Origin of the sequence: Buttiauxella agrestis (assembly GCF_900446255.1) — a bacterium.
GTDB classification, from domain to species: Bacteria; Pseudomonadota; Gammaproteobacteria; order Enterobacterales; family Enterobacteriaceae; genus Buttiauxella; species Buttiauxella agrestis.
On sequence record NZ_UIGI01000001.1, the window covers coordinates 2,582,010 to 2,639,680 of the forward strand.

General features: G+C 52.8%; 40 protein-coding genes (1 of these 40 only partly in view). 11 read left to right on the forward strand and 29 right to left on the reverse strand.

Annotation, left to right across the window (positions count from 1 at the left end):
• Positions 1-38: 38 nt before the first annotated feature.
• The 3 genes from DY231_RS12415 to DY231_RS12430 all read right to left on the reverse strand — a co-directional run bounded on the left by DY231_RS12415 (position 39) and on the right by DY231_RS12430 (position 3,265).
• A complete protein-coding gene (locus DY231_RS12415; RefSeq protein ID WP_218568341.1) occupies positions 39-1,205 on the reverse strand; it encodes a GNAT family N-acetyltransferase in 1,167 nt (388 codons plus the stop codon).
• A gap of 524 nt (positions 1,206-1,729) precedes the next feature.
• Positions 1,730-2,554 (reverse strand): hypothetical protein, encoded by an 825-nt coding sequence (locus DY231_RS12425; protein ID WP_115628666.1) that lies wholly within the window; start codon positions 2,552-2,554, stop codon positions 1,730-1,732.
• 207 nt (positions 2,555-2,761) lie between these two features.
• Positions 2,762-3,265 carry a phenolic acid decarboxylase gene (locus DY231_RS12430; RefSeq protein WP_115628668.1) on the reverse strand — a complete coding sequence of 168 codons (504 nt, stop codon included), beginning with the start codon at positions 3,263-3,265 and terminating at the stop codon, positions 2,762-2,764.
• A gap of 108 nt (positions 3,266-3,373) precedes the next feature.
• On the opposite strand from DY231_RS12430, the gene DY231_RS12435 reads away from it, so the two are divergent.
• On the forward strand, positions 3,374-4,249 hold the full coding sequence (locus tag DY231_RS12435; RefSeq protein ID WP_256682664.1) for a LysR family transcriptional regulator: 876 nt from the start codon (positions 3,374-3,376) through the stop codon (positions 4,247-4,249).
• Here DY231_RS12435 and urtE read toward each other — a convergent pair.
• The 8 genes from urtE to atzF all read right to left on the reverse strand — a co-directional run bounded on the left by urtE (position 4,246) and on the right by atzF (position 15,898).
• Complete coding sequence (gene urtE / locus DY231_RS12440) at positions 4,246-4,944, reverse strand: urea ABC transporter ATP-binding subunit UrtE (RefSeq protein ID WP_115628672.1); 699 nt, start codon at positions 4,942-4,944, stop codon at positions 4,246-4,248. The genes DY231_RS12435 and urtE overlap by 4 nt on opposite strands.
• A gap of 95 nt (positions 4,945-5,039) precedes the next feature.
• The gene (gene urtD, locus DY231_RS12445) at positions 5,040-5,837 is read right to left on the reverse strand and encodes an urea ABC transporter ATP-binding protein UrtD (protein WP_115628674.1); all 798 of its coding nucleotides are present in this window, start codon (positions 5,835-5,837) and stop codon (positions 5,040-5,042) included.
• Positions 5,837-6,910 (reverse strand): urea ABC transporter permease subunit UrtC, encoded by a 1,074-nt coding sequence (gene urtC / locus DY231_RS12450; protein ID WP_115628676.1) that lies wholly within the window; start codon positions 6,908-6,910, stop codon positions 5,837-5,839. Before urtC ends, urtD begins: the two co-directional genes overlap by 1 nt.
• Positions 6,910-8,400, reverse strand: a complete 1,491-nt coding sequence (gene urtB / locus DY231_RS12455) for an urea ABC transporter permease subunit UrtB (RefSeq protein ID WP_115628678.1) — start codon at positions 8,398-8,400, stop codon at positions 6,910-6,912. Before urtB ends, urtC begins: the two co-directional genes overlap by 1 nt.
• Positions 8,401-8,501: 101 nt before the next feature.
• Positions 8,502-9,773 (reverse strand): urea ABC transporter substrate-binding protein, encoded by a 1,272-nt coding sequence (gene urtA / locus DY231_RS12460; protein ID WP_034495292.1) that lies wholly within the window; start codon positions 9,771-9,773, stop codon positions 8,502-8,504.
• 20 nt (positions 9,774-9,793) lie between these two features.
• Entirely contained in the window at positions 9,794-10,474 is a 681-nt protein-coding gene (locus DY231_RS12465) for a GntR family transcriptional regulator (protein ID WP_115628680.1), read from the reverse strand.
• Positions 10,471-14,091, reverse strand: coding sequence for an urea carboxylase (gene uca / locus DY231_RS12470; protein ID WP_115628682.1), 3,621 nt, complete (start codon positions 14,089-14,091; stop codon positions 10,471-10,473). Before uca ends, DY231_RS12465 begins: the two co-directional genes overlap by 4 nt.
• Before the next feature lie 10 nt (positions 14,092-14,101).
• The gene (atzF, locus tag DY231_RS12475) at positions 14,102-15,898 is read right to left on the reverse strand and encodes an allophanate hydrolase (protein ID WP_115628684.1); all 1,797 of its coding nucleotides are present in this window, start codon (positions 15,896-15,898) and stop codon (positions 14,102-14,104) included.
• Between the two features lie 477 nt (positions 15,899-16,375).
• On the opposite strand from atzF, the gene dtpB reads away from it, so the two are divergent.
• Entirely contained in the window at positions 16,376-17,854 is a 1,479-nt protein-coding gene (gene dtpB, locus DY231_RS12480; RefSeq protein WP_115628686.1) for a dipeptide/tripeptide permease DtpB, read from the forward strand.
• Positions 17,855-17,922: 68 nt separating this feature from the next.
• Here the strand turns inward: dtpB and DY231_RS12485 are convergent, their stop codons facing one another.
• The 5 genes from DY231_RS12485 to DY231_RS12505 form a co-directional block, all read right to left on the reverse strand.
• Positions 17,923-18,156: a DUF2526 family protein gene (locus tag DY231_RS12485; protein WP_115628687.1), complete on the reverse strand. Its 234-nt coding sequence runs from the start codon at positions 18,154-18,156 to the stop codon at positions 17,923-17,925.
• Positions 18,157-18,186: 30 nt separating this feature from the next.
• Positions 18,187-19,059 carry an aldo/keto reductase family oxidoreductase gene (locus DY231_RS12490; RefSeq protein ID WP_115628689.1) on the reverse strand — a complete coding sequence of 291 codons (873 nt, stop codon included), beginning with the start codon at positions 19,057-19,059 and terminating at the stop codon, positions 18,187-18,189.
• A 99-nt stretch (positions 19,060-19,158) separates the two neighbouring features.
• Positions 19,159-19,914 (reverse strand): alpha/beta fold hydrolase, encoded by a 756-nt coding sequence (locus tag DY231_RS12495; RefSeq protein WP_115628691.1) that lies wholly within the window; start codon positions 19,912-19,914, stop codon positions 19,159-19,161.
• A gap of 153 nt (positions 19,915-20,067) precedes the next feature.
• Positions 20,068-21,666 (reverse strand): ABC transporter substrate-binding protein, encoded by a 1,599-nt coding sequence (locus DY231_RS12500; protein WP_115628693.1) that lies wholly within the window; start codon positions 21,664-21,666, stop codon positions 20,068-20,070.
• A gap of 172 nt (positions 21,667-21,838) precedes the next feature.
• Positions 21,839-22,552 (reverse strand): glutamine amidotransferase, encoded by a 714-nt coding sequence (locus DY231_RS12505; protein ID WP_115628695.1) that lies wholly within the window; start codon positions 22,550-22,552, stop codon positions 21,839-21,841.
• A 195-nt stretch (positions 22,553-22,747) separates the two neighbouring features.
• Between DY231_RS12505 and DY231_RS12510 the strand changes: the two genes are divergently transcribed.
• Genes DY231_RS12510 through DY231_RS12520 form a run of 3 tightly spaced genes read left to right on the forward strand, consistent with a single transcriptional unit; the run spans position 22,748 to position 29,180 of the window.
• On the forward strand, positions 22,748-24,073 hold the full coding sequence (locus tag DY231_RS12510; RefSeq protein WP_115628697.1) for an SrfA family protein: 1,326 nt from the start codon (positions 22,748-22,750) through the stop codon (positions 24,071-24,073).
• 2 nt (positions 24,074-24,075) lie between these two features.
• Positions 24,076-27,048 (forward strand): virulence factor SrfB, encoded by a 2,973-nt coding sequence (locus DY231_RS12515; RefSeq protein WP_115628699.1) that lies wholly within the window; start codon positions 24,076-24,078, stop codon positions 27,046-27,048.
• Positions 27,045-29,180 carry a virulence factor SrfC family protein gene (locus DY231_RS12520; RefSeq protein WP_115628701.1) on the forward strand — a complete coding sequence of 712 codons (2,136 nt, stop codon included), beginning with the start codon at positions 27,045-27,047 and terminating at the stop codon, positions 29,178-29,180. Before DY231_RS12515 ends, DY231_RS12520 begins: the two co-directional genes overlap by 4 nt.
• Positions 29,181-29,357: 177 nt before the next feature.
• On the opposite strand, the gene DY231_RS12525 is transcribed toward DY231_RS12520, so the two are convergent.
• Positions 29,358-30,323, reverse strand: a complete 966-nt coding sequence (locus DY231_RS12525) for an NmrA/HSCARG family protein (RefSeq protein WP_115628703.1) — start codon at positions 30,321-30,323, stop codon at positions 29,358-29,360.
• A 94-nt stretch (positions 30,324-30,417) separates the two neighbouring features.
• On the opposite strand from DY231_RS12525, the gene DY231_RS12530 reads away from it, so the two are divergent.
• The gene (locus DY231_RS12530; protein WP_115628705.1) at positions 30,418-31,326 is read left to right on the forward strand and encodes a LysR family transcriptional regulator; all 909 of its coding nucleotides are present in this window, start codon (positions 30,418-30,420) and stop codon (positions 31,324-31,326) included.
• Between the two features lie 29 nt (positions 31,327-31,355).
• Here DY231_RS12530 and DY231_RS12535 read toward each other — a convergent pair whose 3' ends face one another.
• The 3 genes from DY231_RS12535 to DY231_RS12545 all read right to left on the reverse strand — a co-directional run bounded on the left by DY231_RS12535 (position 31,356) and on the right by DY231_RS12545 (position 34,085).
• Positions 31,356-32,144: a helix-turn-helix transcriptional regulator gene (locus DY231_RS12535; protein ID WP_115631835.1), complete on the reverse strand. Its 789-nt coding sequence runs from the start codon at positions 32,142-32,144 to the stop codon at positions 31,356-31,358.
• A gap of 15 nt (positions 32,145-32,159) precedes the next feature.
• A complete protein-coding gene (locus DY231_RS12540) occupies positions 32,160-32,717 on the reverse strand; it encodes a kinase inhibitor (protein WP_115628707.1) in 558 nt (185 codons plus the stop codon).
• 111 nt (positions 32,718-32,828) lie between these two features.
• Complete coding sequence (locus tag DY231_RS12545; RefSeq protein ID WP_115628709.1) at positions 32,829-34,085, reverse strand: putative acyl-CoA thioester hydrolase; 1,257 nt, start codon at positions 34,083-34,085, stop codon at positions 32,829-32,831.
• Positions 34,086-34,470: 385 nt separating this feature from the next.
• On the opposite strand from DY231_RS12545, the gene DY231_RS12550 reads away from it, so the two are divergent.
• On the forward strand, positions 34,471-36,192 hold the full coding sequence (locus DY231_RS12550) for an ABC-F family ATP-binding cassette domain-containing protein (protein WP_115628711.1): 1,722 nt from the start codon (positions 34,471-34,473) through the stop codon (positions 36,190-36,192).
• Between the two features lie 63 nt (positions 36,193-36,255).
• On the opposite strand, the gene DY231_RS12555 is transcribed toward DY231_RS12550, so the two are convergent.
• From DY231_RS12555 to DY231_RS12575, 5 genes are all read right to left on the reverse strand, one after another.
• The gene (locus DY231_RS12555; RefSeq protein ID WP_115628713.1) at positions 36,256-37,128 is read right to left on the reverse strand and encodes a DUF362 domain-containing protein; all 873 of its coding nucleotides are present in this window, start codon (positions 37,126-37,128) and stop codon (positions 36,256-36,258) included.
• Between the two features lie 3 nt (positions 37,129-37,131).
• Positions 37,132-37,980, reverse strand: a complete 849-nt coding sequence (locus tag DY231_RS12560; protein ID WP_115628715.1) for a dimethyl sulfoxide reductase anchor subunit family protein — start codon at positions 37,978-37,980, stop codon at positions 37,132-37,134.
• 2 nt (positions 37,981-37,982) lie between these two features.
• Positions 37,983-38,603, reverse strand: coding sequence for a DMSO/selenate family reductase complex B subunit (locus DY231_RS12565; protein WP_115628717.1), 621 nt, complete (start codon positions 38,601-38,603; stop codon positions 37,983-37,985).
• The gene (locus tag DY231_RS12570) at positions 38,600-40,978 is read right to left on the reverse strand and encodes a DMSO/selenate family reductase complex A subunit (protein WP_115628719.1); all 2,379 of its coding nucleotides are present in this window, start codon (positions 40,976-40,978) and stop codon (positions 38,600-38,602) included. The genes DY231_RS12565 and DY231_RS12570 overlap by 4 nt, the downstream gene beginning before the upstream one ends.
• Positions 40,979-41,211: 233 nt before the next feature.
• Positions 41,212-42,891 (reverse strand): methyl-accepting chemotaxis protein, encoded by a 1,680-nt coding sequence (locus DY231_RS12575; protein WP_115628721.1) that lies wholly within the window; start codon positions 42,889-42,891, stop codon positions 41,212-41,214.
• 246 nt (positions 42,892-43,137) lie between these two features.
• On the opposite strand from DY231_RS12575, the gene DY231_RS12580 reads away from it, so the two are divergent.
• On the forward strand, positions 43,138-45,435 hold the full coding sequence (locus DY231_RS12580) for an FdhF/YdeP family oxidoreductase (RefSeq protein WP_115628723.1): 2,298 nt from the start codon (positions 43,138-43,140) through the stop codon (positions 45,433-45,435).
• Between the two features lie 214 nt (positions 45,436-45,649).
• A complete protein-coding gene (locus tag DY231_RS12585; RefSeq protein ID WP_115628725.1) occupies positions 45,650-48,040 on the forward strand; it encodes a glucose/quinate/shikimate family membrane-bound PQQ-dependent dehydrogenase in 2,391 nt (796 codons plus the stop codon).
• A 45-nt stretch (positions 48,041-48,085) separates the two neighbouring features.
• Here DY231_RS12585 and DY231_RS12590 read toward each other — a convergent pair whose 3' ends face one another.
• Positions 48,086-49,684: an ABC transporter substrate-binding protein gene (locus DY231_RS12590; protein WP_115628727.1), complete on the reverse strand. Its 1,599-nt coding sequence runs from the start codon at positions 49,682-49,684 to the stop codon at positions 48,086-48,088.
• A gap of 121 nt (positions 49,685-49,805) precedes the next feature.
• On the opposite strand from DY231_RS12590, the gene pepT reads away from it, so the two are divergent.
• The gene (gene pepT / locus DY231_RS12595) at positions 49,806-51,035 is read left to right on the forward strand and encodes a peptidase T (RefSeq protein WP_115628729.1); all 1,230 of its coding nucleotides are present in this window, start codon (positions 49,806-49,808) and stop codon (positions 51,033-51,035) included.
• A 63-nt stretch (positions 51,036-51,098) separates the two neighbouring features.
• On the opposite strand, the gene DY231_RS12600 is transcribed toward pepT, so the two are convergent.
• Entirely contained in the window at positions 51,099-51,863 is a 765-nt protein-coding gene (locus DY231_RS12600) for an SDR family oxidoreductase (RefSeq protein ID WP_034495256.1), read from the reverse strand.
• A 63-nt stretch (positions 51,864-51,926) separates the two neighbouring features.
• A complete protein-coding gene (gene hrpA / locus DY231_RS12605; protein WP_115628731.1) occupies positions 51,927-55,826 on the reverse strand; it encodes an ATP-dependent RNA helicase HrpA in 3,900 nt (1,299 codons plus the stop codon).
• Between the two features lie 205 nt (positions 55,827-56,031).
• On the opposite strand from hrpA, the gene azoR reads away from it, so the two are divergent.
• A complete protein-coding gene (azoR, locus tag DY231_RS12610; protein WP_115628733.1) occupies positions 56,032-56,637 on the forward strand; it encodes an FMN-dependent NADH-azoreductase in 606 nt (201 codons plus the stop codon).
• A 75-nt stretch (positions 56,638-56,712) separates the two neighbouring features.
• Here the strand turns inward: azoR and DY231_RS12615 are convergent, their stop codons facing one another.
• On the reverse strand, positions 56,713-57,671 hold the 3' portion of the coding sequence (locus tag DY231_RS12615; RefSeq protein WP_147295644.1) for a hypothetical protein. It continues 553 nt past the right edge of the window; 959 of the gene's 1,512 nt are visible here — the last part of the coding sequence; its start codon lies off the right edge, out of view; it ends in the stop codon at positions 56,713-56,715.

Consider the following 57,671-nt stretch of genomic DNA (forward strand, 5'->3'; position numbering starts at 1 on the left):
CCGAATCGTAGGCCGTACAGCAGCGTCATCCGACAAAACTACTTAAGATATTTACGGTACTGAATAAACCCAGGCTTATCCGCCATTTTGTCGTATAACGCCTGGCCTGCCGCGTTGGTTTCATGAGTATGCCAGTACACGCGCCCACAGCCTTTGCTCTGCGCATGTTGATAAACGCCTTCAATCAACGCCCGTCCAACGCCTTTGCCGCGTGACTCCGGTGCGGTAAACAGATCCTCAAGATAACAATGATCCTCCGCCGACCACGTGCCCCGATGATAAATCATATGCGTAAACCCGAGCATTTTCCCCTGATCATCAAACGCACCCAGCGCAAACATGGGTTCAGATGCATCAAGCATGCGCTGCCATGTCAGATCGGTGATCTCTTCACTAAGTTGTGAATTGTAGAACGTCAGATAACCCTGCCACAGCGGCAACCATGCCGCCCGGTCATTGGCTTCAAGCGCCCTGACCTGCACCACGGTTCTGTTCTTAGCCGGGATACTGTCCTTCAGACTTTCACGAATCTGCGTCAGACCCTGCTTCTGTACTCCATCCGGCATATTCTCAGCCGACAGCCATGTTTCAAATGCCAGCTTAATCTGCGGCCATTCGCTGTCGAGAATCGAAAACCACGCGGTGTCGCGGGTGCGCTGTTTATACACCACCGCCTGGCGGAACAAGCCTTCATAACGGAACCCAAGACGGATTGCCGCATGGCGCGACGGGCCATTCAGGCTGTCACATTTCCATTCATAGCGACGATAACCCAGCTCGAAAGCATATTTCATCAACAGATAATGGGCTTCGGTCGCCTGAACCGTGCGTTGCAGCAGCGGGGTATACATCACGAACCCAACTTCCACCACGCCATTTGCCGGGTCGATACGCATTAACGACAGCGTACCCACCGCCTTGCCGCTGCTATCGACTACCGCATAATGCAGCGGATCGTTGCTCTGAGCCGCGGTTTCAATAAACTCAGAAAATTGCTGCTGCCCAATAAATGGCCCGATGCTCAGATACGTCCAGCCGCGACTATCTTTCGCGGTACTCCACGCAGCCCATAAATCTGCGGCATGCGTGTGGGACAAGGGTTCAAGGCGGCAATAGCGCCCTTCCAGTATCACCCGCTCAGGACGCGGGCAAGGTTTCCAGTTCGGAAGCGCGTTACCGATAGGTTGCTGATAGTCGTTTGTCATGCCAGTCAATTCAGGCCTCCACAGGCGCAATAACGATAAGTTACCTGAATATAAACAAGTTATGGCATAACTAACAGAACCATAATTTTTGTGATTTGGCAGGCCATGATTCAGGGCGACTTGTGCTATGAAACCTGGATAGGATGAGTCATTTCGTATCTATTTTATTACTGAATTTTATGTCGATTAGCCATCTTCCAACAAAGAGAATTCCCCATGTAACCAAGCTACAGATTATTATTAACAATGTTCTCATGGGATAATACCCTGCACTGTCGTAGACAAAAAAGCAGATAATTCCAACAACCAAAATCATACCGACTCTAAAGGGTACAATCATTAATATAAAAAATGATGGCATGACTATAAATGATATATGTATCTTAACAAACACAAGCCCAATACCTCGACTTCTGATAAAATACAAGGACTTATATAAGTCAACCGCGTTATCATGTATAACCGCGAGAAAATAACAGCAAAATAGCACCACGAATAATTTCAAAACAAATTTGATTACATCATTATTTTCTCCATGCAGCATAACATTGAGCCTCCATTTCTGTTATTGGTTTCTTTAACTCAGAGGCAGTCACTTCCCTTGTCGTTTCTTTATATTCGTATACAGGAATGGACTTCCCACTTTCGGGAGTTATCACTGGAACATAATCAATCCGCTCGTACAAGAAACGTTGACTGGCATAAAGAGCAGCCCTGAGTACAAAATAATTATCATATGAGTTACTAACATCGTCAGGATCATAGTATTTTCCTGATCCCCAGGTAATACCAGTAGATACCGTATCTGGAATATTATGATATAGCCTATAAGTATCTACCGCGAAAGGAATCTGCCCTATTGCATCAGTCCAATAGGGATAGTTATCAATTATAACCATCAAATAATTTGCACCACCTTGTTGACTCGCTTTCCAGTCCCCATCGGATTTAGGTCTGTACTGATATGCCGGTCTATCTACCTCTGCGAAAGCTACAATATCCTGCCAGCTAAAATGCTTATAAGCTGGATAAGTTTCAGGTGCATCGCTCAAATAAATCAACTCATGATAATTATCAGCCAAAGGTTCAAACCACTGCCAGGCATAGATATCATAGAGTTGCTGCGCGGTGAGGATTTCAAATCTCTCATCGGTCCCTTTCTTAAGGGCCAGTGCGAAAAGTACTTCACCCGTCGTTCTGGTGATGACTTTGCAATGTGGAATAGTACAATTTTCAATATGATTTTCGGAGGCTTGACGGGGCACGCCTTTAAACGTTAGATGGGTTTTATTATTCTCTGTAGTAAAAATATAGCTCTTACCATTTATGACATGAATTGATTCTTTCAAAATAGATCATCTCCCTGATGATATATGTCCCATTAAAAACACGGGGATGATATTACTCCAGGGAGAGATTTATACAATTTATAAACCCACGATAATTCGGGTCGGTGCTGCACTGAATAAACCGCCAGGTAAAAAGGAACGGGAGGGCTGTTACTTTTACACAATCATCCTTGTTTGAAAACCGTGCCGGGCGGCACGGCCTCAATGTTATAGATTTTTGGGGAAGTTGGCAGGCAAGTCGCTCGCAGGGCAATTGATTACGGTTTCGTTGTTTTCACCGCAATCTCGCACAAAGGTGATGGTTGCAAACTCGTCAATCACTTCGGTCGGGTAAGCAGGACCCGCATCACGATACGCTTCCATTTCGGCAATGTGCTCGTTCTGGAAACAGACGGTTTTTTCCGGGTTATTGATGACCCAGCGCGGGAAGAATATCGTCCCATGGAAAATTTTATCTTCCAGATTCACCATCAGGCTGACGTCAGTTCCTGTTGGCTCGGTCCAGGAAATTTTATACACCGCTTTGGCAACGCGTACGATATGGGCTGTCTGGTCTTTCACCCAACGATTACCCACAATCCCACTATGAATACGGTAATCCAGCGTAGTGGCATTCTTAACGTAGATTTCGTAATTCCAGCCGTTGTCATAGGTATAGACAAGGTGTTTACCCACAAAATCGCTCAAATCATGTTTATCGAAGTTGCTCATTCTCTGTCTCCATTTCATTTGATGAACTGAGTATAAACACGTGCTAATTCGATGAATAACGCTAATATCAGGATGATTACATTTAAAAATTAGATGGATTTTATCGTCATGAAAACCACACTAGAACAGTGGCAACTATTACAGGCGGTTGTGGATTGCGGGAGTTTTGCGCGGGCGGCAGAAGAGTTTAACCGGAGTCAGTCCTCGCTCAGTTATCAGCTAACCTTGATGCAAGAGCGCCTCGGCGTACCATTGCTGACGATTGTCGGGCGTAAGGCCGAACTCACGCCGCAAGGTCAACAGCTATTAGCCCAGGCTCAACCTTTACTTCAGGGTTTTATGACATTAGAAAATCGCGCCGCTGCACTCAAGCGTGGTGAACGTGCGCGGTTAGATTTAGTCGTGGATAGCATTTTCCCTAAATCATCCCTTTTTAACGCCCTGCGCCGCTTTCAGCAGGCATATCCCATGACGCAGGTGCATCTCACCGAAGTGCTGCGCAGTGAACGCCTGTCTGATTTAAAGAAACGCGAAGCAGATGTCTATTTAGTCACGCAGCCAGACGATATGGCAACGAGCGGGAACGCGCTGATGGGCATCACCTTTGTCGCGGTTGCTCATCGGGAACACCCCTTGCTGCAACTTCCCGCACCGCTCGGTCGCGATGATTTAGCACGCTATCCATTAATTGAAATTGTTGACCGCACTCAGCAGCAAATCCATAACCGCCCGTTTAGCTCCGCAGAAAGCTGGACTTTTACTACCATTGAAGCCGCCACTGAGGCCGTTGCTCACTGCGTGGGATATGGATGGCTGCCCGAGGCGCAAGTCCAGCCGTTAATCACATCCGGTGAGTTGGTGCCTTTGCCACTCGTGCAAGGCTCCCGACGCACCACGCAGCTATTCCTTCTGGTGAATGAGGACGTGGTGGACAAGGAGATTGAGTTACTCAAAACACTGTTAAGCGACGAAGCAAAGCGCTAAATCGCCACCAGGCCCCTGACCCCATTGGTCTCCATATCCGCACCCGCGCCACGCTGAATAATGGCCCCGCGCGACATCACTAAATAATTGTCGGCAAGTTCAGCGGCAAAATCATAAAACTGTTCGACCAGCAAAATGGCCATGTCGCCTTTTGCGGCGAGGCGACTAATAACCTGACCGATCTCCTTAATCACCGAAGGCTGAATACCTTCGGTCGGTTCATCCAGAATTAAGAGTTGCGGCTTGCAGGCCAGGGCGCGACCAATCGCCAGTTGCTGTTGTTGCCCGCCGGAAAGATCCCCTCCGCGACGCTGTTTCATCTCTTTTAGTACCGGGAAAAGCTGATAAATCTCTTCCGACACCTGTTTAGCCTCGCGCCCGCTAAACCGCGAAAGGCCCATCAGCAGATTTTCTTCCACCGTCAGGCGCGGGAAAATCTCCCGCCCTTGCGGCACGTAGGCAATCCCCGCTTGCACGCGCTGATGCGGTTTACGCGTGGTGATGTTGTTCTGCTGCCAGTTTACGCTGCCCGATTTCGCCGGGATCAGCCCCATCAGGCATTTGAGCAGCGTGCTTTTGCCCACGCCGTTGCGCCCCAGCAGGCAGGTGACTTCGCCGATTTTGGCTTCAAAGGAGACACCACGCAGAATATGGCTGCCGCCGTAGAATTGGTTTAGATCGTTGACTTGTAGCATCGTTCTCCTCCGCAATTGTCGGATGACGCTTCGCTTATCCGACCTACATACACGGTTTCGTAGGGTGGAAAAGCGAAGCGTCCTCCACCATGAATTTAGCGCCCCAAATAAACCTCAATCACCTGTTCATTTGCCTGCACTTCACGCAGCGAACCTTCCGCCAGCACTTGCCCCTGGTGCAACACCGTCACGTGGTCGGCAATGGTTTCGACAAATCCCATATCGTGTTCCACCACCATCAGCGAATGCTTCCCCGCCAGCCCGCGAAACAGCTCGGCGGTGTATTCCGTTTCCGCATCCGTCATACCTGCGGCGGGTTCATCGAGCAGCAGCAAATGAGGTTCCTGCACCAGCAACATGCCGATTTCAAGAAACTGCTTTTGCCCGTGTGAAAGCAACCCCGCTTGACGATTTCGTTCCGCGCCGAGGCGCAAAGTCGCCAGCATTTCGTCGATGCGGTCACGCTGTTCAGAATTGAGTTTTGCCCGCAAGCTCGCCCAGACTGATTTATCGGCTTTCTGGGCAATTTCCAGGTTCTCAAACACCGTCAGCGCTTCAAACACCGTCGGTTTCTGGAATTTGCGACCAATGCCGCATTTGGCAATATCCGCAGGTTCTAAACGCATTAAATCGGTGGATTGATCGTAAAACGCCCTGCCGCTTTGCGGTTTAGTTTTCCCGGTAATCACATCCATTAGCGTGGTTTTCCCGGCTCCATTTGGGCCAATCACGCAGCGCAACTCGCCCACGCCAATATTGAGCGACAAGTCAGCCAGCGCTTTGAAACCGTCAAAACTGACATTGATATTCTCCAGCATCAGCACCGGGTCGGTCTGGTCGCGGAAGCGATCAGCCTCATGCTGACGGGTAAAGAGCGGTTCGCCGGGTTGCATTATTTCTCTCCTTTACGCAGCAGGCCAATCACGCCACGCGGTAAAAACAGCGTCACAACGATGAAAATCAGGCCGAGGAACAGTTGCCAGTATTCCGGCACCGCCATGGTGAAATAGCTTTTTGCACCGTTCACCAGGCCAGCACCCAGGATCGGGCCGATCAATGTGCCGCGCCCACCGAGTGCCACCCAAATTGCCGCTTCAATGGAATTGGTCGGCGACATTTCTCCAGGGTTAATAATCCCCACCTGTGGGACATACAGCGCCCCCGCCAGCCCGCACAAAACGGCGGATAACGTCCAGACCAGCAGCTTAAATCCCTTCGGGTCATAGCCGCAGAACACCAGGCGGTTTTCTGCATCACGCACCGCCGTCAACACGCGGCCAAACTTGCTACGCGCCAGAGCAAAACCTATCCCCAGGCTTGCCATCAGGAGCAAAACGGTAGCACTAAACAGCCCGATGCGTGTGCCTGTTGCGGTGATCGGCATACCTAAAATCGTGGTGAAACCGGTAAAACCATTGTTGCCGCCAAAGCCGGTTTCATTGCGAAAGAACAGCAGCATGCCCGCGTAGGTCAGCGCCTGGGTCATAATCGAAAAATAGACCCCTTTGATTTTTGAGCGGAATGCAAAAAAGCCAAACACCAGCGCGAGCAGCCCCGGCACCAGCACAATCAGCGCCAATGCCCAGGCAAAATGTTCAGTGCCCCACCAGAACCATGGCAACTCATCCCAGGATAAAAACGACATAAAAGCAGGAAGCCCGTCACCAGCGGCCTGGCGCATCAGATACATGCCCATCGCGTAACCGCCGAGGGCGAAGAAAATGCCGTGCCCGAGTGACAGTAGCCCGGCATATCCCCACACCAAATCCAGCGCCACAGCGACAATCGCGTAGCAGAGAATTTTGCCGACCAATGTGAGCGTATAAGTGGACAGATTCAGCGGGTGGCTGGCTGGCAACAGCGTGAGAAACGGCAATGTCAGCATCAGCAACACAATCAGAGAACCCAGCGCCATAGAGAGGCGCGGCGCTTTGCGGGTGAGCGTTAATGTTAGCGGCTGGCTCATCAGTCAATCACCCTCCCTTTCAGAGCGAACAGGCCTTGCGGGCGTTTTTGAATAAACAGAATAATCAGCACAAGGATGAGAATTTTGCCCAGCACCGCACCAATTTGCGGCTCCAGTATTTTGTTAAAGATACCCAGCCCGAAGGCAGCAGCCACGGTTCCCGCCAGTTGCCCAACCCCGCCGAGCACCACCACCAGGAAGGAGTCGATGATGTAGCCTTGTCCCAATTCCGGGCCGACGTTGCCGAGCTGCGAAAGCGCCACACCGCCAAGCCCGGCAATGCCAGAACCAAGGCCAAACGCCAGCATATCCACGCGCCCGGTTGGCACTCCGCAGCAGGCGGCCATGGCGCGGTTTTGCGTCACGGCTCGCACATTCATGCCAAGACGCGTTTTGTTCAGTAGCAGCCAGGTAAACAGCAGCACCAGCATCACAAAACCGATTACCACGAGGCGGTTCCACGGCAGAATCAGGTTCGGCAACACCTGCACGCCACCCGACAGCCAGGCCGGGTTAGCGACTTCCATGTTTTGTGCGCCAAACACCATACGCACAATTTGAATCAGCATCAGGCTGATGCCCCAGGTCGCCAGCAGCGTTTCGAGCGGGCGACCATACAGATGACGAATAATCGTACGCTCCAGCGCCATGCCGATTCCGGCAGTAATGGCAAACGCCACGGGCAGCGCTACTATCGGGTAAAACGTCAGCAATGCCGGGGCGTAGTGCTGGAAAGCGCTCTGCACCAGCCAGGCGGAATACGCGCCGAGCATCAGCATTTCGCCATGTGCCATATTAATCACGCCGAGCAAACCGTAGGTAATCGCCAGCCCGAGTGCCGCTAACAGCAAAATGGACCCCAGCGACAACCCCATAAACGCCTGGCCGAGAATGTCGCCCAGCATTAAACGATGCTGAATTTTTTGCAGGCCTTCCGCTGCGGCTTTGCGCACTGGCTCGTTAGATTCGATTTGCGGATCGGTAAGCGGTTTGAGCAACGCCTGGGTATCAGGGTCCGAGGAATGGCTGAGTAACTCCACCGCGTTCAGACGCACTTTTGCGTCGGTGCTGGCGAGTTGCAGTTGTGCCAGTACGCCTTCAAGCGCATGGCGGACATTTTCATCAGGTTCAGCTTTTAGCCGTTGTTGCACAAGCGGCAGCAAATCAGGCTGTACGTCGCGTTGCAGCGCTTTTGCCGCTTGCAAACGCTCAGTGACGTTGTCACTTATCAGGCGATGACTGGCGAGCGCGCTGCCCGCAAGAATGCGTAAGCGGTTAGTCAGGCGCACTTTTTTATCGTTAATGACCAGATTTTCTTGCACCAGAGCGTTGAGTAACGGTAAACGTCTTGCGTCCGGTGCCGCCGCCCAGGTTTGCAGCATTTTCGCCTGTTGCGCGCGGTTCGCCGCGGCAAAATCCTCAGCATCTCCGGCATGAGCGAAACACGGCAGCAGCCAGGTTACGATTAACAGGCAGCGAAATAGTTTCATGATGGCTCCTGGATTTATGGTGGATGACGCTGCGCTTATCCACCCTACAAAGGCTTTTGTAGGTCGGGTAAGCGTTAGCGTCACCCGACACTGTTTTTGCTTTAGTTACTCGCCATTTTCACAGGCTCGTCAGATTTCTTATCGTTGCCGGTAATGAACGGACTCCACGGCTGGGCGCGTACCGGAGCATCGGTCTGCCACACCACGTTGAACTGGCCGTTCCCTTCGATTTCACCAATCATCACCGGCTTATGCAGATGGTGGTTGGTGGCGTCCATGGTGAGCGTAAAGCCAGACGGTGCCTTGTAGGTTTGCCCCGCCATTGCCGCGCGAACTTTGTCCACATCTGTAGTCCCCGCTTTCTCAACCGCCTGCGCCCACATATGGATACCGACGTACGTCGCTTCCATCGGGTCGTTGGTCACAACCGTGTCGGCATTCGGCAGTTTGTGGGCTTTGGCATACGCTTTCCATTCGGCGACAAACGCTTTGTTGGTCGGGTTATCCACGGACTCGAAGTAGTTCCACGCCGCCAGATTGCCCACTAACGGTTTGGTGTCGATACCGCGCAACTCTTCTTCGCCGACCGAGAACGCCACCACCGGAACATCGGTCGCTTTCAGGCCCTGGTTTGCCAGTTCTTTGTAGAACGGCACGTTGGAGTCACCATTAATGGTGGAGATAACGGCGGTTTTGCCGCCTGCGGAGAACTTCTTGATATTGGAAACAATGGTCTGGTAATCGCTGTAACCAAACGGCGTATACACCTCTTCGATGTCTTTATCCTGCACGCCTTTGGAATGCAGGAACGCGCGCAGGATTTTGTTGGTGGTGCGCGGATAAACGTAATCCGTGCCCAGCAGGAAGTAGCGTTTCGCCGCCCCGCCGTCCTCGCTCATCAGGTATTCCACCGCCGGAATCGCCTGCTGATTCGGTGCCGCACCGGTATAGAACACGTTTGGCGACATCTCTTCGCCTTCATACTGCACCGGGTAGAACAGCAATCCGTTCAGCTCTTCAAACACTGGCAACACCGACTTACGTGAGACCGATGTCCAACAGCCGAACACCACTGCCGCTTTGTCCTGGCTCAGTAACTGGCGGGCTTTTTCAGCGAACAACGGCCAGTTTGAGGCTGGATCAACCACCACCGGTTCGAGTTGTTTGCCCAGTACGCCGCCTTTGGCGTTGATGTCCGCGATGGTCATCAGCGCCACATCTTTGAGCGGCGTTTCAGAAATCGCCATCGTGCCGGAAAGCGAATGCATGATGCCCACTTTGATGGTGTCGGCGGCCTGAGCGCTAAAGGCCAAACCCATGCTGATAACGGACGCTGAGAGCGCAAAGGCTTTAATAAAGGTGCGACGCTGCATAATGTTTCACTCCAAAAGTATTAAGGTAAAACCCCATGCTTCGCCTGATGAAGCATATGGAGAGTAATTTGACGAACCTCTTTCTGACTTGCGGCTATATGGTCGTGTAAGCGGGTTTGCGCCTCCTGAAGTTGACGGTTCAAAATGGCGAGCAAAATCTGCCCATGCTCGAGATAAGTCGCACTAACGCGAGGCCGTTGGGTAAAATCCAGCCGCCGCACAATGCGAATTTTTTCAGTAATTTCCCGGTGAACTCGCGCCATTTCCGGGTTTCCCGCCGCTTCTACCAGCGTCATGTGGAAAACCTCGTCGTGGCTGGCGACTTCCCCGCCATCGGGTAGCTGTGCGGAATCCATCCAGAACTGCTTGAGCGCCTGTAACGGTAGCGGGCGCACTTCGGCGGGTAACGCACACAGCCGTTTCACCGCCTCAAGCTCCAGCACAATGCGCAGATCGTAGAGCGACTCGAGATAGTCGAAGTCCACCGCTTTTATCTGCCAACCGCTGCGCGGCTGCACCTCGACATATCCTTCTTGTTCAAGGGCATACAACGCCTGACGCACCGGAGTTCGGCTGGCAGCCATGCGTAGCGCGATATCGTTTTCGCTAAAGCGATCGCCCGGCAGAAGCTGGAAATCGAAGATTTCCTGTTTCAGTAAGCGGTAGATACGCTCGGCAACGCCCTCGGGTTTCTTATTCACACCGCCTCCAGCCACAACAACGCATCACCCGGTCCCACCGGGCGGCCCTGCTGGCAACTGATGCGGATAACCGTTCCATCGCATGGTGCACTCACCATCAGTTCCATCTTCATGGCTTCCACCACAATCAACGGATCGCCCTGCTTCACGCTCTGGCCTGGTTCGACGAGGATCTTCCAGATATTGCCATTCAGATCCGCGCTCACTAACTGACCTTCTTGAGAGTCTTCCACCGCTTGTTCCACGGACATCGCGCTGGCAACGGCGGCCGTTTCCTGCTCTTTCCAGTTCGCCACCTCCCGCTTAAAGGCCAACTGCTGGCGGCGGCGGAAATCCGTAATGTCATCGGCGTTATCGTTCAAAAACGCGTTATAAGCGGCGAAATCAAAATCAACGTCTTCGACGCGAACCTGGGCGCGTCCTTCGCGGAATGCGCTGCGCAATTCAGTCAACTCGTCTTCAGAAACCGGGTAGAAACGCACCTGGTCGAAGAACTTCAGCAGCCACGGCTCGTCGCCAAATTGTTCGTTTTTGAGGAATTTGTTCCAGATGGGCAGCGTGCGCCCGACCAGTTGGTATCCGCCCGGCGAATCCATGCCGTAGATGCACATATACATGCCGCCAATACCGACAGTGCCCTCGGCAGTCCAGGTACGGGCCGGGTTGTATTTCGAGCTAAGTAAGCGATGGCGCGGATCTAACGGCACAGCGCAAGGTGCGCCGAGATAGACATCCCCCAGGCCGAGAATCAGGTAGCTGGCATCAAACAGGATCTGTTTCACTTCGTCGCGGTGCGCCAACCCATTGGTGCGCTGAATAAAATCAACGTTGTTGGGCAGCCACGGCGCATCGGCGCGCACGGTTTCTTTGTAACGTTCCACCGCCGCAAGCGTGGCGCTGTCTTCAAAAGCCATCGGCAAATGGACAATGCGCGACGGGATTTTGAGTTTCGTGACATCGCCGAGCTGTTTCTCCAGCCCGAGCAGTAACGTCAGCAGTTGCGACTGGGAAATATGCTGGCTGTCATAACGCACCTGAAGTGAACGCACGCCGGGGGAAAGCTCTTCAACACCGGAAACGCCAGCCTGTTTAATGGCTTTCATCAGCAGGTAAATTCGCAGGCGCAATGCCAAATCCAGCACGTTGTCGCCGTATTCAATCAGCACATAGTTATCGCCCGCCTGGCGGTAAACCACCGCAGGCAACCCTTGTTGTGCGTCCAGTTCTGCGAGGATTGCCGCACTCGACGTGGTAGTCGGTGTAATCGACGGGTGCAAATCTGGCAGATTGAGCACATGCAGCAAATTAGTCACCGCCACGTCCTGGGCGATTTCCAGCGACTGAGCGTGTTCAAAGGTGATCGCATGGAAGCGAATACGATCGCCCGGCTTCACCTGCCCGACTTTCCACAGCTCCGCTTTCGCGATAGTCACCGGGCAAACAAACCCGCCGAGGCTTGGGCCGTCACGCGTCAAAATCACCGGGAAATCTCCGGTAAAGTTCACCGCGCCAATCGCATATTCGCAGTCATGAACATTGGAAGGATGCAGGCCCGCTTCGCCACCGTCAGCCCGCGTCCACTCCGGTTTCGGGCCAACTAACCGCACGCCGAGGCGGTTGGAGTTGTAGTGAACCTGCCACTCGGACTCAAAAAACGTTTGCATCGATTCCGGCGTGAAGAAATCCGGCGCGCCGTGTGGCCCGTACAACACGCCGATTTCCCACACATCGCTGTACTGCGGAATAACCGCCGGTTCCGGCGTTTGCGGCAGTGAAATCGGTGCAGGCGTGGTGCAGGCTGGCAAGCACGGCTGGGAAATCGCCAGCACATCCGCCACGCGCAAAGTGCGCCCGGCGTGTCCGCCAAACTGCCCGAGGGCAAACGTCGAACGGCTCCCGAGATACACCGGCACATCAATACCGTTACGCACCGCCAGATAGGTGCGGCAGCCTGAAGTCGCACGCCCCAGTTTTAGCGTTTGCCCCGCTTTCACAATTACCGGCTGCCAGTAAGGAACCGCTTCATCATCAAGCGTGGCCGGGCAATCAGCGCCGGTTAAAGCAATGGTCGCAGCGCTGTGGAAACGCAGGGTTGGCCCTTGCAGAGTAAATTCCAGCCCGGCGGCTGACGGATGGTTGCCGACAATGCGATTTGCGAGGCGAAACGCAAAATCGTCCATCGGGCCGGACGGCGGCACGCCGATATCCCAATAACCGAGGCGACCAGGGCTATCCTGCACGCTACTCCAGGTGCCGGGTTCCAGCACTTCAATGGCGTGAGCCTGATAAACCACGCAATCCAGCAGGCGCGTCCACATCATTCCGGCTTTAAATTCAGCCAGTTGGACGATTTGGCGCAGGTAATCGAGATTAGTCGCAATACCGTGTAAACGCGTGGCGGCCAACGCGGTGTTCAGTTTACTTAACGCCTGCTGGCGATCGTCGCCATACACGATCACTTTGGCGATCATCGGATCGTAGAACGCGCTCACCTCGCTGCCGGTGCTGACCCAACCATCGACGCGAACATCTTCCGGGAAGAAAACGTCGGTCAACACGCCAGGGCTTGGCTGGAAGTTTTTCAGCACGTCTTCGGCATAAATTCGCACTTCAATGGCGGCACCTTTGGGTGGCTGTGCTAAACGCTGCCAGTCGAGCGTGACGCCCGCGGCCACATTAATCATGCATTCGATAAGATCCAGACCCGTGACCATTTCAGTCACCGGGTGCTCGACCTGCAAACGGGTGTTCACTTCGAGGAAATAGAACGCATCGCGGGCGGCGTCGTAGATAAATTCCACGGTGCCTGCGCTGCGGTAATTAACCGATTCGCCGAGTGCAACGGCTGCGGCGTGAATCGCTTCACGCGTGGCTTGCGGCAGATTCGGCGCGGGGGTTTCTTCCACCACTTTCTGATTGCGGCGTTGCAATGAACAGTCACGCTCGCCCAGCGCCACCACTTTGCCTTTGCCATCGCCAAAAATTTGCACTTCAAGATGACGCGCACGGTCGACAAAACGCTCGATAAACACGCCATCGTCGCTGAAAAACTGCTGACCCATGCGTTTCACGCTTGACCAGGCTTCTATCAGATTCGCTTCATCATCACAGCGAGTCAGCCCAATCCCGCCGCCGCCCGCCGTGGTTTTTAGCATCACCGGATAGCCAATTTCAGCCGCTGCCAGTTGCGCTTCCTGGAGGGTTAACAGCAAACCGGTTCCTGGCGTCATCGGCACATCGGCTTTAAACGCCAGGTCACGAGCGCAATGTTTCAGCCCAAAGTCACGGATTTGTTCCGCGGTGGGACCGATAAAAACAAGGCCGTTTTCGGCGCACGCCTGGGCAAATTCAGCCCGTTCGGACAAAAAACCGTAGCCAGGGAATATCGCCTGTGCGCCGCTTTGTTTGGCTGCCGCGATGATTTTCCCGATATCGAGGTAACTGTCCGCTGCTTTTTCGCCACCCAGTGCAATCGCCACATCGGCGTCCATCACATGCTGTGCATTGGCATCGGGTTCGGAGTACACCGCCACGCTGGCGATACCCATTTTCTTAAGTGTTTTAATGGCGCGAACAGCAATTTCACCGCGGTTTGCTATCAATACTGAGCTAAACATTTTCATCTCCTCAGGCGCTGTGGTGACGGGCAAGCCAGGCTTTCCAGCCGCCCCACGCGGTAATATCCGTGGCGTCGTGTAGTGCTGAGGGTTCGCAAATAAACCCTTTCACGCTCCTGCCGTCTTCCAGAGTCAAAGTGCCGATCCCCAGCGGCGCGGGGATTTCCGCCACAAATTCGCCAAAACGGGCCAGCGGGATATCCCATAGCTCGACGGCAATCGGCTGCCCGGAGGAGTTTTTGGCAAGACCGGGTTTTGGCGGCTGAGTATTGGCCAGCGCATAAAGGCGATAATTGGCCGCAGTGCGGGATTCTTCGATAAACACCGCATGACGGGTGGTGAGCTGGTGGTTGAGCGGCATTCCGCGCAGATGAGCGCCGACCACGGCAACGCGAACGTGGTTTGCAGAGATTTTTGCGGCAAGGGTCGCAGGAAGCGTTTTTTCAGTGGCACCCAGCGGCAGGTTCAGCGCCTGTTGCCAGCTTTTCCCGAAGTGGCTTAAAGCCTGGTCGTGCCATGCGGGGGCGATAATCGTGATACCCGCAGGCAAACCGTCTTCACGGAAATCTCCCGGCAGCGCCAGCGCGCAGAGGTCGGCCAGATTGGTGAAGTTGGTGTAGGTGCCAAATTGCGAGTTGTATCGCACCGGTTCCTGCGCCATTTCAGCGAGGGTATGGATGGTCGGCGACGTTGGCACCACCAGCGCATCAAACTCGCTCAGTTGCGCGTTGATTTTTTGCGCCAGTTCCGCGCGGGTGTATTCCGCCTGCCAGGCATCGCAAGCCGTGTAGTTCAGGCCGTTGGCCACAATGCTGCGCACGGTGGGGTCCATCGCTTCAGGCTGATTTTTGAAAATTTCGCCTATCGCAACGGTCCGCTCCGCCACCCATGCGCCGTAATACAGCTGTTCGGCTAACTGGTTAAAGGCGGTGAAATCGATCGGAATAAGTTCTGCACCCTGCTGCTCCAGGCGTTGCAACGTTTTGGCAAACGCCGCCTCGCTATATTTGTCGCCAAAAAACTCAAGCTGGTCGGGAATGGCAAAACGAGGTTTTTCATTAAAACGCGCCGGAGCCGTTTGCGGATTAGCGCGTGTGTACGGATCTTGCGGATCGACGCCACCCGCAATGGAAGCCACGGTTTCGGCATCTTCAACCGTTAACGCGAACACCGAAACACAGTCATTCAGGCGGCAAGCGGGCACCACGCCTGCGGTGGAAATCCAGCCTTTTGTCGGTTTCAGGCCCACGATATTATTGAAGCCCGCCGGTACGCGCCCGGAACCCGCGGTATCGGTACCCAATGAGAAGCAGACCAGGCCGCGCGCGACCACCGATGCAGAACCGGAACTTGAGCCGCCGCTTACATATTCAGGGTTGAAGGTATTTTTGACTGCACCAAACGGTGAGCGGGTGCCGACAAGCCCGGTCGCGAATTGGTCGAGATTTGTTTTGCCTACCACAATGGCCCCCGCCGCTTTCAGGCGGGCTATCACAGTCGCATCTTTTTCAGGGGTGTAAGTAAATGCCGGGCACGCCGCGCTGGTGGGCATTCCGGCGACATTAATATTATCTTTCGCCGCAAAAGGAACGCCTAATAATGGAAAGTCTGCTGCCTGCTTTTCACCAGAATTAATTTCCTGAAAAATTGTGGTTAATTGCGCATAGATTTCATCCTGCGTGGCGAGATATATCCACGCATTATCATCACGGGATAAATTCGCATTTAATTGCTGATATGCCGCCACTAGTTGTTGCGGGTGCTGGCGGTAACTCGCGACCCATTCAGACAAAGTTGCTACAGACATAAACTGGAATCCCATCTGGTATACAAGATGGAATCAATAAAGCATTAAACGTGCCAGGTATTTATAACGCTGATAATCAACAGATTTGAATATAATAAGGCGCGCTTTATTCTTTTTTCGCACTCTTATAGAGCGAGGATTTAAATTATTTATCCAGAAAGGTGCAAATAAACACTGTCATATTATTTTCTTATATTCTTTTATAAATCGGCAAGCGTGTGTCGGATGACGCTTGCGCTTATCCGACCTACGAAAATTCCCGTACAGACATAAAAAATGTCACGCCCATGATTTGATAGTGTGATCAACCACCAGGAAAGCAAGTTAACCATACAATAACCTAATCAACGTCATAAATGCGGCATTAACACCACATGTAGACGCAGAAAAATAGAATACGATTCCATCACAGATCGAACTTAGGTATAGCGCCAATAGCCGCCTATACTTCCTTAAAATGTCTAAAGGCAAACGAACATGACTAAGCCCGCCCCTACCGGTTTATTGCAGCAACCTAAACCGTTTTTTATGATTTTTTTTGTTGAGTTATGGGAGCGTTTTGGATACTACGGCGTGCAAGGTATTCTGGCCGTATTTTTCGTTAAAGAGCTCGGTTTTTCACAGGAACAGGCCTTTGTGACCTTTGGTGCCTTTGCCGCTCTGGTTTACGGGCTGATCTCCATCGGCGGCTATGTCGGCGATCATTTATTAGGCACAAAACGCACGATGGTTCTGGGTGCCGTGGTCCTGGCGCTGGGCTACTTTATGACCGGTTTGTCGCTGCATAATCCTGATATGATCTTTATTGCCCTGGGCACCATCGCGGTGGGCAACGGGCTATTCAAAGCCAATCCAGCCAGTCTGCTTTCAAAATGCTACCCGCCAAAAGATCCTCGGCTGGACGGCGCATTCACCCTGTTTTACATGTCTATTAACATCGGTTCTTTGCTGTCTTTGTCACTCGCGCCCGTCATTGCCAACAAATATGGCTACGCCGTCACCTACAACCTGTGCGGCATTGGCTTAGTCTTCGCATTGCTGGTTTATTTCTGCTGTCGTGGCATGGTGCGTGACATCGGCTCGGAACCCGATAGCAAGCCGATGAGCTACAAAAATTTACTGCTGGTTTTAGCGGGAACCGTGGTGATGATTTACGTTTGTGCGTGGCTGATGCATAACGTGAAAGTAGCGAATATCGTGTTAATTGTGCTGTCCATCATCGTGATTTTCCTCTTCTTCCGCGAGGCCGCGAAACAAAACAAAAGCGATCGCAACCGCATGTATGTCGCCTTTGTGCTGATGATTGAAGCGGTGCTGTTTTACATTCTGTATGCCCAGATGCCAACGTCGCTGAACTTCTTTGCAATCAATAACGTGCGCCATGAAATTCTCGGTTTTACTATCAACCCCGTCAGTTTCCAGGCTTTGAACCCATTCTGGGTGGTGGTTGCCAGCCCCATTCTGGCCACGCTGTATACCCGTTTTGGTGCTAAAGGCAAAGATCTGACGATGCCTGCCAAATTCACTCTCGGCATGTTCCTGTGCTCGTTAGGCTTTTTAACCGCCGCCGCTGCTGGCATGTGGTTTGCTGACGCACAAGGGCTGACTTCCCCGTGGTTTATCGTGCTGGTGTATTTGTTCCAGAGCCTGGGCGAGCTAATGATCAGCGCGTTAGGTTTAGCGATGGTCGCCGCACTGGTGCCGCAATATATGATGGGCTTTATTCTCGGGATGTGGTTCCTGACTCAGGCCGCGGCCTTCCTGCTCGGTGGTTACGTTGCCACCTTCACGGCAGTGCCGGAATCCCTTAACGATCCGCTGCAAACATTGCCGATTTATACCGGCGTGTTCAGCAAAATTGGCATCACGACCTTTGTTATCGCGCTGATTATGGCCGCAATGGTGCCGTGGCTAAACCGTATGATGAATATGCAACCGGAAGTGAAAACCGCTTAACTTCTTCACCTTCGTTTCTTTTCACGCCGCCTTCAACGAAGGCGGTTCGTGATAACACCTTCTGAAACTTAAATAATGGTGCCGCCTTTGGTTAAATCTTCACGGCGCTGTTCCACTTCTGCTTTGTGATGATGTCCCTTCTGCGCGATGGCGTTACGTAAACGCTGCTGCTGCGCGTAACGATCTTCGCGGGTTAACTCAGCATCGTCGCTCAGTTCAATCAGCAACTCATTCATATGCTCAATGACATTCTCCGCCACCGCCGCGTCTACGCGGGCAATAACATCTTCCAGGTGAGCCATAACTATCTCCTTAAATTTTGAGGGTATACCTTATGACTCCCCGGTGATTTTCTCAAGCTCATCCATAACCTCGCCTGATAATGTTATCTGCGCCACGGCAAGGTTTTCATGCAGATGACTCACCGACGAAGTCCCAGGGATCAACAAAATGTTCGGTGAGCGTCGCAATAACCAGGCCAGCGCAAGCTGCATTGGCGTCACATCGAGGCGCTGTGCGACGTCGCTCAAAATGGAGGATTGCAATGGGGTGAAGCCGCCCAGCGGGAAAAATGGCACGTAGGCGATTCCGTCACGGGCAAGGTCGTCAATCATCTGGTCGTCACGACGATTCGCCAGGTTGTAGAGATTTTGCACGCAAACAATCGGGCAAATGCTGCGGCCTTGCGCAACCTGGGTTGGCGTGACGTTGCTTAACCCAATATGGCGCACTAAGCCTTGTTGCTGTAATTCGGCCAGCACGGAAAGCGGCTCTTCGAGTGAACCTTCCGCGGGATTGCTCATATCAAACATCAGGCGCAAATTCACCACGTCGAGCTGTTCGCGCCCGAGATTGCGTAAGTTATCGTGCACCGCCTGAGTCAGTTCGGCGGCAGAAAAAGCGGGCAGCCATGACCCGTCTTCCCCCCGCCGCGCACCGATTTTAGTCACAATAACCAGGTCATCCGGATACGGCGCAAGCGCTTCGTGAATCAATTTATTGGTGACATGCGGGCCATAAAAATCGCTGGTGTCGATATGATTCACACCGGCTTCAACCGATGCACGTAGCACCGCCAGCGCGGCTTCATGATTGCGCGGCGGACCAAACACGCCAGGGCCTGCCAGCTGCATAGCACCATAACCCATTCTGAATACGGTGCGATCACCGAGCATGTACGTGCCTGATTTTTCTATAGAAGACATATTTTCTCGCTTTTCAGAAGGTTGCCAGGAGATGCGTGAAGGTCGCACTGGAGAAAGAAGTATAGTCGCGCACATCAGACCGAAAGATGTCCAACTTAATCATTCGTGCTGTTTACAGAATGAATCTAACGCTCCGGCTAATGCCGCTGGATTTTCCCATGACATGCAATGCCCGCATTCGGCTAATACCGATGTGTTGATGCCCCAGTTTTGAACTTGGGTGAAATTACTGTCGGGCAGCGATTGCTCACCAAAGATCAGCGAACGCGGTTTTTCCAGTTGCGCGAAAATCGTTAACCAATGATTACCCTTGATCAAACTTTCTGCTCCGCGCCATACAGCCCAAGGGGCCGCTGCCGCTAGACTTCCCGACCATGGACCATTTTCATCATTAATCAATGAACTATGTCGCTCTGAGACATAATTCGATTCCGTTACGCTGCAAATCTGTTGGCTAAAAAAGCCGCCGCCCGCATGGAAATTAGGCTCTGAAACGATCAGCCCGGATAAATTTGCCGTCAATAATTCTGCTGCTTCAATACAGATACTGCCGCCCATGCTATGACCATAGAGAAAATATTTATCCAGTTTCAGATGACCAATAAGTTCAGCCACCACTTGCGCCTGTTCTTTAATTGAATAACTGAAATCGCGGGGTTTTTCGCTGTATCCGTAACCGGGAAGATCGATAAGAATCGCCCTTCTGCCGGAAAAGTTCTTATCTGCAACCACTCGCGGATATTCATAAGATGACGCACATCCCAGGCCGTGAACAAACACCAGCGGCGTGCCGCTACCGGGCAAGTCCAGCCAGCGGACGCGGCAATTTGCGGTCGTTGAAAAAAATGTCTCCATGTCGTTATTCCTGTCTTTTTAACGGTGGATGTCGCTAACGCTAATCCACCCACCTGAAGTGTTTTGTAGGGGGGATAAGCCGAAGGCGTCATCCACCATTAATGCCAATATTGTCGGAGATCGCTACGCTAGTCCGACCTACAAAAAAGCTTATCAGTTCAATTTCGCTTTTGAGAAATCACTGCCGTTCAGGCTGACGGTGTAACCCGTCACATTGCTGCGAGTGGCGTAGAAAGTTTTGCCGTTCGCCAGCGGGACCCACGGTGCTTGCTCGTAGAACACTTCCTGTGCCTGCTCGTAGAGTTTGGCGCGAGCTGCCGGATCGCTGGTCAGTTTCGCTTTCTGTGTCAGAGCATCGTATTGCTTGTCGCACCAGCGGGCGGCGTTAGAGCCACTTTCAATACTGCCGCAGCCGAGCAATGTATCAGCAAAGTTATCCGGGTCGCCGTTGTCACTCATCCAGCCAAACAGCGCTGAGGAATGTTCGCCTTTACGCATGCCAGCAAGATATTCGCCCCACTCGAACGTGACAATCTTCGCGTTTACTCCAACCTTCGCCCAGTCCGCCTGAATCATCTCGGCAACACGACGTGAATTTGGGTTATAAGGTCGCTGCACCGGCATTGACCATAGGTCGGTGTCAAAGCCCTTTTCCAGCCCCGCTTGTTTGAGCAGCGCTTTGGCTTTTTCAGGATCGTAGCTGCGGTCTTTCAGGTCTTTATCAAAACCCAACATCGTTGGCGGAATCGGTGATTTTGCTACCGTTCCTGACCCCATAAATACCGCATTAATTATGGCTTGTTTATCCACCGCGTAATTTAGCGCCTGGCGCACCAGCACGTTATCGAACGGTTTTTTAGTGGTGTTAAAGGCCAGATAACCAACATTCAGGCCATCGATGGCATGCAACTGGAGATCTTTATTGGCTTTGATCGCCTCGAACTGCACCGGGGCGGGAGCCGGGATAATCTGGCATTCATTCTTCTGCAATTTCGCCATACGCGTCTGCACATTTGGCGTGATAGAGAAGATCAGGTGTTTGGTTGGCACTTCGCCATTCCAGTAATTCGGGTTCGCCACATAGCGAATCAACGAATCCACTTTGTACTCCTGGAGTGCGTAAGGCCCGGTGCCAATTGGCGCGGTATCTACTTTTTCTGGCGTACCGGCTTTGAGCATTGCGTCAGCATATTCAGCCGACAGTATCGACGTAAAATCCATGCCCCAGTCTGCGAGGAACGCCGCATTTGGCTCACTTAACGTGAACTGAACGTGGTTATCATCGAGTTTTTTAACTTCGGTGATCAGCTTATCCAGCCCGACATCATGGAAGTATTCGTAATTACCCTGCGACACATTGTGGTACGGGTGTTTCGGGTCTTTCTGGCGCATGACCGAGAAAACGACATCGTCGGCATTGAAATCGCGCGTCGGTTTAAACTCTTTATTGCTATTGAACTTCACGCCTTTACGCAGTGTGAACGTGTAGGTTTTACCATCCGGGCTGATTTTCCACTCGGTCGCCAGTGACGGCACCGGCAGGTTATCGCTTGGGCGAAATTCCACCAGGCGGTTATAGAGGGTTTGCGAGCTGGCGACAAAGGTCGGGCCGGAGCTGGCGATTTGTGGGTTGAATGATTCTGGAGAGGCTTCGGAGCAGTACACCAGTGTGTTATTCGCGGCAGCGAATGCAGCGGTTGCGGGTAATAAACTGGTGAGCAGCAGCGCGAGAAGTGTTTTCCCTGTCGACATATTTTTGCCTTTTGTATACTTGCCAAAATGGAGCGTGGTGTGATTTTTTGCGTTTCAATAACACCATAGCCCATCCATTCCGACAAATAACAAAAGGCTCTCACGTTATTCAATAACAGGAAGATTTGTGTAGTTTTCCGTCAGAGACAGCACGATCTACCGCCATTTATTATTACAATAACGCAACAAACCGCTGCAATATCGCTCTGGATTCAGGCGTGTCGCTGACTTTTGCCAAAAGTGCGTCGCGGTCTTTACCTTTCATCGCCACTCTTTCGCTGCGGCTGGTGATGATTTTATTCATCACCGGGGCGCTAAATTCCGGGTGGAATTGCACCGAGAATGCGGTTGGCGAGTAACGAACTATCTGATGCGGGTCATGGCTGGATGCGCCCAATACCACCGCACCTTTTGGCAGCGCGAGCACGCTTTGTTCGTGGCTTAAAAAGGTATCGAACGAATTTGGCAGGCCGCTAAGTAGCGGGTCGTGCTGGGCGGCGTCATTCAGCGTGACGGCAATTTGCCCCACTTCGCTACCCTGTGGATGGTAATCCACCGAGCCTCCGAGTGCGTAAGCCATTAACTGGTGCCCATAACACACACCCAAAACCGGCACGCCCGCCTCAATAACTGCGCGCGCCCAATCGGCGGTGCGTTCGCTCCACTCTTCATGGTCCGTCACCATCGCCCATGAACCGGTAATCACCGCGCCGCTAAACGAGCCAACAGCGGGAAGTGCTTCACCTTCAAACGGACACACCACAGTCACCGGGCCAACATCACCTAATGCGGCGTGAAACCACTGCGGCTGCTCGCCGACGGCTTGACGAATATCCAGCGGTGGATGGCCCATCTGAACCAGTAATAACGGCAATTTTTCTGACATTGATTAAACGCTCCGGCGATGTAGAGAAGAATAATCAGTAGCACAAAACCGTCGAGTCACCCAATGACTTAAGTGCAATCGCCCGAGAATTAGAAAAAAGTGCCGCCTATTGCGCCGTTTGCCTGGGCCGGGAATCCGTAAAATGGAAACTGTGAAAATGGCTCAAGCGGAGCTGAAAACAGCAGGATTGATGACGTGGCAAAAACATTATTGCGCAGCGGATGCTTAGATGACTTCCTTTCGCTAGGCGAAAACGGGCAGACAGTATTCGACTCGGCACTACAAATTCGCGAAACATTGCGCTTACGCAAACAGCAAGCGGTGGTCGATAGCCTGGCGATTCCTCAGCCAAACGATGAAGGCGACCGGGTTGACTGGTACGCGCCCTGCGAGGGTTCAGTCATCAGTTGGGCTGCGGCCAGTGATGAACAACGCAAAAAAGCGCTGCGCTATCTCGATAATTGCCAGGCCAACGTCGCCTCGCTGATTCAGCGCTGCGGGCAGTCAGAAAAAACGGCGATTCAACTTTTTGGCTCGTTGCTCGCCAACGCGTTGCAGTTTCCTGGCAGCCAGCATGTTTACCTGGTTGATGGCAAACCGGTGCTGACGTTTTGGGGATTTGTCAGCCTTAACAATAGCGCCCGCCCTGACCCGCTCGATTGCTTACGTATTACCGAAGAACACGAACCGGCTATCGAGTTCCTTCCGGAGCCACCACCCGCCGCACCGCCCGTTATCGTATTGACTGAGCCGGATGAACCGCTGTATTCGATAGCCGCGCCCCCCCCCCCTGCACCGTTGCCAGAATTACCGCCGCAGCCTGCGCCAGTCGAAGAATCCGTCACACCTGCGGCAGTGAAAAAACAAAAACGCTGGATATGGCCCGTTGCGGCGGCCATCGTTGCGGCTATCGCGGCACCAGTTTCCTATTTTGTGGTATCGGCTCCCCACGCCGAGCCTTTAGCGCAGAAAGTTGAAGACGTTAAACCGCAAGCCATTGCCCCTGCGCCGATGCAGGCTCAACCCGTTGTCGAGCATGTTTCCACGCTGCCTGTTGCCCAGGCCGCTGTTGTCGAAGCGCCCGCACCCGAACCAGAGCCGGTTGTCATCGCCGCAACGGCGCCCGCCGACGTACCCAAAGGTGCGCTGATTTTACCCGCCGACGCGCTAAAAGTCGGCTCGACAAAATTCCTCAACGGCAGCTGGCGCGTCGCCATCAATATCAAAGATTCCATCACCGGCAAACCGCCGACGCTGCGTTACCAAATCGCCAATAACAAAGGCAATGTGCGCCTGGTGCATGGCGACAATATCGTCTGCAAAGCGGAAGTGTTTTCCGGCCTGATGCAGTCCGGCACGTTGATGATCAAAACCCGTGGCAATGCGCGTTGCAGCGATGGTTCACGTTATCCGCTGCCGGAAATCTCCTGCAAGCCCGACGAGAACGATGTGGCTCAGTGCAGTGGGCGCTACGACGGCGACACCGTGGTGCCTGTGACATTTAAAAAAGTGAGTGATTAACCATGTTTGCCACTTTGTATCCGTATAAGCCGAGCGTGACGCTCATTAAAGACAGCGGCATTCAGTTCCTGGATTTCGGACTGGCACCTCAGCCAAACGCTCCACATACCGGGCGTTTTGTGCGTAAAACCGCCAACGGCCCACTGCTGCGCCTGGATTATGATGTCATTCCGGGCAAATTTACCCTGCCAGGGGCTTCGGGCTCCGCTCCTGAAGTTGTGAAACCCGAAAGCACGATTACGCTGGGCCATTCGCTGAAACTGCTCGATAAAACCTGGCTACCGCTGCCGTTCCTGCGCTTTAACCCGCCGCGCACCTTTGTTGGCGGGCCGCACAACTGGGCGCGTGTGCAGATTCGTTGCCTCGAAACGCCGGACTCCGCAGGCAATACGGTGCGAATCACAATTGCGCTGGATACCAAAATCCTCGCGGACGACAACCCGGCAGCGCATCTGGCTCCGACGCTCAATGATGTACGCAACGGCGCGCGTTTTGCTCTTGCCTGGCAAAACGAAGAGATCAACGACTTTATCGACCAGACCTGGGTCGATGGCTGGCTGCGCGAAGTGTTCACCCAATTTGCCACGCGCAATGAATCCCGAACCGAACGTGAAATCAGCAACGCGCTGAAAACGTTCGAATATCAGGCGCATTATCTCAATATTATCGAGATGCTCGGTGCGCAACTGGCGGTGCCAGAGGTCAAAATCGTCACCGCCACGCTACAAGCCCCGGCGATCCCGGTCGATCTGGTGCTGGATGTCGGCAACACCCATACCTGCGGCGTGTTGATTGAAGATCACGGCGAAGCCAATGACGGCCTGCGCCAGACTGCCGAGCTGCAAATTCGCTCACTCAGCGAACCGCAAACCATCAACGAAGCGATGTTCACCAGTCGTCTTGAGTTCTCAGAAGCTAAGTTCGGCAAACAACACTTCTCGGTAGAAAGTGGCCGCGACGATGCGTTTGTCTGGCCGTCTATTGCCCGTGTGGGTGACGAAGCCCGCAGCATGGCCTCCGCCCGTTTAGGCACCGACGGCGCAAGCGGCATCTCCAGCCCGCGCCGTTATCTGTGGGACGAAACGCCTGCCAGCCAGGACTGGCGCTTTAGCCAGATGGGCGTGAAAACTCAGCGCGAACCGCTGGCGACCGCTTATCCCTTAATGAACCTGATGAATGACGACGGGCAACCGTTGTATTCGCTGCCGCTTGACGAACGTTTGCCGGTATTTTCACCGCAATACAGCCGCAGTTCGTTAATGACCCTGATGCTGTGCGAATTACTGGCGCAGGCGCTGATGCAAATCAACAGCGTCGGTTCGCGGCAGAGCATGGGGCACCTGAACGCGCCACGTCAGCTACGCCATTTAATCCTCACGTTACCTTCAGCGATGCCAAAACAAGAGCGTGAGATCTTCCGCCAACGCATGCAGGAAGCGGTCGGACTGGTGTGGAAAGCGATGGAATGGCACCCGACCGACGACGGTTTTGACAGCGAACGCGATTTCCAGAAAAGCGTCGTTCCGGTGCCTGACGTGCAGATGGAGTGGGACGAAGCGACCTGCGGCCAACTGGTGTGGCTGTATAACGAAGCGCTGGTGAACTATGCCGGGCAAACCGGCAATTTCTTCCAGAGCCTCGCCCGCCCGGATCGCCAACTGGCCGCAGACGAATTGCCCGGCAAAACGCTGCGCGTGGCGTCGATTGACATCGGCGGCGGCACGACCGACATGGCTATCACGCAATATCATCTTGATGATGGCGTGGGTAGCAATGTGAAAATCACCCCGCGCCTGCTGTTCCGCGAAGGTTTTAAAGTCGCAGGCGATGATATTTTGCTGGATGTGATTCAGCGCTGCGTGCTCCCGGCGCTACAGGCGCAAATTCACCAGGCGGGCGTCGTGGATACCCCAGGTTTAATGACTACGCTGTTCGGCGAGTCCGGGCGAATGGACACTCGCGGCACGCTGCGCCAGCAAACTGCGCTACAACTGTTTATTCCACTCGGCCACGCGGTGCTCTCGTTCTGGGAAAATAGCGACCCGGACGACAAACACGCCGCTCTCGAAGCGACATTTGGCGAACTGCTCACACAACGCCCGACCGATAACGTGATCAATTACGTTCAGCAAGCGGTGCAACACGCGCTGCCTGCCGATGCCCCGGCGTTCGATCTGTTCAGCGTGCCGCTGCAAGTTGAGTTATCGGCGTTGCAGGACGCGCTGCTCGCCGGGCAATTCACGCTGACCGCCCCGCTGCAAGCCCTGTGCGAAGTGATCAGCCATTATTGCTGCGATGTGCTGCTGGTGACGGGCCGTCCGGCCTGTTTGCCTGGTGTTCAGGCGCTGCTGCGCTATCAACAGCCCGTTCCGGTGAATCGCATCGTCTGGCTGGATAACTATCAGACTCATGAATGGTATCCGTTCAGCCAACAAGGCCGTATTGGCAACCCGAAATCGACCGCCGCCGTCGGCGCGATGTTATGCAGCCTGGCGATGGATCTGCGCCTGCCTGGTTTTAACTTCAAAGCGTCGGATATTCAGGCCTATTCCACCGTGCGTTTCCTCGGCATGCTTGACGGCAACAACCGACTTGTGGATGAGAACGTCTGGTATCGCGACATCTGCCTGGATGACCCAAAATCGACACTCGATACGCGTCTGCATTTCCCGCTGCGCGGCAATGCGTGCCTCGGATTCCGGCAGCTTGATGACGCCCGCTGGCCCGCAACGCCGTTGTACACGCTGGCGATCAACTCCCCACAGTTGGCAAAAGCCATTGCCGGTGAAGGAGTGTTAAACGTGCGCCTGCAACAAACCCGCGAAGCCGATGCTTTCGTGCTGGCAGAAGCCTGGTTGCAGGACGGCAGCAAAGTGCCGCTTAATCAGCTGAGTTTTAAATTGAATACCCTGGCAGGAAGCTATAGCGGTGCCAGCCATTACTGGATTGACAGCGGGAGCGTGTACCAAAAATGAAGCCAATAACCTCAACGCTGCACCCTCTGGTGGATTGGATCCAGCAAACTCGCCAGTCCGTACCGCGGATTGAAAATGAAGCCGATGGTCTGTTGCAAAAGTTGGCTGTGCTTCAGAATCGCCAGCAACATATAGATTTGCAGGCGGAGCAACCACTAACCATTGGCCTTTATGGCCACTCGGTTTCTGGTAAACATCATTTGTTGACCATGCTTTTGGGCGATCATCATGACCGCATTGAAATCTCGCTTGGCGGCAAAGTGCTGGATTACCTGACGCACATTAATCCCGGCCATGCACCGAACGTTGCCGTACGCTTTACGCGCCGTGAATTGCCCATTGCCGAACACTATCCGTTGCTGATTACCCTTTGTAGCAACTCCACGCTGGCGCAGCGTTTGATTCGCCAGTATCACGCTGAACCGGGCGCACGATTTGCCCGCCACGAAGCGATCGCCGCGAGACTCAAAGAGCTTCAGGTTCGCCGCCAGACGCAATCGACAGCAGCGATAACGCAACTACAAGTCTCTGATATCGCACAGACTTACCAACAGGTGGTGCGCCGCCAGCATCATCTTGAAAATGCCCTGTGGCAGCAAATCGCCGATCTGCTGCCGTGGTTGAATTGTGCGGATCAAGCCGCGTTGCTGGCCCCGCTTTGGGGCGATAACAGTGCAATCACCGCGCAGTGGCAACACCTGGCCGAAACGCTGCATCATCTGGGGAATGCCCAACAGGTTTTAGCCCCGGCAAGCCTTTTGGTAGACACGTTCTTATTGCCGGTTGAAGGTTTCCTGATTCCTGGAACACCGGATGAGCCCGAAATGGGTGCGGACGTCATGGTCTGCCCGCTTTTCAACCATGAAATCGGCTCGCAAGTCAGCCTGGCGCAGCGCGATTTACAGCAACTGTGCGCTGAAATCACGCTCTCGCTCAACCATCAGCCGAAACTGGCTCAGGTCGATGTGGTGGATATTCCCACGATGCAGCTCGACGATTACACGCCCTGGTTGCAACCCGATAAACTGGTGGTGTGCAATGCCGCCGCCGAACGCGCGGATGTGAACACAGCAGGTAAAATGCTGGCACGTTGGGTGGATAAAACCCAGGCCAGCAACGCCACGACACCGGGCCTGATTTGGGCCATTACTCCTGAAGATGCACGCTTTAGCGGTGCTAATCTGGACCACGGCGTGCAAAGAATTATCGGCCTGCCGGGTAAACGCTGGGGTACGTTGCAGGCGCTGGATAGCCGTAATATGTACCGCTTGCTGGAATGGCTGGCGGATGCCGTGGTTCCGGCTCAGCGCACACTGCGCATTGAGATGTTACAGGCCGCGCTGAACCAGGAAATCAGCACCCTGTTCTCGCCCGTTATCGACGCTGACAATATCACCCCGGAGCGTGCGCGTTCCCAGGCCGAAGAGCTGGTGCGCGCCCTGCAAGCCAACGCGGCCCAGCACGGTGAATTGCTCGCCAGCCTGATGCCTGAACGCCAGGCGCTGCAACAGCGCTGGTTAAGCCATCAACAATCCCGCATCCAACAACCTGCTGATTTCAGGCTTGATATCGACCTGTTTGCAGACGATGACGGCCACGACGAGCCGAATCACGCCCCGGACAGTTTTGCCAGCGTGGTGCATTTGCTGTGGGTGAACCATCTACGCCAACTGGCCGCACGCCACGAAGTCGCCCAACTATCCGGGCTGGATAACACCCAACTCCAGGCGCTTTGCCAGTTGCTGATTGTCGCCAGTTATCGCCTGAAATTACCGGAACAACTGGAAAACGCGCTGCGCCACAGCGACGGCAGCATGGCGCAGGAAATCACCTGCGTGAGCGCCGTACTGGGTGATTTTGTCAGTTGGTTGGGTTACGCGCATATCGAACCGACACTGCGCCCGGCAAGCCGCATCAACAAAGGCTCGCCGGTATTTGCACCGCTTAAACAGGCAACCGCTAATGTGCGCCTGGTACGTCTGGGCGAACAACCGGCGCGCGGTAACACCATTTATGTGTACGACTGGCTGGTGGCGTTATACGCCCGCGCCGTGGAAAACATCGGTTATCGCCATCCGCTGGATGTGAGTGATGTGCAGAAAAAAGCGCTGAAAGATCTGTTGGCTTTGTAGGATTAGGGAGAAAACAAGGCTGATATTATCCCACTCAAAAAGCCTATTTTTACAACACAAAAGTCTCTCCGGTTGCCGGAGCAATCACATCCGGCAACCATAATCGTCCCCAGGTTTATCTCACCCGACCACAAAAATCTCTCGCTGACCTCCACAGACAAACGGCTATAACATCCCTCACCCACCAAAAGAACGCCCTTCACCCTGCCAACCCGTGGTTTGCAGGAATTGCTCCCAGGTTAATGCCTGTGCGTTAATCTCCCGGCTCCACAACAAATCACGATCTTCGCGGAAATAGCCAAAATCAAACGCGTATTTTGCCATGCCGACAATTTCCGCCGTTAAGCCAGGCATGCCGGAATAGGACGGGAAATGGTGCAGCAATTCGTCGCGCGTAATTGCCGGACGGTACTGCGCTTTTATACCGGTTACACGGGTGAAGGTTTCCACCATTTCTCCTGGGGAAAGAATTTCTCCAATAATGGGCAGTGCGCATCCTGCGTATTTATCCTGGTTATCAAAAATCTCCAGCACTGCCGGGCCTGTTGCGGTTAGCGGGTCGACAAACGGTGCACGGAAATCTTCAGGCAAATAGATCGGGAAAACTAACGTGTCACCTTCTTGATACGGTGGGTAATACTCCAACAAATTGGTATAAAAGAACGCCATATAAATAAATGAATGGGTGATGGGCAGTGTACGAATGTATTCCTCAACAAGGGCTTTATCAGTGAAATGCGGCACCCATATTTTGCCACCCGTAATGCTATCAACATTCTCAAGGCTTGAGAAAACCACGTGCCGCACGCCCGCTTCAACTGCCGCATCGGCCATTTCCTTACCTAATTGCGTTTCATTTGTTGGGGCGTATGGCGCGTCTGGCGGGATACCCGGCGTCATCATGAATACCCCATCAGCCCCTTCAAATGCCCGAATAAATTCCGCTTTGTGTCCGATTTCTAGCGGCACCTGAACCAGTTCCGCTCCCAAACTTGCCAGTTCTTGTGCCTCAGGTGAGTCCACCCGACGGGTTAACCCACGAACGCGGTAACGCTGGCTTTGCAGTAAAGAACGCACCACGCTGCGCCCCTGTTTGCTCAGCGCGCCGACAACGGTAATCAGTGGTTTGGTATTCGATGACATTTTCTTTCTCCTGATGATTCACTGTGTGGCTTGAATTATCAGGACAACTAAGCGATAAGAGAAATCGATTGTTTTTTACTTAGGAATCCACCTGATGGATACCACACGCATAGATTTGAATTTATTGCTGACCCTTGAAGCGCTGCTCGCCGAACAGAACGTGACAAAAGCCGCTGCAAGGTTGCACCTTAGCCAGCCGGCGGTCAGCGCCCAGCTCAATCGCCTGCGGGATTTGTTTGATGACCCGTTGCTGCTGCCCGCAAGGCGCGGTATGACGCCAACCGCTAAAGCGCTTGAGTTGATTGTCCCGGTGCGCGAGTCACTGGAAAAACTGCGCCATACGTTGCATTCGCACCGAGATTTTTATCCTCAGCACGCGAGCCTGACGGTAACCATAGCCTGTACTGACTACATTCAGGCCGCTCTGGTGATGCCACTGGTGCTGGCTCTGCGCCAGAAAGCGCCTGGCGTGCGCATCGCGGTTCGTCATCTGGATATGGCGCAGTTAGACCACCAGCTTGCCAGCGGTGAAGTGGATCTGGTCTTTGCTTCTCATGACTCTTTCCGCACACATTTACGCACCACGCATCTGTTTAATGAAAGCTACGTGTTGATTGGGCGGCGCGACCATCCCGCGCTTAAAGCGGATTTGCCACTGGAAGCGTTTGTGAAACTCGAGCATGTCATCGTCTCGCCTTCCGGCGGCAGCTTTACCACGCCGATTGACGACGCGCTGGCGGCATTTGGGCACAAACGTAACGTCGTGATGTCGGCCGCGTCATTTTTGTTTATTCCTGAAATTGTCCAGAAAAGCGACCTGGTTGCGTTGATTCCGCGACGCTTGTTACAGGTGCTCTCGGCACAGCTTGCTGTCATAGAATTACCCTGGCTCGCCGAGCAATTTGATATATGCCTGATCTGGCATGAACGCAGCCACAGCCACGCCGGGCACCGCTGGGTGAGAGAGTTGATTGTTGAGATGAATAGCGAAACCGAATCTTAAACAGTACCCGCGACATGCGGGTACTCTGCTTAACGCACGTTTTTCGGCAAACAGCCGTAATGCTGACGAAACCGGGCAGTAAATCGCGAACTGGAAAGATACCCGCAGCGCGAAGCAATTTCGCCAATCGGCAACGTTGTGGTTTGCAATTGTGCCAGCGCAAAGGACATGCGCACCTCTTCGACAATTTGCCGATAACTCCGGGACTCCTGTTGCAGTCGTCTGCGTAATGTGGATGCGCCTAGCGACAAATGCTGGGCAATCTCTTGCGCCGTCCAGAGTTTTGCTGGCGACATCATGATGATTTGCCGGACTTGTTCGGTTAGATTGTAACGGCGCTCGATCAGCAGTGGCCCGGCTAAACCGTCCTGATGAAGGGCCAATAACAGCCCCATCGCCTGATGCTCCTGAAGTTTTGCGGGCAAATCATCACGCACGGCGTGCAATAAATTCCCCCACATAAACTTCAGCCCCTGGCTCATTGGCGCGCATAAAGACACGTGCCTGGCAGGAGGATAGTCCTGAATATAGTGTGTTTTAAAGGCGGCCAGTAATTCCGGGGATAACAGTAATAATTCCGAGCGAAATGTACCTTGCGCAGGTTGGTTAATAATCTCCAGCTCCGTATTTGCCGGGATAATAATCAGCACGTCAGGCGTTGCCAACAGGCGATTTTCGTCCTGAATAATGACTTTGCTTCCCTGCGTAATATGGCAAATCGCCGGTGAAAAAAGCTTCACGCGATGCAACCGGTGCAGTTGGCTTGAATAAACCTCTGCCGTCGTCAGATTCTTATGCTGAAAATGTACATCCTGCACCGTCACACCCGCCTTTTATCTTGCGTAATTTGTTGTTAATACGGATTTAGCAATCACGTTGCTGTTAAGCATAAAACCGACCAGCGCCCCGCTCGCATTACTGTCAATCGGCAGTTTATCGCTGCTTAAAGCCCAGACGGTAAACTGGTAACGATGCGGTTTTGCCCCAGCCGGAGGACATGCGCCACCAAACCCCGAGAAACCAAAATCGTTACGCCCTTGCACCGCGCCTTCGGGCAGTTTCGCCTGTGTTTTCGCACCAGCCCCGGCTGCAATGGCGTGCACATCGGCAGGAATATTAACCACCGTCCAGTGCCACCAGCCGCTGCCAGTCGGGGCATCCGGGTCATAAACGGTAATCGCAAAGCTTTTGGTGCCAGCCGGTGGATTGCGCCATGACAACTGCGGAGAGATGTTTGCACCGCTACAGCCGAAGCCCTGGAAAACTTGTTTATTCGTTAATGGCGCATCTTGCGAAATATCGCTGCTGCTCAGCGTAAACGTCTGAGCCGCTGAAACACTAAAACTGATTGCGGCTACGATTCCTGCGGCCAGGGTGGCGACTCTTTTCATTGGTTTTCCTCATTATTGAATTGAGTCACCAATGTAAAAGCTGTCGCTTCCCCGTGTTGTGCACAGATGATTTTATTTTGTGCCGAAACGCTCACCCGATGTTTTTATAACTCAACGGTTATTGAATTCCCACAGTCGATTGAAATTCACGTCATTGAGATTTCTGTCCGGCGCGATATTGCCGTTAAACGGGCGAGCGGTGGTTGCGGCACTGCCCCATGGCGATAGAGAATCATAGCCGCCATCAATAGTTGAATTCATGATAACGGCCTGGCTATTCGACGTTTTGCCCGCTACATACCCGGTCGCTTTTGCCCCTTGATCCCACGCGCGCCCCAGTTTTGCAAAGTAACCGTTTTTAAAACCTGCATCGGTCGTAAAGCGGCTATTTTTCACCAGGAACCCGTAAGGGTTATCAGGTAGCGTGTTTGGTGCCAGCACGAAAGCTTCGTTCTTCTGGCGTGAGGAAACGGTGTGGAAATGGACGTTATCAAACACCGCATTCGCACGGCCAAACACGTAATCCACATCACCTTCGATGTAGCTGTCTTTCACCAGCACACGGCTGATTCTGTCTGTCACGTAGCGGTTTTTCGGGTCGCTGGTGTTCACAAAGAACGTGTCCTGGCGGCCAATTAAGCGCACATTTTCGATTTGAACTTTGTCGCCATCAGTACGTAAAGCCACTCCCTGATGCGGCCCGTCATCTACGGTATCGAGCAGAGAGTTAACCACGCTCAGGTTCATTAGCTGGAAGCCATGGTTTTGCGACCAAAGCACCGCCGCACAGGTTGTTGCCACTGCCGCAGCGGTTTTGGTGGCGCAGGTTTGGTACATTTCCCAGGCCGGATCGCCAGGTTGATATTGCGCGTTTGGATTGACCGTTTTCCGCCAGACTTCCGGTGAAATCATCGAGTCCAGCGCCAGCTGTATCGTCACTTGCTCGGGCTTTTCGCCCCCGCCCAATAACGTCACTGGCGGTGCATCCATCGGAATGTAAACCGTGCCTTCGTACACCCCCGGAAGAATTTTTATCACAATTCGCTGATGAGATTTTGCCGCTTTTATGGCGGTGTTCACGGCCTGTTGCACGGTCTGATACGGCGCATTTTTTCCGACAATCCAGGGGGTATCAACACTATTAAAATCCAATGACTCAGGCGTCCATGGGTCGTTTTGCGCCCTCGCAATCATTCCTCCTCGAGCAAAGTAATGCTGCTGGGTGAAATTTTGCGCTTCAGACTGGCTTAAAACCGGCCGGGTTTGGCTGCCCGGAGCCTGCTGGTGTGAGGCGGATGATGAAGTACATCCTTGCAATACCAGAGGGAAACACAGCACAGCTAAAGCAGAGTAACGAGTTAATGACATAAGTTAAGCCCCTGTCTTTTATTAATGTTTTATTTACAAAACCAAAAGCCAATTTAAATAAAACATCATTTTAAAAACTTGAGCGAGCTGGCATTTTCGCATTCGTCACAAGGAAGAAATCGGTAGGTGGCATTTATTTATCTTTTCTGCCAGGATTCTCACACCCATCAACCCACTGAATATATAAGGAGGCCCCCATGCAGTTTTGTGAAGTTGTATTTCTTTCACATCCTCTTGGTGATCGCCTGAGCTCAAGCGTTATCGATATCGCACTGCGATAATCCGGCTTGAGCGAAGCAAACCACTGAAAACCCTTCCCTCGGGCTTACCGGGTTATCGTCGAATCTGACGAGGCGTTCTATCGCCTGACTCTTGAGTAAGCAAAATGAGCACATTATTAACCGCACAATCTCTTAGCCTTGATACCGCTTTTGGCCCTCTGCTGGCTGACATCACCTTTACGCTGAAAAAAGGCGACCGCCTGGGCTTAATCGGCCATAACGGCTGCGGCAAAAGCACCCTTCTGAAACTGCTCGATGGCACTATTTCTCCCAATAGTGGCAGCGTGACGCGTGCGCATCACTGCCTGCTGGCACGTGTTGAGCAGCATTTGCCTGAAGATTTGCAAACGCTGACGCTTCTGGATGCGGTGATGGCGCGTCTGAATGAAGCGCAACAACACACCGACGGCTGGCGAGCGCAAGCGCTGCTGGCAAGTATGGGATTTGACGAATCGGCGTGGCAACTGACTGCCGGAACCTTGAGCGGCGGGCAGCACACGCGTCTGTTATTGGCGCGGGCGCTGATCACCGACCCGGATCTTCTGCTGCTCGATGAACCGAGTAACCACCTCGATTTGCCGACGTTGCTGTGGCTGGAGCAATTCTTACGTGACTGGAATGGCAGTTTTGTACTGGTTTCCCATGACCGACATCTGCTGGATAACGTCACCAATGGCACGTGGATTTTGCGCGACCAGCGGCTGAGTTTCTTCCAGCTTCCCTGCACTGAAGCACGTGCGGCGTTAGTTGATCGGGACAAAACCGACGCCCATCGTCATCAGGCGGAACAGAAAGAAATCGACCGGATTGCGGCCAGTGCGAAGCGGCTCGCCATTTGGGGGCGGGTTTACGATAACGAAGACCTCGCCCGCAAAGCCAAGCAAATGGAAAAGCGCGTGGACAAATTAAAGGACAACCAGACGGAACTTGCAGCCCTGAATCAATGGCAGTTAATCCTCAAAGGCGAAGCGTTACCGGCGGACCGATTGCTGGAAATGGAAAACCTGGCGGTTAGCCCAGCGCCCGATTGTCCACCGCTGTTTAACCTCCCGATGCAGCGCCTGAAAAGTGGCGATCGGGTCGCCATTATTGGCCGTAACGGTTGTGGCAAATCGTCGCTATTGCGCCTGCTGTGGCAGCATTACCAGCAACCGCAAAATGACGACGCTATTCGCCTGCATCCGCGGGTGAATATGGGTTATTACGACCAGACGCTGCATCAGTTAAGGGATGGTGACACGCTGCTTGAAGCGCTGGAGCCTTTCGCGGCGTTAACCGAGCGCGACCGCAAAATGGCGTTAATCAGCGCTGGATTTGCCTGGTTGCGCCACGGGCAGACCGTCAGCACGTTAAGCGGCGGCGAGCGTTCTCGCCTGCTGTTTGTCGGGCTGACGCTGGCGCGTTATTCGCTCCTGCTGCTGGATGAGCCGACTAACCACCTGGATATGGAAGGCAAAGAGGCGCTGGCGGAAACGCTGCAAAGTTACGACGGCGGCGTGTTACTGGTGACGCACGACCGGACGTTAATCGCCAAAAGCTGTAATCGCTTCTGGCTGATTGATAACGGCGAGCTAAGCGAATGGCACTCTCTGGACGGGCTTTACGCGCAGTTAACGGGTGAAAATGCAGCTGAGATATCGTCACCAAGACAAGTCGTCGAAACGGTTATCCATACGGAAACGGAAGCCTGGCTTGAAAGACTGGTGGAACTGGAGGAAAAACTTGCGCAGGATTTAGCGCGTAAGCAAAGCCACCAGAAACCGGCATTGCAGCAGGCGTGGCGCGAAGAGATAGCCGCGCTGAATCTGCGGTTAGAACTGGAGTAAGACAAGGCCCGTTATGCTAAAAAAGTGACAGCGTAACGGGCCATCTGAAAATGGCCCCGTGCTTTAGCTTTCACGCATCCCAAAACGGTGGCGCTGGCATATCGGACATTCTGAAGTTTGCCCGGACCAGGCAGTAAACGGGCGATGGCAGGTGTGACAGCTGTTTTCAACCAGCGGCAAAACGGTGGATGTGCTTTCAGCGTTTTCAACCACTTTTAGTGCCTTAGGGAAGCAAATATCTTCGCAGCATCCGCACCCCGTGCAGAGCGTGGGGTTCAAAGTCATCGACTCGCTATCGATCTGAATAGCCGCTTCAGGGCAAATTCTGGCGCATGCGCCGCAGAGATAACACAACGATTTATCCACCAAAACCTGATACTCGCTGACCTCAGAGAAGAAAGCCCGGCGTGCCCTCCGACCAGGCGTAACACTGCCGGTATTATCAGCACTATTTTTTAGCTGCAACCAGTGGCGACGTCTTTGATCAACGGTGGCTTCCTGCGGAGGCAGGATGACCCAAAGCGGTTGCTTAAGTTTTTTGAGCCTAAGATTGAGCGTCGCCAGCGCAATAACCCAATTAGGGTGCTGCGCAGTATCAAATTCGACAGCCCGGATCTCATATTGCGCGTGCCACATAAGCAGCTCGTCAACGGCTGGCGGCGTCAGGCTAAGCGGCATCACCAGGCGTTCTTCCCGGAAATAACGTCGTGGAGGTTCAGGCGTTTCAATTGCACCTGTTGGGCAGGCAAACAGACATGCTCCACAAGCGATGCAGGCATCCATATCAATATGCACACTGTCATTTTGCGCAATGGCAGCGTTCGATGGACATACCGCCAGACAAGCCTGGCAATCACTTTGCGCAACGATATGATGAACACAAGAGCGCCCAACTCTGATGAGAGTTGGACGTGTGTTTTGTGAATTGAAATGCATCAATTAATTGATGCTAAAGAAACTGAATCGCAGCAATATTTCTGCGACCAAGACTAAGCCCCCACCCAGCGCCAGCAAGGATTTACGAATGTTCCCCGAGCGTAAACTTAACGCCAACAGGCAACCCCCCACCACCAAAGTCACCCACGCGGTGAGGCGTAAAACGCCCTGATCTTTGAAGGCGTCTAATGGCTGATGCGGGAAGGTTACGACGTCGCTCAGGCTGACAGTGGCGAGGTAAGTCATGTACAGCGGTTGAACCAGCAAACGCAGCAACGTGACGCCAAAAAGAACCAGCACAGCCGTCACCATGAACTTTCTCACCGCTTGCGCGGGTAATCGGGTCTGAATCGCAAATACCCATAAACAGGCAACCGCCCCCAGGCTGAACGTGGTACCAAAGAACATCACAAAGGTATTGAAATGCATCCATGTCACGACAGACGCGTGGACATAAATTGCGCTCATACAGACGATGTCGATAACCCCCAATAACGAGGCGACCAGCAGCAACAGGGTAAAAACTTGCTTTTTCAGTAACACAATTAAGGTCGCCAGCCCTAAAACCGCAAGATATAAACTGGCGAACACAATTTCACGGCTCAACCATGAACTGCCAAAATGTGTGAGAGTATGAAACGCATTAAGCGGATAGCCCAAATGCGCGGTGGATGCCATCAGTCCCAATGCCCCGGCAATGAAAGCAACCAACATGGCGGGTAATCCAACGGAGTGTTTTGCTTTCACGTTGAGTGTGCTACTGGCTGAAAGCAATGCGAGGGTGGTGAAAACGGTTAACCCAACAGAACCCTGCACTAACAGCGTGAAGATAACGAGTGGCCATTCATGCATGATTATTTACTCCCCTTTTCTGCACCCTGGTGCGGTTTGATGACCAGATTCGGATGCGTAATGGAGGAGTCCGGCAGCCCCTGTACATCACTCACTTCTCCATAAAGCGCGCGCAATTCTTTTATCGGGCCAAATTTAATCGCCCCTAACGGGCAGGTCGCCACGCAAATGGGTTGCTGACCTGCGGCTAACAGATCGACACAGAAATCGCATTTTGACATCTGACCAGTGGCCTGATTGAGTTGTGGCGCGCCGTAAGGACACGACCAGGCACAATATCCGCAGCCAACGCATTTATCGGTATTGACGCGCACAATGCCGTCGCCTGGGCGTTTGTGCATGGCGGTCGTCGGGCAATTCACCGCACAAACTGGGTCCTGACAGTGGTTACAGGATATCGACAAGGTGTAGGCGTAGACGTTGTTGTGAACGCCACCCTGGCCGGTGGCAATGAATCCGCCACCTTTAACTTCGTAAACCCGGCGGAACCGACGCCCCACTTCAAGGTTATTTTTGTCTTTGCAGGCAACCTGACAGGCTTTACAGCCCGAGCAGCGCGAAGAATCAATAAAGAAACCCAACTGTTGCTCGCTAACAGGGGCGTAATCAATAAATTTACTCATGCTTTTGCAACCTCCACGAGCATAGTTTGGTGGGAGTTTCCTTTTGCCAGCGCGGTGATACGCGCGGAGCTGAGCACATTGGCGCAACCGCCGTGGTCAACTCCGTTTGCATCAGGTTGCCACCAGGCTCCTGCCTGCATCGCGACAACGCCCGGCATAATGCGTGGTGTGACTTCTGCCGGAACCTGCGTCACGCCGCGGTCGTTATGAATACGCACGCTGTCGCCCTGCGCTATTCCACGTTTTTGGGCATCAAGCGGGTTAATCCATAATTTTTGGGTCTGCACTTCCTGTAACCACGGGTTTGCATACTGTGTAGAGTTAGCGCGGTTTTTACCCTTCCACGTGATCAGTTGCAGCGGGTATTTTGCGGCAAGCTTATCTTCCGGGCCTTCATGGGCCGGAACATAATGTGATAGAGCCGGAATTTCCGGGTGATTCATTTGATATAACCGCAGGGAGAATATTTCAATTTTCCCGGACGGCGTTGGGAACGGATTATTTTGCGGGTCACTGATATTGTCAGCAAAAGCGATGTGCGGTTTGCCTTTGAATAAATGGCGGCGGCTAACCTGCAATTCGTCAAATGTCGGTAATTGTTCGTCCGGCATTGCCTTACGCGTATTTTCCCAAATTTGCGTAATCCACTGTTTCTCATCACGACCCAGGCTAAACTCTTTTTCAATTTCCAGTTTCGCGGCGACTTCGCGCAACCAGTCATAATCAGACCGGCGTTCAAATTCAGGCTCGATGAGTTTTTCGGAAAGAATAAGATAATTAGCGGTACCCCAGGTTTCGCCAATATTCCAGCGTTCCATAAAGCTGGTTTCAGGCAACAGCAGGTCGGCGTATTTCGCGCTTGGTGTGAGATATAAATCGCTGGCGACGATGAACTCAATTTTTGACTCATCTTCCAGAACTTTTATGGCTTGATGAATATCCGGGTTTTGGTTAGCTAAATAATTTCCGGCAAGCGAAAATAGCATACGAATATTGCTGTTGAGTTTCTGCGCATCTTTCAGACCATCTTCTGGCGTCACTTTGCTGGCGTCATCTGCCGCCTGCACCCAGTTCATCACCGAAATTTTTTCTTTGACTGGATTGTCTGGCATTTCAGGACCGGTGGTAAATTTCCGATTCCCAATACCGCCGTAGCCTCCGGCCCAGCCCCCTTTCTTACCCACATTCCCAGTGATAGTGGCGAGGAGCGTTGACCCTCTTGCGGTACGCTCGCCGCAGTTATGCCTTTGCGGTCCCCAACCTTGTATCAGCGCGGCGGGTTTGGTGGTGGCGTAATCACGGGCTAACTGGCGAATGGTCTGAGCCGGGACATGCGTAATCACTTCTGCCCATTCCGGGGTTTTCTTGACACCATCTTTCATGCCCATCAGATAGGCCACCAGTGATTCATTGGCTGGCACGCCTTCAGGCATCGAACTTTCGTCAAAACCGAGGGTGTATTTTTCAATAAAATCTTTGTCGTGCAGATTTTCGCTGATGATGACGTACATCATCGCGTCCATTAGCGCGTTATCGGTGGACGGACGCAGTGGGATCCATTGTTCGGCAAGCGACGATGCGGTATCGGAATAACGAGGGTCAACCACGATAAAGCGCGTACCGTTCTGCTTCATCTGCTGGAAGTAATGGTTGGTATGACCAAAAATGGTTTCCGTAGGGTTATGCCCCCACAGGATAACCAGCGGGGTTTCGCTCAACGTATCCAGTGTGTTTCCGCTGGCTGCGCTCCCGTACGTATAAGGGGTCGCAGCTGCCGTATTCCCCATACTCACCGAGTGATAAGACTGGAGATAACCACCGGTAAGATTAAGCAAACGACGCACCATGCTGTCACCGGAAAATGCCCCGCCGCTAACCGCTGTGCCAACATGCACATAGCGTGAGGCTGGCCCATATTGTTGCGTGATGCGTTTGAGATTATCTGCAATCAGGGTGGTCGCTTCATCCCAGCTGATGCGCACGAACTTGCCTTCGCCTCGTTTGCCGACGCGTTTCATCGGGTATTTCAAACGGTCCGGGTGGTAGACGAATTTACGATAGCCTCGCCCACGCACACAGGCACGCATAATCGGCATATCCGGGTCTAAATCGCCATCGGGCTGGGTGGTGATGCGGGTAACGACACCTTGTGCAACGTGTGCGCGGATGTCACATTTCCCGCCACAATCAAAAGTGCTACAGGTAGGGATAATTCGTTCAGGAGAAACGCCAGAATTAACTTCAGCTGGCGTTGTTTTTGCGGCATTCGCAAATTTAACGCCCACAAAAGGAACTGCGGCTAATGCACCGCTGGCCTTAACAAAATGGCGACGCGTGATCCCTGAAGAAACATCGCCCTTATTTTTATTCGTCATCGCATTTACTCGAAAAGAAAATGCATTATCCGATTTGCAATTAATGATTTATTTGCGTGACATCAATCTGGATGGGATCTTTGTAATTTTCAGAATTCATCCCGTTTACGATTAAATTAATTTAAGAAGTAAAACTGCACCACCTAATAAAATGCATCAAAAATAGATTTTTAAAAATTGAAAAAGATATTTTTGGATGAATAAACGAGAATCGTTTACCCACCCAATAATACTTAGAACGTCGCCCAATTATCGTCTTCGTCTATGATGGCGCGAGATGTCTGAGAGGGTTTCTTCGGTTTTACAACGGGCACTGACACGCTCTGAGGCTGGTTATTCAGGCGGAAAATCCCCACCGCTGCGGTCAAGCGTGCGGCCTGTTCTTCCAGGGAGTTTGCCGCCGCAGAGGCTTCTTCCACCAACGAAGCATTTTGCTGCGTCACGTTATCCATCTCGTTTATCGCGATACCAACTTGCTCTATGCCACGGCTTTGTTCATCAGACGCGGCGGCGATTTCTTGCATAATATCGGTCACACGACGCACAGCCCCAACAATGCCGGTCATGGTTTCACCCGCATTAGCCACCTGTTTTGAACCGTTTTCAACTAACGATACCGACTCGCTGATCAGCCCTTCAATTTCTTTAGCCGCCTGGGCACTGCGTTGTGCGAGGGTGCGTACTTCCGTTGCCACGACCGCAAACCCACGCCCTTGCTCACCGGCTCGCGCCGCTTCTACCGCCGCATTCAGGGCCAGAATATTGGTCTGGAAGGCGATGCTATTGATGACCGCCGTTATCTCAGAAATCTTTCTCGAACTGGCAGAAATATTATTCATGGTCCTGACCACGCCGGAGACAATACGCCCGCCGTCGCTGGCTTTATGCGAGGCTTCTTCCGCCAGTTTTGTCGCATGATGGGCGTTATCGGCATTTTGCTTCACGGTAGCGGTTAACTGCTCCATGCTGGCGGCGGTTTCTTCAAGGGCCGCCACTTGTTGTTCGGTCCGCGCCGACAAATCCGTATTCCCCGCCGAGATTTCACTGGTGCCCTGATAAATCGCTTCGGCCCCGTTGCGCACCGCTCCCACGGTGTTCACCAGCGAAACCTGCATCTCCTGCAAATTCTGGTTCAGCTTGCCAATTTCGCTGTTACCAAAAGATTGCGGAGCCAGGGTTAAATCGCCCTGCGCAATATGTTCGATGCGTGTCGCCGCTTGTTGCAGCGGTTGCACCACCACGCGACGCAGTACGACAAAAGTGAAAATAGTTAAGAACACCGCCAGAGCGAAAGCACCTGCCATCAACATGACGCTCAGATGTGAACGTGTCTGAGCCTGGTCTTTCAGCGCTTCGGCGCGGTCCGTTCGAATCTGCGCCGCTTGCACTAATACCTTGCTGTAATCAGCATCCAGCTTGCGGGCTTCTTCGTTTTCATGGTTGATGATGGCCTCGAACATACCGTTTTTGGCATATTTCATCATCGGCGCCATGCCTTTATTCAGGTAATCGTCGAATCGGGTGCGCAGCTGGCTATCCAGCGCGTCCCCTTCTTCGACTTTATCCGCACGCGCCATATAAATATCGAAACTGGACTGCGCCTGCTTAATCAGGCGATCGGCCTCGGCGATATTAAATTTCATATCCTCCATGTCAGCCACGCGCCCTGCGGCACCCGCATGAATGATATTTAAACGTGCACTGCGCAGATTCGCGGAGCTGTCCGAAAGACCAATGCGCACCTGGATTTCATTGGTGACGTCTTGCAGCGCTTTATCGCTCTGAATCAGGAAATAGCTCGCCATGCCCACGCATAAGGCGAAGAGGATTAAGATCCCCGCGAGTATTGAAGTAAATAACGGCACAAGGCGAATGTGATGCCAGAAACGAACGGAGGTTGTTGTGTTTGCCATATCCTTGGTTTCTCTTCTTATGTAGGGAGTTTGCTGTAAAAAGGTCATCGGCCTTGAGAAACAAAAGGTTGAGCAAAAAGTTGTCGTTTTGTGGCGGGGTTAACAAATCGATAGCAAAGAGTTAAGGCGATCACACTTAGCCATGGTTTTTGTAAGGCTTACATCGAAGTTAAACAGGAGTAAACTATATGTAACAGTAAATGGCGTAGCCGCGTGCGGTCGCCCACAGGACAATGAATAAGCGTTATGAAATTTAAATCTGCCATTAAACCCTATCATGCCGCGGCGGGCGGCTGGGGTTCACTCGAAGCCACCACTCGTTTTGTTATCGACAGCAAACACGCCCTGAAAAACCTGCGCAATCTGATGCGCATGAATAAAGCCAAAGGCTTTGACTGCCCTGGCTGCGCGTGGGGTGACGATAACAAAAGTACTTTTAGCTTCTGCGAAAATGGCGCAAAAGCGGTAACGTGGGAAGCGACTCGCCGCTTCATCGACCATGAATTCTTCGCGCAACACAGCGTCAGCAAACTCTATCAACAAAGCGATTATTTCCTTGAATATCAAGGGCGAATCACTGAACCGCTGCGCTATAACCCGCAAACAGACCATTACGAAGCCATCAGTTGGGATGAGGCATTCGCAGTTATAGCCCAGCATATAAAGGCAATGGATCACCCCAACCAAATGGAGCTGTACACATCCGGGCGTGCCAGCAACGAAGCCTCGTATCTGTATCAGGTATTCGGGCGCATGACAGGCACCAATAACTTCCCGGATTGTTCGAATATGTGCCACGAAGCCAGCGGTGGCGGTCTGAAGCGCAGCATAGGCGTCGGCAAAGGCACCATTCATCTGAACGATTTTGATAAAGCTAACGCCATTTTCGTGTTTGGCCAAAACCCTGGCACCAACCACCCGCGTATGCTGCACAGCTTGCGTCACGCCGCTGAAAACGGCGCGCAAATCGTCACCTTTAATACCCTGCGCGAACGAGGGCTTGAGCGTTTTGCCGATCCGCAAAAACCGCTGGAAATCGTTACGCCTCTTGCTGGCACCATCAGCACTTATTATTACCAGCCGAATTTAGGCGGTGATATGGCCGCCATTCGCGGCATGGCGAAAGCCCTGTTGGAAACGCATCGTCTGCGACTGGAGAACGGTGAAAACGGTATTTTTGACCAGCAATTTATTGATGAAAACACGCACGGCGTTGAGGCCTGGTTTGCCGAAATCGACAACACGACCTGGACGCACATTACTCATCAGTCGGGTTTAAGCGAGCAGCAATTGCGCGATGCCGCCAGCATCTGGCAGCAGGCCGAGCGCGTGATCTGCACCTGGGCGATGGGGATTACGCAACACAAACATTCGCTGAATACGGTGCGCGAAATCGTCAACCTACAACTGCTGGGCGGCCATCTGGGTAAACCTGGCGCGGGTCTTTGCCCGGTGCGCGGCCACAGTAATGTGCAGGGAAATCGCACCATGGGGATTGATGAAAAACCCTCAGCAGCATTACTTGATAGCCTCGCGGCCCATTTCGATTTTGAACCGCCACGCAAGCAAGGCCATAACACCGTTGAAGCCATTGCTGCGATGCTGCGCGATGAGGTGAAAGTTCTTATTGCTCTGGGTGGCAATTTAGCCGCTGCCGCGCCGGACAGTCCGCGCACTGAAGAAGCGCTCCAGCGATGCGGCCTGACGGTTCATATCAGCACCAAACTGAACCGCAGCCACCTTGTCCCCGGCAAAGCCGCGCTGATTTTACCGACACTTGGGCGCACCGAGGAAGATATGCAAGCCAGCGGGCGGCAGTTCATCACCGTTGAGGACTCGTTCAGCATGGTGCATGCGTCCGAAGGTATCGGCAAACCGATTGCCAGCACACAACGCTCAGAAACCGCGATTGTCTGCGGGATAGCGAATGCGGTGCTGGGGCAAGAAAAGCTGAACTGGCTGGCGCTGGCTGATGATTACAACCTGATTCGCGACCATATCGCCGCCACCCTCCCAGGATTTAAAGATTTCAACCAGCAGTGCGAAAAACCAGGCGGTTTCTATTTGGGCAATGCCGCCGCGCAATTGCGCTTTAACACCCCGACCGGTAAAGCGGAATTCAGCGCCGCCCCGCTGCCAGCGTCACTGTTTGGTGATTTAAACGCGCCGTTTACGCTGCAAACTTTGCGTTCGCATGACCAGTACAACACCACGATTTACGGGCTGGATGACCGCTACCGTGGGGTTTATGGGCAACGCGAAGTGTTGTTTATTAACCCGGAAGATCTGGCGGAGCTTGAGTTGCGCGATGGCGACTTAGTGGATATTGAAACCGTCTGGAATGATGGTATCACCCGTAAAGTTAGCGGCTTTAAAATCGTCCCTTACAACATTCCGCGTGGCAACCTGGCCGCCTATTACCCGGAAACGAACCCATTGGTTCCTTTAACCAGTGTTGGTGATGATACAGGCACGCCGACTTCAAAATCCGTACCGGTAAAAATCAGCCGCACCGTTTCTGTTGAAAGCCAGCGTATCGCGTAAATCCCCCGTTCCTTCCCGGTCTTGTCGGATAACGCCCTGTTATCCGACCTCTAAACCCACACCATTACCTATTCGCAATAAATGCGAGATTTCTCATTAACAACTTTGCAATATTATAACGGGAGATTATGATACCCGCACAATTAACCATTTGGTTCGTTACGCGGTTTTATCATAAAGAAGCAAAAGGAAAATGCTTCGACAGGAGAACGTTATGGCAATTTACACCCCCCCACGCGGCCTGGCATTAGGGCTGTTATGGGTTCTCAGCGGGCTAATGGCGCTTATTGGCCTCGCGATTGGGATTGGCGGCGCTTACCTGGTCGCGCTCGGCGGCAGCGGGTATTTCCTGGTGATGGGCATCGTTATGCTTATTTCCGCCGTACTGATTTTGAAAAAGAAAACCTCCGGGCTGGTGCTGTACGGCGCGGCATTTATCGGCTCAATTATTTGGGCCATCAATGATGCGGGCTGGGATTTCTGGCCGCTATTCTCACGCTTGTTTACGTTTGCTGTGCTGGCCTTTCTGGCCGCGATTGCCTGGCCGATTTTGCGTGCAGCCAATAGTCATGCTCCGGTAAAAAAAGCGCCGGCTTATAGCCTCGCCGCGCTGCTCGCGATTTGCATGCTGGTGAGCGCAGGCTGGATGTTTGTGCCACAGGTACAGGTTGCGGCCAACGAAGAGGTGCCCGTGAAACCGGTAGCGCCAGGTGATGCGCAAAAAGACTGGAAGCACTGGGGTAACACCACTCACGGCGACCGTTTCGCCGCCCTTGATCAAATCAATAAAGGCAACGTGTCAGATTTAAAAGTGGCCTGGACTGCGCATACCGGGGATATCCCCCAGAGCAACGGTTCCGGCGCTGAGGATCAGAACACGCCATTGCAGGTTGGCGACACGCTGTTTGTCTGCACGCCGTACAGCAAAGTGCTGGCGCTGGATGTCGATTCTGGCAAAGAAAAATGGCGTTTTGACAGCCACGCCACGGCACCAAACTGGCAGCGTTGCCGGGGTTTAGGTTATTTCGAAGAAACCACGCAGAAAGCCGCGGCGACACTTGCTGAACCCGCGCAGCCTGTGGCGTGCCCTCGCCGCCTGTTCCTGCCAACTACCGATGCGCGCCTGCTGGCGATTAACGCAGATAACGGCAAGCTGTGCGAAGACTTTGGCGAACACGGTACGGTCGATCTCAAAGCGGGTATGGGCGAAGTGAAACCGGGTTACTACCAGCAAACGTCCACGCCGCTTGTCGCCGGGAATGTGGTGGTGGTCGGTGGGCGCGTGGCGGATAACTTCTCCACTGGCGAGCCTCCGGGCGTGGTTCGTGCTTATGACGTGCATACCGGAAAGCTGGCATGGGCCTGGGATCCGGGCAATCCGGCTATCACCGGTCTGCCACCTGAAGGGCAAACTTACACGCGCGGCACGCCAAACGTGTGGTCTGCGATGTCATATGACGCGAAGCTGGGCCTGATTTATTTGCCGACCGGTAACGCGACGCCTGATTTCTTCGGCGGCACGCGTACTGCGCAAGACGACAAATACAGCTCATCAATTGTCGCGGTAGATGCGGCAAGCGGCCAGGTGCGCTGGCATTTCCAGACCACTCACCACGATTTGTGGGACTTCGATTTACCGTCGCAGCCGCTGCTTTATGACCTGCCAGATGGTAAAGGCAGCACCACGCCGGTGATCGTGCAGACATCCAAACAAGGCATGATTTTCATGCTCAACCGCGAAACGGGTGAACCGGTCGCAAAAGTGGAAGAACGCCCGGTTCCGCAAGGCAACATTGAAGGCGAGCGCTATTCAAAAACCCAGCCGTACTCCGTCGGGATGCCAATGATTGGCAATGAAACACTCAAAGAGTCGGATATGTGGGGTGCGACGCCGATCGATTTACTGATTTGCCGTATCGAGTTCAAAGGCATGCGTCACGAAGGTGTTTACACGCCACCGGGCCTGGATCGCTCGCTGCAATATCCAGGATCGCTCGGTGGCATGAACTGGGGCAGCGTTTCCGTTGACCCGAACAACAGCCTGATGTTTGTTAACGATATGCGTCTGGGTCTGGCGAACTACATGGTGCCACGCGCCAATGTGGCGAAAAACGCCAGTGGCATTGAGATGGGTATTGTTCCGATGGACGGCACGCCGTTTGGGGCCATGCGCGAGCGTTTCCTCTCGCCGCTGGGGATTCCATGCCAGAAACCGCCGTTTGGGACGATGTCAGCCATCGACCTGAAATCCGGGAAAGTGGTGTGGCAGGTTCCAGTGGGCACCGTGCAGGACACGGGGCCGCTGGGCATTCGTATGCATCTGCCGATCCCAATCGGCATGCCAACGCTGGGCGCATCGCTTTCAACCCAGTCTGGCCTGCTGTTCTTTGCGGGTACGCAAGATTTCTATCTGCGCGCGTTTGATACCGCAAACGGCAAGGAAATCTGGAAGTCTCGCCTGCCAGTGGGCAGTCAGTCCGGCCCAATGACCTATGTGTCACCAAAGACCGGCAAGCAATACATTGTGATTAACGCAGGCGGAGCGCGTCAGTCTCCAGACCGTGGCGATTACATTATTGCTTACGCGTTGCCAGACGCGAAATAAGCAAAAAAAACGGGTGCTTTAGGCACCCGTTTCTACATTAGGTCATTACTTCACATCCACCTGGTAGAAAATGTGTTTACCAAACGGATCAACTTCATAGCGTGTCACTTCTTTGCGAACCGGCTCGAAAATCGTCGAGTGCGCAATCATCACCGCAGGCATTTGATCATGCATCATCTGCTGCGCTTCTTTATACAATTCGACGCGTTTTTCGTGGTCGCCTGAAGCACGCGCTTCAAGAATCAGCTTATCAAACGGCTGATAACACCATTTCGCCGAGTTAGAGCCTCCATCAGCTGCACGGCAGGTAAACAGCGGGCCGAAGAAGTTATCCGGGTCGCCGGTTGCCGTGGTCCAGCCCATCAGCGCCGCCTGATGCTCACCGTCTTTCACGCGTTTTAAATACTCGCCCCACTCGTAAGTCACCACTTTTGCCGTCACGCCAATTTTCGCCCAGTCGGCCTGAATCATCTCGGCCATGCGTTTAGCATTCGGGTTATACGGACGCTGCACCGGCATCGCCCACAGGTCGATTGTCAGTCCATCAGCGAAGCCCGCTTCTTTAAGCAGCGCTTTGGCTTTTTCCGGGTCGTATTCGTAATCTTTGAGCGTGTCGTCAGCACTCCACACGCCTGGCGGGAGCAGGTTTTTCGCCGCGGTTCCGGTACCACGGAATACCGCGTCAATAATCGCAGGTTTGTTGATAGCCATGGCCAACGCCTGGCGAACTTTCACATTATCCGTTGGTGCTTTTTGCGTGTTAAAGGAGAGGAAACCGGTATTCAGCCCCGCTTTCTGCATCAGGTTAATATCGGCATTTTCCTTCAGGCGCGGGAGATCTGCCGGATTAGGGAATGGCATCACCTGACATTCATTCTTTTCAAGTTTTGCGACGCGTACCGAAGCATCCGGCGTTATCGAGAACACCAGTTTGTCGATTTTTGCTTTGCCCTGCCAGTATTCCGGGAATGCGGTAAACAGAATGCGCGAGTCTTTTTGGTATTGCGCCAGGCGGAACGGCCCGGTGCCAATCGGGTCCATATCCACGCGTTCCGGCGTACCGGCTTTTAACATGTTATCGGCATATTCAGCCGAAAGAATAGACGCGAAATACCAGCCGAGATCGGCAATAAATGGCGCTTCGGGATGAGTCAGGGTGAAGCGCACCGTATTATCATCGACCTTATCAATAGCGGTGATTAATTTACCGAATTCTAAACTTTCGAAATTGGAATAGTTTCCGTTGGAAACATTATGGTAGGGATGCTTTGGATCTTTCTGACGCATAAACGAGAAAATGACATCGTCAGCGTTGAAATCGCGCGTCGGTTTAAAATATTTGTTGCTCTGGAATTTCACCCCTTTGCGTAAGTGGAAGGTATAAACCTTACCGTCTTCGCTGACATCCCAGCTTTCTGCGAGGCTTGGCTGTAACTCAGTGGTGCCAACTTTAAAATCCACCAGGCGGTTATAAACTGGCACTGCGCTGGCATCAACACTGGTGCCCGAGGTATATAACTGCGGGTTAAAGTTTTCTGGCGATCCTTCAGAACAATAAACCAGAGTTTTTGCCGCAACAGTGGAACTGACTGTGACCGCCGCTATTATCAATGCCAACTTTGTGGCTTTTCTTGTGATGTTCATGTTTGCCCTATTATTTATAATTTTCCTGACCCAGAAAGAATAACGCTTGTACAAGACAACGTAATACATAACATTAAATATCGATTGCAAACAAACGAATATAATCAATAAAGGAATAACAATGTCATCGCCGCTCGCAGACCAATTAACACAACGCTTCTTCCGCTATCTGGCGATAACCAGCCAAAGTCAGGCTGGCGCTGCCACCTTGCCGAGCACGCCCGGCCAACATGAAATGGCAAAATTACTGGCGCAAGAGTTGCGCGAATTCGGTCTGGATGATGTGGTTATCGACGAGCACGCCACCGTGACCGCCGTCAAAAAAGGCAATGTTCCCGGTGCGCCGCGCGTGGGGTTTATCACACATATTGATACGGTTGATGTCGGGCTTTCACCGGATATTCACCCGCAGGTCCTGCGTTTTACCGGCGATGATTTGTGTCTTAACCCAGAGAAAGATATCTGGCTGCGTATCGCTGAACACCCGGAAATCCTGGCTTATCCGAACGAAGAGATCATTTTCAGCGATGGCACCAGCGTGCTGGGTGCGGATAATAAATCTGCCGTCACTGTGGTGATGACGCTGCTGGAAAACCTGACGGATGATATGAAGCACGGCGATATTGTGGTCGCATTTGTCCCGGATGAAGAGATAGGTTTATGCGGTGCAAAAGCGCTGGATCTGGCCCGTTTTGCCGTTGATTTTGCCTGGACCATCGACTGCTGTGAATTAGGTGAAGTGGTGTACGAAAACTTCAACGCCGCTCATGCTGAAATTCGTTTTACCGGCGTCACCGCGCACCCGATGTCCGCCAAAGGTGTATTAGTGAACCCGCTGCTAATGGCGCATGATTTCATCAGCCATTTCGACCGTCAGCAAACACCAGAGAATACCGAGGGCCGCGAAGGCTATATTTGGTTTAACGGCATGAACACCACACAAAACGACGCAATATTGAAAGCCAATATCCGTGATTTTGACGCGCAGAATTTTGAAGCCCGTAAACAGCAATTACGCGCTGTCGCAGAAAAAATTGCCGCGCAACACCCTACAGCAAAAGTTGAAATTGCTATCAGCGACACATACAGCAATATCAGTAATGCCATTAAAGACGACCGTCGCGCTATTGATCTTATTTTCGAGGCCATGAAGGAGTTAGATATCGAGCCTAAGGTCATTCCTATGCGCGGTGGCACCGATGGTGCGGCACTTTCAGCAAAAGGGTTATTAACGCCGAACTTCTTTACCGGTGCGCATAATTTTCATTCTAAGTTTGAATTTTTGCCGTTGAGAGCGTTTGAAGCCTCTTATAACGTGGCGCTGAAACTTTGTCTGTTAGCGGCTAAATAAGTCCGGTCTTTTACAAAACGGTGGATGAATCGGCATTCATCCACCCTACAAAAAGAATAATGACTATACGCCGTTAATCGATGCCCCGCCGTCCACTAAGGACGCAGTACCCGTCACGAACGACGATTCATCAGACGCCAGCCATAATACGGCGCGCGCGATTTCTTCAGGTTTCCCTACACGTTTGAGCGCGTGCAGCCCGGTAATAAATGCCTGCGATTCCGCCGTATCATTCATATCGCGATACATATCGGTATCTACCGCGCCCGGTAAAACAGAATTGACGCGAATATTCTGCGGGCCAAATTCCGATGCTAACGCCTGCGTCAGTCCAATTAACCCGGCTTTGCTGGCGGCATACGAGGCGACTTGTGGGAACGCGAAAGAATAGCCGACGAACGTAGACGTAAAGATCACCGAGCCGCCGCCGTGTTTGAGCATTTCGGCAATTTGGTGTTTAGCTCCGAGGAAAGATCCGGTCAGATTGATGGCAACCGCATTGGCAAACCCTTCCGCTGAGACTTCAGTACTCGGTCCATTTTCCCCTAACGTCCCCGCATTGTTGAAGGCGATATCAAGACGCCCCCATGTTTGCACCGCTTTATCCACCAGCGCTTTAGCGTAGGCTTCTTCGCGCACATCGCCCGTTACGGCGACGGCCTCGCCTCCCGCAGCTTTGATTTCATCAACCAGTTGAGCAAGTTCGGCTTCACGCCTGGCACCGACGACCACTTTTGCGCCTTCAGCGGCGAACAGTTTGGCGGTGACATATCCGATGCCAGAACTGGCTCCGGTAACAATGGCAACTTTATCGGCTAATCGTTTCATGAGAGGACCCCAGTGGAGCGGTCAGAATTTGACCGCTCATGGAGTATAGAAGTGGAGCCGGGGTTACGCCGTAATCTGTTCCATCGCCTGCAAGATGCGCTTATCGGAAATCGGGTACGGTGTGCCGAGTTGTTGAGCAAAGAAGCTGACGCGCAGCTCTTCAATCATCCAGCGGATTTCCAGCACGTCGTCGTCAACGCGGCGAGCAGGCGGAAGTTTATTCAGCCACTGCTGCCAGGTTTGCTGCACATGTTCCACTTTCAGCATTTGCACCCGGTCACGATGCGGATCGACGGCCATTTTCTCGAGGCGTTTCTCGATGGCATTCAGATAACGCAGCGTATCGCCGAGGCGTTTGTAGCCGTTTCCGGTGACAAAACCGCGATACACAAGGCCGCTCATTTGCGCTTTTACATCTGACAAACCGAGCGCCATGGTCATGTCCACGCGGCCTTTCAGGCGTTTGTTGATATTGAACACCGCCGTGAGGATTTGTTCGACCTGCTTCGCAATTTCCACCACGGTTTCGTTGAGTTCTGCGCGAACTTTCTCATGCAGAGCCGCAAAACCTTCTTCGCTCCAGACCGGGCCACCGGCCTGCGCGATCAGTTTATCCACGCCGCAAGAAATGCAGTCATCAATCAAATCCATCACTTTGCCGTACGGGTTAAAGTACAGGCCGAGCTTGGCTTTATTCGGCAGCTTTTCATGCAGGTATTTAATCGGCGACGGAATGTTTAGCAGCAGCAAACGGCGCAAACCCCGCCACATCGCCTGTTGCTGTTCGAGCGGATTATCAAACAGCTTGATTGCCACGCTCTCTTTTTCATCCACCAGCGCCGGGAATGCCTTCATGCGGTAATTGCCACGTTTTTGCTCGTAGCTTTCCGGCAGTGAACCAAAGCTCCAGATGTGCAGGCCGCTTTGTTCGATACCGTCGTCTGCCACCGCCGAGAGGGTTTGCTGAACTTTGTCTTTCAGCCCCCCTTTCAACTCGGTGAGGTCTTTCCCCTCTTTGAGCTTTTTATTGTGCTCATCAACGATGCGGAATGTCATTTTCAGGTGATCGGGCACCTGATCCCAATGCCAGTCTTCGCGGTCAATGGTGATGCCTGACATACGGCGGAATTCGCGCTCTAAACTTTCCAGAAGCGGCAATTCCAGCGGCGTGGCACGGCCTAAAAACGCTTCGGCGTAGTTTGGCGCAGGCACAAAATTGCGGCGCACCGGTTTTGGCAGCGATTTAATCAGCGCAATCACCAGTTCACGGCGCACACCCGGGATCTGCCATTCAAAACCGGCCTCTTCAACCTGGTTTAATAGCGGCAGCGGAATATGCACGGTGACACCATCGGCATCCGCGCCCGGTTCAAACTGGTAAGTCAGGCGTAGCTTGAGATTACCCTGATGCCAGAAGTTCGGGTAGTCGAGCTTGCTGACCTGTTCCGCGCCCTCTTTGATCAACATGCTCTTTTCGAAATTGAGCAGGTCCGGCGTCTCTTTACTGGTCTTTTTCCACCAGTTATCAAAGTGGCGAGCAGAAATGACATCGTGCGCTATGCGCTGGTCGTAAAACTCAAACAGCGTGTCGTCGTCCACCAGGATGTCGCGGCGGCGGGACTTGTGCTCAAGTTCTTCAATTTCATTGCGCAACTTGAGATTGTCGCGGAAGAACGCATGGCGGGTCTGCCAGTCGCCTTCAACTAACGCATGGCGAATAAACAGCTCACGGCAAAGTGCCGGGTCAATCTGGCTGTAGTTCACGCTGCGGGCGGCAACAATCGGCAAACCGTACAACGTGACTTTTTCTGTCGCCATGACCGCGCCCTGCGATTTCTCCCAGTGCGGTTCGCTGTATGAGCGTTTGAGTAAGTGCTGTGCCAGCGGCTCTACCCATTCCGGGTCGATGCGGGCGGCAATCCGCCCCCACAGGCGGCTGGTTTCCACCAGTTCGGCGACCATCGTCCATTTAGGCGGTTTTTTGAATAAACCGGAGCCTGGGAAGATGGAAAAACGGGCGTTACGCGCCCCGGTGTATTCCTGTTTATCGGCGTCTTTCTGGCCGATATGGGAAAGTAAACCGGTCAGCAATGCGCAGTGAACCGAGCGGAAATCAGCCGGTTCGCTGTTAATCGGCAAGCCAAGTTCTTTCACCACCTGGCGCAACTGGGTGTAGATGTCTTGCCATTCACGCACGCGCAGGTAGTTGAGGTAATCGAGCTTGCACTGGCGGCGGAACTGGTTCGATGACAACTCTTTTTGCTGCTCGCCGAGGTAGTTCCACAGATTCACGTAGGCCAGGAAATCAGATTCTTTGTCGTGGAAACGACGATGTTTTTCGTCTGACGCCTGCTGTTTGTCCATCGGGCGCTCGCGCGGGTCCTGAATCGACAAACCGGCGGTGATGATCATCACTTCACGCACGCAGCCAAATTTCTGCGCTTCCAGCACCATACGTGCGAGGCGTGGGTCGACCGGCAATTGTGCAAGCTGACGGCCAGAAGACGTTAACTTGTAGACGCTGAGATCGGCCTCGCTGGTAATCGCGCCAAGTTCTTCAAGCAGGCGCACGCCGTCCTGAATATTGCGTTTATCCGGCGCTTCGACGAACGGGAACGCGGCGATATCGCCAAGCCCCAGGGACGTCATCTGCAAGATAACGGACGCCAGGTTGGTGCGCAGAATTTCCGGGTCGGTAAATTCCGGGCGCGACTGGAAATCGTCTTCGGAATACAGACGAATACAGATCCCGTCGGAGACACGCCCGCAACGCCCTTTACGCTGGTTTGCCGACGCCTGCGAAACCGGTTCAATCGGCAAGCGCTGCACTTTAGTGCGGTAGCTGTAACGGCTGATACGCGCCGTGCCTGGGTCGATAACGTATTTAATGCCCGGCACGGTGAGCGAGGTTTCAGCCACGTTGGTCGCCAGCACAATGCGCCGCCCGACATGCGACTGGAACACGCGGTTTTGCTCGCTATTTGATAAGCGTGCGTACAGCGGCAGCACTTCGGTGTGCGGCAGATTCAGCTTGTTGAGCGCATCCGCAGTGTCGCGAATTTCGCGCTCACCGCTCATGAAAATCAGAATGTCACCGGCGCTTTCGTGGCCTAACTCATCAACCGCATCAAAAATCGCCTGTAGCTGGTCGCGGTCGGTATCGTCGGCGTCTTCGACAATCGGGCGGTAACGCACTTCGACCGGATAGGTCCGGCCTGAAACTTCGATGATCGGCGCATTGTTGAAATGGCGCGAGAAGCGTTCCGGGTCGATGGTCGCCGAGGTAATAATGATTTTCAAATCCGGGCGACGTGGCAAGAGTTCACGCAAATAGCCCAGCAGGAAATCGATATTCAGGCTGCGTTCGTGCGCTTCATCGATGATGATGGTGTCGTACTGCATCAGCAGTCGGTCTTGCTGAATTTCCGCCAGCAAGATGCCGTCGGTCATCAGCTTGACCATGGTGTTTTCACTGACGTGTTCGGTGAAACGCACCTTGTACCCGACGCACCCGCCCGGCTCGGTTTGCAACTCTTCGGCAATACGGTTGGCCACAGTTCTTGCCGCCAAACGGCGCGGCTGCGTGTGACCAATCAGTCCTGTTAACCCGCGCCCCAGTTCCATGCAGATTTTTGGCAACTGCGTGGTTTTACCTGAGCCGGTTTCACCCGCCACGATAACCACCTGGTGGTCGCGAATGGCAGCGTAAATATCCTGTTTCTTCTGGCTAACAGGTAGGTTTTCCGGGTAGGTGATTTTAGGCCGCGAGGCTGCGCGCAGCAGAACCTTACCGGCTGCCGCTTCGATTTCCTGGGCCAGTGCATCTAACACCGCCTGTTGCGATTCAGGATTTTTCACCTTCTTCGCGCCATGGATACGGCGGGAGAAGCGTTGTCTGTCGCGTAGCATTAAGCCGTCGAGGCGAGAGAATAATGAGGACAGTGAGGGTTTTATGTTTTCCATTGCGTAGTCATCTGGGCAGCGCACTGCCTGGTAAGTCTTTATCGTTAATTGGCGCTAGATTAGCACATCACGCCTTTTGACGCCTTGTTCAATAAAATCGAACATAGAGTTCGATATATTGCGCTATCACTGCAATCGGATTGTGAATAAAGTACTTCACAGAAACGGGCAATTTGTCCGAATGAACACAACAAAGGAATCACCCATGAGCAAAGTATTAGTTCTGAAATCCAGCATCCTGGCAGGTTACTCTCAGTCAAATCAGCTGTCTGACTATTTCGTTGAACAATGGCGTGAAGAGCATAGCGCAGATGAAATCACCGTGCGTGATTTAGCTGCTAATCCAATCCCGGTATTGGACGGTGAGTTGGTTGGCGCACTGCGTCCAAGCGATGCCCCACTGTCTCCACGTCAGCAAGAAGCGCTGGCGCTGTCTGACGAACTGATTGCAGAGCTTAAAGCTCACGATGTGATTGTTATCAACGCCCCAATGTACAACTTCAACATTCCAACACAGTTGAAGAACTATTTCGACTTGGTTGCGCGTGCGGGTGTGACTTTCCGTTACACCGAAAAAGGCCCAGAAGGCCTGATTACCGGTAAACGTGCTGTGGTTCTGACCAGCCGTGGCGGTATTCATAAAGATACCCCAACCGATCTGCTGGTTCCGTATCTGAACATTTTCTTAGGCTTTATCGGTATTACCGATGTGAACTATGTCTTCGCTGAAGGCATTGCTTACGGCCCGGAAGTGGCGACCAAAGCACAGACTGATGCGAAAGCGGCGATTGATAGCATCGTTACTGCTTAATATCCGTGTCGTACTTTGATTTGAAAAACGGCAAACATTTGTTTGCCGTTTTTTTATGCTGATATGTTATTAAGATTAATTAACAGTATCAGGAGAGATTGGATGGTTTTCTGCACCTGATAATTCCGGCCGCAATCTTATTGTGGCAAATAATGCGGTGTCGACTACCTCAACATTTGGCTGCTCGCGCAATGCGTGAATAACGGACTGAAGCTCTAATTTTCTTTTGTCCGGGCAAATAAACTCAGGAAAACTCATGAATATCTCGCGCTGGTCGCTATTTAGCTTTGCTGTAGTTTGCTCAAGGCATGGCCACATCTGCGGAGCCCATTGCATGTTGAAGTAAGGAATAATAAGCACATCAGCAGTTCCTTCGGTTAACAACTTTATTGCAGCTTGAGCTCTAGTAACATCAATGCTCCCTCCCAGTGCCAAAAATTCCGTTGGCCAGCTTAACTGCGCGGCATTCAAATTTTTGTCACCGCCGATATTGAAGGTGCGGAACCCTGCTGCAGGCGCAAGATAGTTGGCCATAAAATCATTCCCCCAAGGTATAAATGCTACCTTCTCAGCGGGATGGACATGTTGGCGAAGAGCAGTCACTAAATCGTTATCAATCTGCTTAAACATAGATCGATAATCCCGCCCCTCATGCCAACGTTTCTGAAGATCAGGCAAGTTAAACATTATCAGTGCAATCAATGCCATCACCCATAGCGGGCTATTTTTCTTATTGTTGCGCGAGATTTGAATCATGACCAAGAACCAAAGTGCAAAGATTCCAAGCACAGACCATCTATACGATGCACGCATCACATTGAAACCCGGTAAATTTTCAGAAATCCATGCATTACCCGTAGGAATTACAGCGTATTCCTCCTGCATCAATGCACTTTCATGGCGGGGATGAGACAGTTGTAACTCAACAGGTTTAGTCGAGTTAATTTTTAATGAGGGACCTAGTGCCATGTAGAAGCCGAGGATAGCAACAAACAAAATGCCTGTAGCTATAGACATTTGGCGTTTAACCCGCC

Coding starts and splice junctions, on each gene's coding strand:
- DY231_RS12415 (WP_218568341.1), bottom strand. CDS start 1,205: ATGACAAACGACTATCAGCAACCTATCGGTAACGCGCTTCCGAACTGG.
- DY231_RS12430 (WP_115628668.1), bottom strand. CDS start 3,265: ATGAGCAACTTCGATAAACATGATTTGAGCGATTTTGTGGGTAAACAC.
- DY231_RS12435 (WP_256682664.1), top strand. CDS start 3,374: ATGAAAACCACACTAGAACAGTGGCAACTATTACAGGCGGTTGTGGAT.
- urtE (WP_115628672.1), bottom strand. CDS start 4,944: ATGCTACAAGTCAACGATCTAAACCAATTCTACGGCGGCAGCCATATT.
- urtD (WP_115628674.1), bottom strand. CDS start 5,837: ATGCAACCCGGCGAACCGCTCTTTACCCGTCAGCATGAGGCTGATCGC.
- urtC (WP_115628676.1), bottom strand. CDS start 6,910: ATGAGCCAGCCGCTAACATTAACGCTCACCCGCAAAGCGCCGCGCCTC.
- urtB (WP_115628678.1), bottom strand. CDS start 8,400: ATGAAACTATTTCGCTGCCTGTTAATCGTAACCTGGCTGCTGCCGTGT.
- urtA (WP_034495292.1), bottom strand. CDS start 9,773: ATGCAGCGTCGCACCTTTATTAAAGCCTTTGCGCTCTCAGCGTCCGTT.
- uca (WP_115628682.1), bottom strand. CDS start 14,091: ATGTTTAGCTCAGTATTGATAGCAAACCGCGGTGAAATTGCTGTTCGC.
- atzF (WP_115628684.1), bottom strand. CDS start 15,898: ATGTCTGTAGCAACTTTGTCTGAATGGGTCGCGAGTTACCGCCAGCAC.
- dtpB (WP_115628686.1), top strand. CDS start 16,376: ATGACTAAGCCCGCCCCTACCGGTTTATTGCAGCAACCTAAACCGTTT.
- DY231_RS12485 (WP_115628687.1), bottom strand. CDS start 18,156: ATGGCTCACCTGGAAGATGTTATTGCCCGCGTAGACGCGGCGGTGGCG.
- DY231_RS12490 (WP_115628689.1), bottom strand. CDS start 19,059: ATGTCTTCTATAGAAAAATCAGGCACGTACATGCTCGGTGATCGCACC.
- DY231_RS12495 (WP_115628691.1), bottom strand. CDS start 19,914: ATGGAGACATTTTTTTCAACGACCGCAAATTGCCGCGTCCGCTGGCTG.
- DY231_RS12500 (WP_115628693.1), bottom strand. CDS start 21,666: ATGTCGACAGGGAAAACACTTCTCGCGCTGCTGCTCACCAGTTTATTA.
- DY231_RS12505 (WP_115628695.1), bottom strand. CDS start 22,552: ATGTCAGAAAAATTGCCGTTATTACTGGTTCAGATGGGCCATCCACCG.
- DY231_RS12515 (WP_115628699.1), top strand. CDS start 24,076: ATGTTTGCCACTTTGTATCCGTATAAGCCGAGCGTGACGCTCATTAAA.
- DY231_RS12520 (WP_115628701.1), top strand. CDS start 27,045: ATGAAGCCAATAACCTCAACGCTGCACCCTCTGGTGGATTGGATCCAG.
- DY231_RS12525 (WP_115628703.1), bottom strand. CDS start 30,323: ATGTCATCGAATACCAAACCACTGATTACCGTTGTCGGCGCGCTGAGC.
- DY231_RS12530 (WP_115628705.1), top strand. CDS start 30,418: ATGGATACCACACGCATAGATTTGAATTTATTGCTGACCCTTGAAGCG.
- DY231_RS12540 (WP_115628707.1), bottom strand. CDS start 32,717: ATGAAAAGAGTCGCCACCCTGGCCGCAGGAATCGTAGCCGCAATCAGT.
- DY231_RS12545 (WP_115628709.1), bottom strand. CDS start 34,085: ATGTCATTAACTCGTTACTCTGCTTTAGCTGTGCTGTGTTTCCCTCTG.
- DY231_RS12550 (WP_115628711.1), top strand. CDS start 34,471: ATGAGCACATTATTAACCGCACAATCTCTTAGCCTTGATACCGCTTTT.
- DY231_RS12555 (WP_115628713.1), bottom strand. CDS start 37,128: ATGCATTTCAATTCACAAAACACACGTCCAACTCTCATCAGAGTTGGG.
- DY231_RS12560 (WP_115628715.1), bottom strand. CDS start 37,980: ATGCATGAATGGCCACTCGTTATCTTCACGCTGTTAGTGCAGGGTTCT.
- DY231_RS12565 (WP_115628717.1), bottom strand. CDS start 38,603: ATGAGTAAATTTATTGATTACGCCCCTGTTAGCGAGCAACAGTTGGGT.
- DY231_RS12570 (WP_115628719.1), bottom strand. CDS start 40,978: ATGACGAATAAAAATAAGGGCGATGTTTCTTCAGGGATCACGCGTCGC.
- DY231_RS12575 (WP_115628721.1), bottom strand. CDS start 42,891: ATGGCAAACACAACAACCTCCGTTCGTTTCTGGCATCACATTCGCCTT.
- DY231_RS12580 (WP_115628723.1), top strand. CDS start 43,138: ATGAAATTTAAATCTGCCATTAAACCCTATCATGCCGCGGCGGGCGGC.
- DY231_RS12585 (WP_115628725.1), top strand. CDS start 45,650: ATGGCAATTTACACCCCCCCACGCGGCCTGGCATTAGGGCTGTTATGG.
- DY231_RS12590 (WP_115628727.1), bottom strand. CDS start 49,684: ATGAACATCACAAGAAAAGCCACAAAGTTGGCATTGATAATAGCGGCG.
- pepT (WP_115628729.1), top strand. CDS start 49,806: ATGTCATCGCCGCTCGCAGACCAATTAACACAACGCTTCTTCCGCTAT.
- DY231_RS12600 (WP_034495256.1), bottom strand. CDS start 51,863: ATGAAACGATTAGCCGATAAAGTTGCCATTGTTACCGGAGCCAGTTCT.
- hrpA (WP_115628731.1), bottom strand. CDS start 55,826: ATGGAAAACATAAAACCCTCACTGTCCTCATTATTCTCTCGCCTCGAC.
- azoR (WP_115628733.1), top strand. CDS start 56,032: ATGAGCAAAGTATTAGTTCTGAAATCCAGCATCCTGGCAGGTTACTCT.